At 70.8% G+C, this 54,133-nt stretch carries 61 protein-coding genes (2 of these 61 running past the window's edge); 34 read left to right on the forward strand and 27 right to left on the reverse strand.

Annotated features, from left to right (window positions below; genetic code table 11):
• Positions 1-998: the 5' portion of a family 20 glycosylhydrolase gene (locus ACIA5G_RS24710; RefSeq protein WP_395927053.1), read on the reverse strand. It extends 775 nt beyond the left edge of the window; 998 of the gene's 1,773 nt are visible here — the first part of the coding sequence; it begins with the start codon at positions 996-998; the stop codon falls past the left edge of the window.
• Positions 999-1,122: 124 nt separating this feature from the next.
• On the opposite strand from ACIA5G_RS24710, the gene ACIA5G_RS24715 reads away from it, so the two are divergent.
• From ACIA5G_RS24715 to ACIA5G_RS24725, 3 genes are read left to right on the forward strand one after another with little or no spacing between them, the layout of a single operon-like run.
• On the forward strand, positions 1,123-1,632 hold the full coding sequence (locus ACIA5G_RS24715; protein ID WP_395927055.1) for a MarR family winged helix-turn-helix transcriptional regulator: 510 nt from the start codon (positions 1,123-1,125) through the stop codon (positions 1,630-1,632).
• Between the two features lie 53 nt (positions 1,633-1,685).
• Positions 1,686-2,042 carry a nuclear transport factor 2 family protein gene (locus tag ACIA5G_RS24720; RefSeq protein ID WP_395927057.1) on the forward strand — a complete coding sequence of 119 codons (357 nt, stop codon included), beginning with the start codon at positions 1,686-1,688 and terminating at the stop codon, positions 2,040-2,042.
• Positions 2,043-2,058: 16 nt separating this feature from the next.
• A complete protein-coding gene (locus tag ACIA5G_RS24725) occupies positions 2,059-3,108 on the forward strand; it encodes an NAD(P)H-dependent flavin oxidoreductase (RefSeq protein ID WP_395927059.1) in 1,050 nt (349 codons plus the stop codon).
• On the opposite strand, the gene ACIA5G_RS24730 is transcribed toward ACIA5G_RS24725, so the two are convergent.
• The 3 genes from ACIA5G_RS24730 to ACIA5G_RS24740 all read right to left on the reverse strand — a co-directional run bounded on the left by ACIA5G_RS24730 (position 3,105) and on the right by ACIA5G_RS24740 (position 6,832).
• Complete coding sequence (locus ACIA5G_RS24730) at positions 3,105-4,574, reverse strand: amino acid permease (RefSeq protein WP_395927061.1); 1,470 nt, start codon at positions 4,572-4,574, stop codon at positions 3,105-3,107. The genes ACIA5G_RS24725 and ACIA5G_RS24730 overlap by 4 nt on opposite strands.
• A 93-nt stretch (positions 4,575-4,667) precedes the next feature.
• Positions 4,668-5,717 (reverse strand): alpha/beta fold hydrolase, encoded by a 1,050-nt coding sequence (locus ACIA5G_RS24735; RefSeq protein WP_395927063.1) that lies wholly within the window; start codon positions 5,715-5,717, stop codon positions 4,668-4,670.
• A 149-nt stretch (positions 5,718-5,866) separates the two neighbouring features.
• The gene (locus tag ACIA5G_RS24740) at positions 5,867-6,832 is read right to left on the reverse strand and encodes a zinc-binding alcohol dehydrogenase family protein (RefSeq protein ID WP_395927065.1); all 966 of its coding nucleotides are present in this window, start codon (positions 6,830-6,832) and stop codon (positions 5,867-5,869) included.
• 141 nt (positions 6,833-6,973) lie between these two features.
• On the opposite strand from ACIA5G_RS24740, the gene ACIA5G_RS24745 reads away from it, so the two are divergent.
• Genes ACIA5G_RS24745 through ACIA5G_RS24755 form a run of 3 tightly spaced genes read left to right on the forward strand, consistent with a single transcriptional unit; the run spans position 6,974 to position 8,012 of the window.
• On the forward strand, positions 6,974-7,177 hold the full coding sequence (locus ACIA5G_RS24745) for a hypothetical protein (RefSeq protein WP_395927067.1): 204 nt from the start codon (positions 6,974-6,976) through the stop codon (positions 7,175-7,177).
• Positions 7,178-7,188: 11 nt separating this feature from the next.
• Positions 7,189-7,647, forward strand: coding sequence for a ribonuclease domain-containing protein (locus ACIA5G_RS24750; protein WP_395927069.1), 459 nt, complete (start codon positions 7,189-7,191; stop codon positions 7,645-7,647).
• Positions 7,644-8,012 carry a barstar family protein gene (locus ACIA5G_RS24755; RefSeq protein ID WP_395927071.1) on the forward strand — a complete coding sequence of 123 codons (369 nt, stop codon included), beginning with the start codon at positions 7,644-7,646 and terminating at the stop codon, positions 8,010-8,012. The genes ACIA5G_RS24750 and ACIA5G_RS24755 overlap by 4 nt, the downstream gene beginning before the upstream one ends.
• Here ACIA5G_RS24755 and ACIA5G_RS24760 read toward each other — a convergent pair.
• Positions 7,987-8,964, reverse strand: a complete 978-nt coding sequence (locus tag ACIA5G_RS24760) for an Lrp/AsnC family transcriptional regulator (protein WP_395927072.1) — start codon at positions 8,962-8,964, stop codon at positions 7,987-7,989. The genes ACIA5G_RS24755 and ACIA5G_RS24760 overlap by 26 nt on opposite strands.
• A gap of 108 nt (positions 8,965-9,072) precedes the next feature.
• On the opposite strand from ACIA5G_RS24760, the gene ACIA5G_RS24765 reads away from it, so the two are divergent.
• Positions 9,073-10,377 carry an MFS transporter gene (locus ACIA5G_RS24765; RefSeq protein WP_395927073.1) on the forward strand — a complete coding sequence of 435 codons (1,305 nt, stop codon included), beginning with the start codon at positions 9,073-9,075 and terminating at the stop codon, positions 10,375-10,377.
• A gap of 85 nt (positions 10,378-10,462) precedes the next feature.
• On the opposite strand, the gene ACIA5G_RS24770 is transcribed toward ACIA5G_RS24765, so the two are convergent.
• The 10 genes from ACIA5G_RS24770 to ACIA5G_RS24815 form a co-directional block, all read right to left on the reverse strand.
• Positions 10,463-11,236 (reverse strand): enoyl-CoA hydratase family protein, encoded by a 774-nt coding sequence (locus ACIA5G_RS24770; protein WP_395927075.1) that lies wholly within the window; start codon positions 11,234-11,236, stop codon positions 10,463-10,465.
• 38 nt (positions 11,237-11,274) lie between these two features.
• Positions 11,275-11,790 carry a DUF3291 domain-containing protein gene (locus ACIA5G_RS24775; protein ID WP_395927077.1) on the reverse strand — a complete coding sequence of 172 codons (516 nt, stop codon included), beginning with the start codon at positions 11,788-11,790 and terminating at the stop codon, positions 11,275-11,277.
• Between the two features lie 53 nt (positions 11,791-11,843).
• On the reverse strand, positions 11,844-12,473 hold the full coding sequence (locus ACIA5G_RS24780) for a cyclase (protein WP_395927079.1): 630 nt from the start codon (positions 12,471-12,473) through the stop codon (positions 11,844-11,846).
• A 163-nt stretch (positions 12,474-12,636) separates the two neighbouring features.
• Positions 12,637-13,374: a sirohydrochlorin chelatase gene (locus ACIA5G_RS24785; RefSeq protein ID WP_395927081.1), complete on the reverse strand. Its 738-nt coding sequence runs from the start codon at positions 13,372-13,374 to the stop codon at positions 12,637-12,639.
• Positions 13,371-14,633: a sulfate adenylyltransferase subunit 1 gene (locus tag ACIA5G_RS24790; protein ID WP_395927083.1), complete on the reverse strand. Its 1,263-nt coding sequence runs from the start codon at positions 14,631-14,633 to the stop codon at positions 13,371-13,373. The genes ACIA5G_RS24785 and ACIA5G_RS24790 overlap by 4 nt, the downstream gene beginning before the upstream one ends.
• The gene (gene cysD, locus ACIA5G_RS24795; protein WP_395927085.1) at positions 14,633-15,553 is read right to left on the reverse strand and encodes a sulfate adenylyltransferase subunit CysD; all 921 of its coding nucleotides are present in this window, start codon (positions 15,551-15,553) and stop codon (positions 14,633-14,635) included. Before cysD ends, ACIA5G_RS24790 begins: the two co-directional genes overlap by 1 nt.
• Before the next feature lie 11 nt (positions 15,554-15,564).
• On the reverse strand, positions 15,565-16,260 hold the full coding sequence (locus tag ACIA5G_RS24800; protein WP_395927087.1) for a phosphoadenylyl-sulfate reductase: 696 nt from the start codon (positions 16,258-16,260) through the stop codon (positions 15,565-15,567).
• A complete protein-coding gene (locus ACIA5G_RS24805) occupies positions 16,257-16,412 on the reverse strand; it encodes an Insertion element protein (protein WP_247055118.1) in 156 nt (51 codons plus the stop codon). Before ACIA5G_RS24805 ends, ACIA5G_RS24800 begins: the two co-directional genes overlap by 4 nt.
• Positions 16,409-18,097: a nitrite/sulfite reductase gene (locus ACIA5G_RS24810; protein ID WP_395927089.1), complete on the reverse strand. Its 1,689-nt coding sequence runs from the start codon at positions 18,095-18,097 to the stop codon at positions 16,409-16,411. Before ACIA5G_RS24810 ends, ACIA5G_RS24805 begins: the two co-directional genes overlap by 4 nt.
• 106 nt (positions 18,098-18,203) lie before the next feature.
• Positions 18,204-18,338 (reverse strand): putative leader peptide, encoded by a 135-nt coding sequence (locus tag ACIA5G_RS24815; RefSeq protein ID WP_395927091.1) that lies wholly within the window; start codon positions 18,336-18,338, stop codon positions 18,204-18,206.
• Between the two features lie 155 nt (positions 18,339-18,493).
• Here ACIA5G_RS24815 and hemW point away from each other — a divergent pair, with 155 nt between their 5' ends.
• Positions 18,494-19,726, forward strand: a complete 1,233-nt coding sequence (hemW, locus tag ACIA5G_RS24820) for a radical SAM family heme chaperone HemW (RefSeq protein WP_395927093.1) — start codon at positions 18,494-18,496, stop codon at positions 19,724-19,726.
• A gap of 64 nt (positions 19,727-19,790) precedes the next feature.
• On the forward strand, positions 19,791-20,711 hold the full coding sequence (locus tag ACIA5G_RS24825; protein ID WP_395927095.1) for an NADP-dependent oxidoreductase: 921 nt from the start codon (positions 19,791-19,793) through the stop codon (positions 20,709-20,711).
• On the opposite strand, the gene ACIA5G_RS24830 is transcribed toward ACIA5G_RS24825, so the two are convergent.
• Complete coding sequence (locus tag ACIA5G_RS24830) at positions 20,708-21,322, reverse strand: TetR/AcrR family transcriptional regulator (protein ID WP_395927992.1); 615 nt, start codon at positions 21,320-21,322, stop codon at positions 20,708-20,710. The two genes, ACIA5G_RS24825 and ACIA5G_RS24830, sit on opposite strands and share 4 nt — an antisense overlap.
• 172 nt (positions 21,323-21,494) lie before the next feature.
• Between ACIA5G_RS24830 and ACIA5G_RS24835 the strand changes: the two genes are divergently transcribed.
• Genes ACIA5G_RS24835 through ACIA5G_RS24850 form a run of 4 tightly spaced genes read left to right on the forward strand, consistent with a single transcriptional unit; the run spans position 21,495 to position 24,360 of the window.
• Positions 21,495-21,911 (forward strand): SgcJ/EcaC family oxidoreductase, encoded by a 417-nt coding sequence (locus ACIA5G_RS24835; protein WP_395927097.1) that lies wholly within the window; start codon positions 21,495-21,497, stop codon positions 21,909-21,911.
• Positions 21,908-22,276, forward strand: coding sequence for a hypothetical protein (locus ACIA5G_RS24840; RefSeq protein WP_395927099.1), 369 nt, complete (start codon positions 21,908-21,910; stop codon positions 22,274-22,276). Before ACIA5G_RS24835 ends, ACIA5G_RS24840 begins: the two co-directional genes overlap by 4 nt.
• A gap of 32 nt (positions 22,277-22,308) precedes the next feature.
• A complete protein-coding gene (locus ACIA5G_RS24845; protein ID WP_395927101.1) occupies positions 22,309-23,121 on the forward strand; it encodes a siderophore-interacting protein in 813 nt (270 codons plus the stop codon).
• 9 nt (positions 23,122-23,130) lie between these two features.
• Positions 23,131-24,360 carry a serine hydrolase domain-containing protein gene (locus ACIA5G_RS24850; protein WP_395927103.1) on the forward strand — a complete coding sequence of 410 codons (1,230 nt, stop codon included), beginning with the start codon at positions 23,131-23,133 and terminating at the stop codon, positions 24,358-24,360.
• Here ACIA5G_RS24850 and ACIA5G_RS24855 read toward each other — a convergent pair.
• Positions 24,339-25,208: a type I restriction endonuclease gene (locus ACIA5G_RS24855; RefSeq protein ID WP_395927105.1), complete on the reverse strand. Its 870-nt coding sequence runs from the start codon at positions 25,206-25,208 to the stop codon at positions 24,339-24,341. The genes ACIA5G_RS24850 and ACIA5G_RS24855 overlap by 22 nt on opposite strands.
• Positions 25,209-25,283: 75 nt before the next feature.
• Positions 25,284-25,835, reverse strand: a complete 552-nt coding sequence (locus tag ACIA5G_RS24860; RefSeq protein WP_395927107.1) for a GNAT family N-acetyltransferase — start codon at positions 25,833-25,835, stop codon at positions 25,284-25,286.
• A gap of 101 nt (positions 25,836-25,936) precedes the next feature.
• On the opposite strand from ACIA5G_RS24860, the gene ACIA5G_RS24865 reads away from it, so the two are divergent.
• Entirely contained in the window at positions 25,937-27,172 is a 1,236-nt protein-coding gene (locus tag ACIA5G_RS24865) for a styrene monooxygenase/indole monooxygenase family protein (protein ID WP_395927109.1), read from the forward strand.
• Here ACIA5G_RS24865 and ACIA5G_RS24870 read toward each other — a convergent pair.
• The 5 genes from ACIA5G_RS24870 to ACIA5G_RS24890 form a co-directional block, all read right to left on the reverse strand.
• Positions 27,169-28,623 (reverse strand): alpha/beta hydrolase, encoded by a 1,455-nt coding sequence (locus tag ACIA5G_RS24870; RefSeq protein WP_395927111.1) that lies wholly within the window; start codon positions 28,621-28,623, stop codon positions 27,169-27,171. The genes ACIA5G_RS24865 and ACIA5G_RS24870 overlap by 4 nt on opposite strands.
• A gap of 88 nt (positions 28,624-28,711) precedes the next feature.
• Positions 28,712-29,710, reverse strand: coding sequence for a TIGR03842 family LLM class F420-dependent oxidoreductase (locus ACIA5G_RS24875; RefSeq protein WP_395927113.1), 999 nt, complete (start codon positions 29,708-29,710; stop codon positions 28,712-28,714).
• 10 nt (positions 29,711-29,720) lie between these two features.
• The gene (hydA, locus tag ACIA5G_RS24880; protein WP_395927115.1) at positions 29,721-31,103 is read right to left on the reverse strand and encodes a dihydropyrimidinase; all 1,383 of its coding nucleotides are present in this window, start codon (positions 31,101-31,103) and stop codon (positions 29,721-29,723) included.
• Entirely contained in the window at positions 31,103-31,885 is a 783-nt protein-coding gene (locus ACIA5G_RS24885) for a nitrilase-related carbon-nitrogen hydrolase (protein WP_395927994.1), read from the reverse strand. The genes hydA and ACIA5G_RS24885 overlap by 1 nt, the downstream gene beginning before the upstream one ends.
• 10 nt (positions 31,886-31,895) lie before the next feature.
• Positions 31,896-33,449, reverse strand: a complete 1,554-nt coding sequence (locus tag ACIA5G_RS24890; RefSeq protein WP_395927117.1) for an NCS1 family nucleobase:cation symporter-1 — start codon at positions 33,447-33,449, stop codon at positions 31,896-31,898.
• 220 nt (positions 33,450-33,669) lie between these two features.
• Here ACIA5G_RS24890 and ACIA5G_RS24895 point away from each other — a divergent pair, with 220 nt between their 5' ends.
• From ACIA5G_RS24895 to ACIA5G_RS24910, 4 genes are all read left to right on the forward strand, one after another.
• Entirely contained in the window at positions 33,670-34,362 is a 693-nt protein-coding gene (locus tag ACIA5G_RS24895) for a response regulator transcription factor (RefSeq protein ID WP_395927119.1), read from the forward strand.
• Positions 34,359-35,378: an ATP-binding protein gene (locus ACIA5G_RS24900; RefSeq protein WP_395927121.1), complete on the forward strand. Its 1,020-nt coding sequence runs from the start codon at positions 34,359-34,361 to the stop codon at positions 35,376-35,378. Before ACIA5G_RS24895 ends, ACIA5G_RS24900 begins: the two co-directional genes overlap by 4 nt.
• Before the next feature lie 311 nt (positions 35,379-35,689).
• Positions 35,690-36,019 carry a hypothetical protein gene (locus ACIA5G_RS24905; RefSeq protein WP_395927123.1) on the forward strand — a complete coding sequence of 110 codons (330 nt, stop codon included), beginning with the start codon at positions 35,690-35,692 and terminating at the stop codon, positions 36,017-36,019.
• 68 nt (positions 36,020-36,087) lie between these two features.
• Positions 36,088-37,455, forward strand: a complete 1,368-nt coding sequence (locus ACIA5G_RS24910; RefSeq protein ID WP_395927125.1) for a DUF4153 domain-containing protein — start codon at positions 36,088-36,090, stop codon at positions 37,453-37,455.
• A gap of 24 nt (positions 37,456-37,479) precedes the next feature.
• Here ACIA5G_RS24910 and ACIA5G_RS24915 read toward each other — a convergent pair whose 3' ends face one another.
• From ACIA5G_RS24915 to ACIA5G_RS24930, 4 genes are all read right to left on the reverse strand, one after another.
• Positions 37,480-37,704, reverse strand: a complete 225-nt coding sequence (locus ACIA5G_RS24915) for a DUF397 domain-containing protein (RefSeq protein ID WP_395927127.1) — start codon at positions 37,702-37,704, stop codon at positions 37,480-37,482.
• Position 37,705: 1 nt separating this feature from the next.
• Positions 37,706-38,542 carry a helix-turn-helix domain-containing protein gene (locus ACIA5G_RS24920; RefSeq protein WP_395927129.1) on the reverse strand — a complete coding sequence of 279 codons (837 nt, stop codon included), beginning with the start codon at positions 38,540-38,542 and terminating at the stop codon, positions 37,706-37,708.
• 91 nt (positions 38,543-38,633) lie between these two features.
• On the reverse strand, positions 38,634-38,966 hold the full coding sequence (locus ACIA5G_RS24925; RefSeq protein ID WP_395927131.1) for an SSI family serine proteinase inhibitor: 333 nt from the start codon (positions 38,964-38,966) through the stop codon (positions 38,634-38,636).
• 58 nt (positions 38,967-39,024) lie between these two features.
• Positions 39,025-40,659 (reverse strand): PucR family transcriptional regulator, encoded by a 1,635-nt coding sequence (locus ACIA5G_RS24930; protein WP_395927133.1) that lies wholly within the window; start codon positions 40,657-40,659, stop codon positions 39,025-39,027.
• 135 nt (positions 40,660-40,794) lie between these two features.
• On the opposite strand from ACIA5G_RS24930, the gene ACIA5G_RS24935 reads away from it, so the two are divergent.
• The 16 genes from ACIA5G_RS24935 to ACIA5G_RS25010 all read left to right on the forward strand — a co-directional run.
• On the forward strand, positions 40,795-42,291 hold the full coding sequence (locus ACIA5G_RS24935) for a CoA-acylating methylmalonate-semialdehyde dehydrogenase (protein WP_395927135.1): 1,497 nt from the start codon (positions 40,795-40,797) through the stop codon (positions 42,289-42,291).
• Between the two features lie 77 nt (positions 42,292-42,368).
• Positions 42,369-43,226: an aldo/keto reductase gene (locus ACIA5G_RS24940; protein WP_395927137.1), complete on the forward strand. Its 858-nt coding sequence runs from the start codon at positions 42,369-42,371 to the stop codon at positions 43,224-43,226.
• Between the two features lie 77 nt (positions 43,227-43,303).
• Complete coding sequence (gene hrcA / locus ACIA5G_RS24945; RefSeq protein ID WP_395927139.1) at positions 43,304-44,326, forward strand: heat-inducible transcriptional repressor HrcA; 1,023 nt, start codon at positions 43,304-43,306, stop codon at positions 44,324-44,326.
• A gap of 31 nt (positions 44,327-44,357) precedes the next feature.
• Positions 44,358-45,527 carry a molecular chaperone DnaJ gene (gene dnaJ, locus ACIA5G_RS24950; RefSeq protein WP_395927141.1) on the forward strand — a complete coding sequence of 390 codons (1,170 nt, stop codon included), beginning with the start codon at positions 44,358-44,360 and terminating at the stop codon, positions 45,525-45,527.
• Positions 45,528-45,530: 3 nt separating this feature from the next.
• Complete coding sequence (locus ACIA5G_RS24955) at positions 45,531-46,283, forward strand: 16S rRNA (uracil(1498)-N(3))-methyltransferase (protein ID WP_395927143.1); 753 nt, start codon at positions 45,531-45,533, stop codon at positions 46,281-46,283.
• A 446-nt stretch (positions 46,284-46,729) separates the two neighbouring features.
• Positions 46,730-47,089 carry a histidine triad nucleotide-binding protein gene (locus ACIA5G_RS24960; RefSeq protein WP_395927145.1) on the forward strand — a complete coding sequence of 120 codons (360 nt, stop codon included), beginning with the start codon at positions 46,730-46,732 and terminating at the stop codon, positions 47,087-47,089.
• A 90-nt stretch (positions 47,090-47,179) separates the two neighbouring features.
• Complete coding sequence (locus ACIA5G_RS24965) at positions 47,180-48,253, forward strand: PhoH family protein (protein ID WP_395927147.1); 1,074 nt, start codon at positions 47,180-47,182, stop codon at positions 48,251-48,253.
• On the forward strand, positions 48,250-48,822 hold the full coding sequence (gene ybeY / locus ACIA5G_RS24970) for an rRNA maturation RNase YbeY (protein WP_395927149.1): 573 nt from the start codon (positions 48,250-48,252) through the stop codon (positions 48,820-48,822). The genes ACIA5G_RS24965 and ybeY overlap by 4 nt, the downstream gene beginning before the upstream one ends.
• A 9-nt stretch (positions 48,823-48,831) precedes the next feature.
• Positions 48,832-50,178, forward strand: coding sequence for a hemolysin family protein (locus ACIA5G_RS24975; protein WP_395927151.1), 1,347 nt, complete (start codon positions 48,832-48,834; stop codon positions 50,176-50,178).
• Entirely contained in the window at positions 50,171-50,509 is a 339-nt protein-coding gene (locus ACIA5G_RS24980; protein ID WP_395927153.1) for a cytidine deaminase, read from the forward strand. Before ACIA5G_RS24975 ends, ACIA5G_RS24980 begins: the two co-directional genes overlap by 8 nt.
• The gene (gene era, locus ACIA5G_RS24985) at positions 50,506-51,402 is read left to right on the forward strand and encodes a GTPase Era (protein ID WP_284741974.1); all 897 of its coding nucleotides are present in this window, start codon (positions 50,506-50,508) and stop codon (positions 51,400-51,402) included. Before ACIA5G_RS24980 ends, era begins: the two co-directional genes overlap by 4 nt.
• Positions 51,403-51,592: 190 nt before the next feature.
• Positions 51,593-51,961 carry a CD225/dispanin family protein gene (locus tag ACIA5G_RS24990; protein ID WP_395927155.1) on the forward strand — a complete coding sequence of 123 codons (369 nt, stop codon included), beginning with the start codon at positions 51,593-51,595 and terminating at the stop codon, positions 51,959-51,961.
• A 26-nt stretch (positions 51,962-51,987) separates the two neighbouring features.
• Positions 51,988-52,347 (forward strand): CD225/dispanin family protein, encoded by a 360-nt coding sequence (locus ACIA5G_RS24995; protein ID WP_395927157.1) that lies wholly within the window; start codon positions 51,988-51,990, stop codon positions 52,345-52,347.
• Positions 52,344-52,817, forward strand: coding sequence for a DUF2752 domain-containing protein (locus tag ACIA5G_RS25000; RefSeq protein WP_395927159.1), 474 nt, complete (start codon positions 52,344-52,346; stop codon positions 52,815-52,817). The genes ACIA5G_RS24995 and ACIA5G_RS25000 overlap by 4 nt, the downstream gene beginning before the upstream one ends.
• Positions 52,818-53,011: 194 nt before the next feature.
• Positions 53,012-54,052 carry an RDD family protein gene (locus ACIA5G_RS25005; protein ID WP_395927161.1) on the forward strand — a complete coding sequence of 347 codons (1,041 nt, stop codon included), beginning with the start codon at positions 53,012-53,014 and terminating at the stop codon, positions 54,050-54,052.
• A gap of 67 nt (positions 54,053-54,119) precedes the next feature.
• On the forward strand, positions 54,120-54,133 hold the 5' end (the start) of the coding sequence (locus ACIA5G_RS25010; RefSeq protein ID WP_395927163.1) for a CD225/dispanin family protein. 451 nt of this gene lie beyond the right edge of the window; 14 of the gene's 465 nt are visible here — the first part of the coding sequence; the start codon lies at positions 54,120-54,122; the stop codon falls past the right edge of the window.

Consider the following 54,133-nt stretch of genomic DNA (forward strand, 5'->3'; position numbering starts at 1 on the left):
CCTGGGGTGAGCGCCGCCAGTTCGCGCAGGACGTCCGCGACGAACGTGTACGTGATGTCCTTCGAGATGCACAGTGAGCTGTAGCCCACCGCCGTGTCCGTCCGCAGTGCCGGCGCGACGCCGTTGCAGTTCAGCTCCGCGTACGACGCCAGCGCCGCGTTGACGTGCCCCGGCATGTCGATTTCCGGGATGATCGTGATGTGCCGCGAGGCCGCGTAGTTCACGATCTCCGTGTACTGCGCCTTCGTGTAGTAACCACCCGCGCCGCCGCCGACCTGGGTGCTGCCGCCGTACGTCGTCAGCCTCGGCCAGCTGTCGATCTGGATGCGCCAGCCCTGGTCGTCGGCCAGGTGCAGGTGCAGGTTGTTGATCTTGTACTGGGCGAGCTGGTCGAGGTACCGCTTGACCGTCGACACCGGGTGGAAGTGCCGCGCGACGTCGAGCATCGCGCCGCGGTAGCCGAAGCGCGGGTAGTCCACGACCGTCGCGCCCGGGACGCTCCACGGGCCCGGCTGAACCGACGAGCTTTCCACGCGGCCCGGCAGCAGCTGCCGCAGCGTCTGGACGCCGGCGAAGAGCCCGTCCGCCGTCTGGGCCCGCACAGTGACCGACGACGCCGTCGACACGAGCTGGTAGCCCTGCGCGCCCACCGTCGACGGCGCGCCGCTCAGCAGCAACGCGATGCTGTCGGCCGGCACCGACGCCGGCGCGTCCGACACCGGCAGCGCGAACCCGGTCGACGGCCGCAGCACCCCGGCCAGGTAGGTGCCGACGTCCTTGGCCGGCGCCGAGCCGGCTTCGGTGACGATCTTCGTCGTCGACACCAGCGGGAAGCTGACCCCGGCCGCGGGGGTCACCGACACCGGCACGGGCACGATCGACTGCAGCGCCGGCGTGGCTGCCGCGGCGGGCGAGAGCTGGGCGGCGGTCGTACTGGCGCCGATCAGGGCCAGCACGGCGAGTGCACGGCCGAGACGCCGCGTGCGGGATGGCTTCACCGGGACCTCCTGGCGGGAAGGGCGCGACATCGCCGTCGTGCCTGCCCGGATCGTCGCATTTCTGGCGACGATGGTCTAGACCAGCATGGGTGGTTAGGCTCGCGGCTTCGAGGAGGGAGGCGCCGTGCCGCAGGAGTTCGCGCCCGGGTCGCCGTTCGCGCTGCTTTCGGAAGCCGAAACCGCCGCCTGGTGCGCGTACATGAAGGTGTACCTCCGCCTGGACCACGAGCTGAACCGGCAGTTGCGTGCCGACAGCGGTCTCTCGCTCGCCGATTACCACGTCCTGGTCGCGCTGACCAGCGAGCCGGGCGGCCGGATGCGGGTCAGCGACCTCGCGATCCGCATCGGCTGGGAGCGCAGCCGGCTGTCGCACCACCTCAAGCGGATGCGCGACCGCGGGCTGGTCGGGACCGACGCCGTGCCCGAAGACCGCCGGGTCACCGGCGTCACCCTGTCCGAAGCGGGCTGGGAAGCGCTGCGACGGGCCGCGCCCGAGCACGTCGAGTTCGTGCGCAAGGCGTTCCTGGACGCCCTCGAACCCGGCGAGCTGGCCCAGCTGGCGACGCTGCTCGAGCGCGTCTACGACACCTTGATCGAGCACGGCAGCCTGCCCCGGCCGAGCGACCACCCCTGACAGTTGCGTGACATGTCACGTAATATGGCGCCCGAACCTCAGGAGGGTGCGACATGGCGACGGTGGCCGAACTGATGCGGGCGAACCTGCTCGACGTCTTCAACGAGCGTGACGACGAGCGGCGCGCGAAGGCGATCGCGGCGACCTACGCGGCCGACGTCACCTTCGCCGATCCCGAAGGGGTGGTGACCGGACACGCCGACCTGAACGCCAAGGCGAAGGGACTGCTGGACCAGTCGCCGGGGTTCGTCTTCGCGCCGGCGGGGCCGGTCCTGGTGAACCACGATCTGGGCCACCTCGCCTGGGAACTCGGCCCGGCCGGCGCACCGCCGGTCGTGCGCGGGATCGACGTCGCCCTCGTGGCGGACGGGGTGATCAAGAAGCTCTACACGATGGTGCTGCCCGCCTGAGTATTACGCTCGGAGCATGTTCGACGAGCTGACGTTCCCGGTCATCGCCGCCCCGATGGCGGGCGGGCCCACCACCCCGGAGCTGGTCGTCGCGGTGACCGAGGCCGGCGGCTTCGGCTTCCTGTCGGCCGGCATGCTCACCCCCGCCGCGCTGGCGGCGCAGATCGACCGCACCGCGGAGCTCACCGGGAGCCCGTTCGGCGTCAACCTCTTCGTCCCGCAGCCGGACACCGGCGCCGACATCGGGGCACACCGCGCGCGGCTCGAGGCGTTCGCCCGCGACTACGACGTCGAGCTCGGCGAGCCGAAGTGGGACGACGACGCGTATCCGGCGAAGCTGGACGTCGTGCTCGAGAAGCGGGTTCCGGTGGTGTCGTTCACCTTCGGCCCGCCTTCGCCGTCGGACGTCCTGCGCCTCAGGGAAGCCGGCAGCAAGGTCGTCGTCACCGTGACCACACCCGAGGCCGCACAACGGGCGGCGGACCTCGGCGCCGACGCGCTCGTCCTGCAGGGCTTCGAAGCGGGCGGGCATCGGAGCCTGTTCACCGACAACGCGAGCCTGCCCGGCGGCGGCGCGGAGTACGGCGTGCTCGCGCTGCTGCGGCTGGTCGCCGCGCGGGTCGACCTGCCGCTGATCGCCGCCGGTGGCCTGGTGCACGGCGCGGACGTCGCGGCCGTGCTCGCCGCCGGGGCCGTGGCCGCCCAGCTGGGCACCGTTTTCCTGCGTGCGGACGAAGCTGGGACCTCAGAGGCGCACCGCAAAGCACTGGCGCTCGCCGAACGCGAGACGGCCTTCACCCGCGCCTTCAGCGGACGCCCGGCGCGCGGGCTGGTCAACAAGTTCATGGACGCGCTGTCCGAGGGCGCGCCCGCCGCCTACCCGCAGCTGAACAGCCTGGCGGGGCCGGTGCGCAAGGCGTCGGCGAAGGCGGGCGACCCGGAGGCGATCTCGCTGTGGGCGGGCCAGACCTACCCGCTCGCGTACGACGCTTCGGCCGCCGTGATCGTCGAGCGGCTGAAGGTCGAGGCGCGCGACGCCGCCGCGCGCCTCGACCGGATCCGCTAGTCCTTCTTCCCGGCCGCGACGTCGGGGCCGCCGGTGCGGTTCAGCGCCGAGTGACGGCGGCTGTAGGCGAAGTAGAAGATCAGGCCCAGCGCGAACCAGATGGCGAACCGCAGCCAGGTCAACGGCTGCAGGAACGTGATGAGCCAGATGGAGAACACCACGCCGATGGCCGGGACCACGGGCATGCCCGGGGTTTTGAACGTCCGGATCAGGTTGGGCTGCTTGTAGCGCAGCACGATCACCGCGACGCAGACGACGACGAACGCGAGCAGGATGCCGATGTTGGTCAGCTCGGCGGCTTCGCCGATCGGGAGGACACCGGCGATGACCGCGGACGCGCCGCCGAGGATCCAGGTCATCCGGCTGGGGACCTGGCGCTTCACGTTCGTCTTCCCGAACCAGGGCGGGAGCAGGCCGTCGCGGCTCATGGAGTAGCCGACGCGGGTGGCGCCCATCAGGAACGTGAACAGCACGGTGAGGATGCCGACGATCGCGCCGATCGCGATGACGGTGGCCAGTCCGGAGAGGCCGACGGACTTGAACGCGGTGGAGAACCCGCTCTTGGGGTCGATTTCGGTGTACTTCTGCATGCCGGTCAGGACCAGGCAGGCCAGGACGTAGAGGACCATCGAGATGGCGAGGGAGTAGAGGATCGCCTTGGGCATGTGCCGTTGGGCGTCTTTGGATTCTTCGGCGGCGGTGGACATGGCGTCGTAGCCGAAGACGGCGAAGAAGACTGTTGCCGCGCCGGTGACGGCGCCGCCGAAGCCGGCTGGGGCGAAGGGGGTGTAGTTGCCGGTTTTGACGTAGAAGAAGCCGACCAGGATGACGATCAGCACGATCAGGACCTTGATGCCGACCATGACGGTTTCGACGCGGGCGGCGCTGCGGATGCCGCGGTTGAGCAGGTAGGCGATCAGCAGGCACAGCAGTGCGGCGAAGAGGTCGACTTTGTGGCCGGGTCCGGTGCCGGGGGCGCCGAGCATCCAGGCGGGCAGGTCGAGGCCGAGCTGGCCGAGCAGGAAGCTGAAGTAGCCGGAGATGCCGATGGCCACGACCGAGACGATGGCGGTGTATTCGAGCAGGAGGTCCCAGCCGATGAACCAGCCGACGATTTCGCCGAGGACGGCGTAGCCGTAGGTGTAGGCGGAGCCGGCTTTGGGGATCATGCCGGCGAATTCGGCGTAGGAGAACGCGGCGGCGGCGCTGGCGACGCCGGCGATGAGGAAGGAGATCAGGACGGCGGGGCCGACGCCGGGGATGCCGGCGGCGTCGTCGCCGTGGGCGACGCTGCCGGCGAGGGCGAAGATCCCGGCGCCGATGATGCCGCCGACGCCGATGGCGGTCAGTTGCCAGAGGCCGAGGGTGCGTTTGAGGCCCCCGGCTTCACTGGTGTCCTGGATCTGGTCGATCGGCTTGCGCCGGAAGATGCCGGAGCTGGAACCCAAGCCTCCTGGAGCGGACATCATCGTCTCCCGAACGTCGCGGTGGACGGGCCCGGATCACGGACCCAACGCCGGAACCTACCGCCAACCGCGCGTGAAGACAGCGTGAGCCGCTCAGCCCGCCGCGGTGTCCTCGCTCACGGCTTCCGGAGCGGTCTCGGCGGCGCGCCGGGCCTGGGTGGTCCGGACCGCGCCCGCGGCGAAGTACGCGAGCAGCTCGGCGATCTCCACCGGGTCGTCCAGCTGCGGGCAGTGCCCCCAGTCCTCGCGCACCAGGAGCCTGCTGTGCGGCACCAGTGTGTGCAGCTGGCGCCCGGACGCGGCGGTGACGAGCTTGTCCTTCCCGCACGCGACGACCAGCAACGGCACCTTCACCGAGTCCAGCCGGTAGGCGTCGGCGAGCTCCGCGACGAGCTGCCGGGCCTGCTCGAGCCGGCTCTTCGTCGCGCGGTAGTCCGGGAACAGCGCGGTGAAGCGCTGCACCTGCGTCGCGTCGGCGGTGCCCGCGTCGGCGTAGAGGAACCGGGGGACGAGCTGCTCGGCGACCTTGCGCACCAGGAAGCCCGGCACCGGGACCGGCAGTGACGAGTACAGCCGCAGCGGCAGCGGGTAGCGCGCCACGGTGCGGATCAGCCACGAGTCGACGAACCCCGGCGCGGCGATCGACACGACCCCCGAGATCGGGAGGCGGCCGTTCTGCGCCGCGCGCAGGCTCATGGTGCCGCCGAGGGAGTTCCCGGCCAGCACGACCGAGCCGAGCACGGCCTGCTCGCGGACGACGGCGGTGGTGAACGCGTCGAGCTGCGGCAGCATCGGACCGGGCCGCAGCGGCTGGGCGTCACCGAACCCGGGCAGGTCGACCGCGATCGCCGGGATGCCGGCGGCCGCGAGCTCTTCCAGCGCGGGACGCCAGGTGTCGGCGCTGTCGCAATAACCGTGCAGCAGCACGAGACGAGGTGCGCTCGGCCGGACGTGCGGGGTGGCCGCCCGGCGGCGCAGCGAGCGGCGCGAAAGGGGCTGCTCCGGTTCGTGGCCGGGAGCGCAGACCTCGAGCACGCGGGTGCGGACGCCGGCGTAGCGCCGGAAGGAAACCCGGATCGGGTCCGGGTCGCTGCTGGGCCGGCCGCCCGGTACAGCCGGAGCGGGCCGCTTCGTTGCGGTCATGACTACAGATTAGCTTGCCACCATTGGGTTTTGGTGGAACTTCGGTGCTAACGACCAGATCTCGGTTCGAGTACGTTGACAATTAACGAGATGGGCGGTACAAGCGGTGACCTGGGCGGGGTCCGGCCGGATCCGCCCAGGTCAGCGCATCAGCGGGTGAAAACGATCTTGCCCGCGGTGTCCCCGTCGAGCATCGCCTGGAAGCCCTTGGCCGCTTCGGCGAACGGCAGTTCCGCGCCGATCTGCGGCCGGACCCCGGTCAGGTCGAGGTAGGCGAGCAGGTCCGCGAGCTCGTCGCGGGTGCCCATGGTCGATCCGGCGATCCGCAGCTGGAGGAAGAACACGCGCTGCAGCTCGGCGTTGGCGTCGGGGCCGCTGGTCGAGCCGGAGACGACGATGATCCCGCCCGGCTTGAGCGACTTCACCGAGTGTGACCAGGTGGCCTTGCCGACCGTCTCGAACACGGCGTCGACCCGCTCGGGCAGCCGTGCGCCCGACTCGAACGTCTGGTGCGCGCCGAGGGTCTCGGCGAGCGCGCGCTTCTCCTCGGTGCGGCCGGTCACCCAGACCCGGAACCCGGCCGCGCGGCCGAGCTGCACCAGCGCCGTCGAGACGCCGCCGGAGGCGCCCTGCACGAGCATCGTCTGCCCCGGCCGGAGCCCGGACTTCACGAAGAGCATCCGGTAGGCGGTCAGCCAGGCCGTGCCCATCGTGGCGGCCTCGGCGAAGGTCAGCCCGGCGGGCTTCGGGACGACGTTGCGCGCCGGGACGATCACCTGGTCGGCGAAGGTGCCCTGGTGCTTCTCGGTCAGGAGGGTGCGCTTCGGGTCGAGGGTGTCGTCACCCTGCCAGCCCGGCGCGTTGATGACTGAATGGATCACGACCTCGGAGCCGTCGTCGAGGGTGCCCGCGCCGTCGCAGCCGAGGATCATCGGGAACTGGTCCGGCTTGATCCCGACGCCGCGCAGGGTCCACAGGTCGTGCATGTTGAGGCTGGCGGCCTTGACGTGCACCCGGACCCAGCCGTCCGGCACTTCGGGTTCGGGTCGCTCGCCGACGACGAGCGAGTCCAAGGGGCTTTCGGCATTGGGTTCCTGCGCGTACACGGCGAACATGCTTGGCAACCTACCTTCTCCCCGAACCCAGTGCTGCGTGCCGCGAGACACGTGACGCGGGCCGTGCGCCGGGCGGTTCCGCCGATTTCGGAAGAGAGGCCCTGACACGCGGGGGCAGCAGACCGCGCGTAGGCTCACACCGTGTTCAACGGGCTTGCCGACTGGTGGGACGGGGTCGAGCTGTGGCTCGCCCAGGCGTGGTTCCCGGTCCAGTTCGTGCTGGTCATGGTGGTCGTCGTGCCGCTGTGCCTGGCCGCCGCCTGGATCCTCGACAAGCTCGTCGGGCTCTTCGCCCGCCGGCTCACTCCGGGCCGTGACGACGACCGTTCCGACACCCCGTCCTAGGCTGGCGCACCATGTTCAACCGAAGGCGGATCACCGCCGCGCTGATCGGGCTCCTCGTGCTGGTGCTGGGGGGCTGGCTGGTCAAGGACGTCGTCAGCGGCGACACGCCGGCGTCCCCCACGTCGAGCACCCCGGCGAGCGCACCCGCCAAGGGCGGCGCGGCCCTGCCCGGCGCCGACTCCGGCCTGCCGCTCAAGGAGCTGTCGGCGCTGCCGTCGCAGGCCGGCGACACCTGGAAGCTGATCGAAAAAGGCGGGCCCTACCCGTATCCGCGCAACGACGACGTCGTCTTCGAGAACCGGGAGAAGCGCTTGCCACGCAAGCAATCCGGTTACTACCACGAGTACACCGTGAAGACCCCGGGCAGTGCCGACCGCGGCGCGCGGCGGCTGATCACCGGGCAGGCGCACGAGCTGTACTACACCGGCGACCACTACGCGTCGTTCGTCGTCGTGGACCCGGCCCGATGAGCGCCGGGGAGCTGGCGAACGCCGCCGCCGAAGAGGCCTTCGCGAGGGGCGCGTACCCGCACCTGGTGAACTCGCGGCCGACCGTCGACAAGACCAGCACGCTCAGCGCGTTCGCCGAAGCACTGTCCTTTCCGGACTACTTCGGGCACAACCTCGACGCGCTCTACGACTGCCTGACCGACCTCTCCTGGCTGCCGCCGGGGGAGCACGTGCTGATCTGGCCGGGCTCGGACGTGTTGCGCAAGGCCGAGCCCAAGACGTACCTGGCGATTCGCAGCGTGCTTTCGGACGCCCAGCGCGCCCTCGGCCCGAGCGGGCCCAGCGCCGGCTCCTGGCGGCTCACGGTCGTGCTGCCGGACGCCTGAGCGGCGTCCCCGCGCGCTTGACCGTGCGGATCACCGGCGCGCTCTCCAGCGTCTGCACACCGCGGATCCCCGCGACCCGGTCGGTGAGGTAGCGGTAGAGGTCGCGGCCGTCCCGGCAGTTCACCATCGCCGTGAGGTTCGTGGTGCCGGTGGTGGCGACGGCGAACGACGTCTCCGGGTGGCTCGCCAGCGTTTCCCCCGCCTCGGCCAGGTTCGCGGGGGAGACGGTCAGCCACAGCCGCGTTTCGGAGCGGAAGCCGAGCCGGGCCGGCGAGACGTCGAGGTGGTAGGTCAGCGTGCCGTGGCGCCGCAGCACGTCCATCCGGCGCCGCACGGTCGAATCGGACCAGCCGGTGGCCGCGGCGAGCGCGGTGTAGCTCGCGCGCCCGTCGTGGGCCAGCGCGTCGAACAGCGCCTGGTCACCCGGTTCCGGGGGGACGCCGGTGCTCTCGGGCTTCGGCGGGCGCAACCGCGCGACCTGCTCCGGCGCCAGGCAGTGCAGCCCGCTCCAGCCGTCCGGGAGCGCAAACGTGTGCAGCAGCTCGTGCGCGGAGACGGCGGTGACGCGGCTCGCCCGCGGCAGCTTGTGCAGCAGGAGGTCGTCCCGCCCGGTGGTGTCGGGTGCGTGGACGGTGCAGGAGATCTCGGTGCCGCCGGAGAGCAGGTGCACCCAGGAGACGTCGGGCCGGTCGGCCAGCGCGTCGGCGACCGCGGCCCCGGCGTCCGGGGTCGTGCGCAGGCGCAGCGTCCACGTCGTGTAGCCGGCTTCGCCGCCGGTGACCGCGCCGGTGACACGCAGGACGCCGGCCGTGCGCAGGCGCTGGTAGCGCCGGGCGACGGTGTTCTCCGAGACGCCGAGCACCTGCCCGAGGGTGCGCATCGGCGCGCGGCCGTCGAGCTGCAGGGCGTGGATCAGGCCGCGGTCGACACGGTCGAGCGTGACGGTTTCCATGGTTCGAGCGTAACCGGTGACGGTATCCGGCGGATTTATCGACTTTTCTGGTGGTGATCGACACCCGCAGCCCACTCTTCGGCGGACACATCCTCGAAGGGAGTTCTGGTGCGCAAGTGGTGGCCGTTGCTCGCGGTCTGTGCGGGCTCGTTCCTGTTCCTGCTGGACACCACCGTCGTGACGGTGGCGCTGCCCCGGATCGGCGCCGACCTGACGGCGACAGTGGGGCAGCTCCAGTGGGTCCCCGACGTTTACACGCTCGTCCTCGCGGTGCTGATGCTCGCGGCGGGCTCACTCGCCGACCGCTGGGGTGTGCGGCGGGTGTTCCTGGCCGGGCTGGCCGTGTTCGCGACGGCGTCGCTGGGATGCGGGCTGGCACCGGACATCGGGACGCTGATCGCCGCCCGTGGTGTCCAGGCGATCGGCGGTGCGGCGCTGGCGGTGACCGGGTTCGCGGTGCTGGCCGCCACCTACGAAGGGCGCTCGCGAGGGACTGCGATCAGCGTGTTCTTCGCGGTCAACGGGCTCGGCGCGGCGATGGGACCGGTGGTGGGCGGGGTGCTGACCGAGTACTTCGGCTGGCCGGCGATCTTCTTCGTCAACGTGCCGCTGGCGTTGCTGACGGCGGTGTTCACCGTGTTCGCGATCCGGCGGGACACCCCGGCCCGCCGCGGCCGGTTCGATCTGGCGGGTGCGGTGTGGTTCGCGGTGGCGGCGGCGAGCCTGGTGCACGGGCTGACCCTCGGGGGTGAAGGCCGCTGGACGTCGCCGGTCACGGTGGGGGCGCTGGTGGTTTCGGTGGTCGCGTTCGCCGGGTTCGGCCTGGCCGAACGGCGGCCGGACCCGTTGCTGGACCTGCGGTTGTTCCGCGACCGCGAGTTCACGACGCTGGTCGTGTGCGCGGCGGCGTCGACCCTCACCTTCGCCGCGCTGGTCTACGTGTCCCTGTGGTTGCAGACGGATCGTGCGCTCGGGCCGGTCGCGGCCGGGCTCGCGCTGGCGCCGCTGGCCGGGGCGTCGTTCCTGACGTCGACGGTCCTCGGGAAGGTGCTGCACCGGTTTCCGCCGCGGGTCCTGCTGGGTGTGGGTGTGCTGCTGGGCGCGGTGGGCAGCTTGCTGCAGCTGGGTTTCACGGTGACCGGTGGTCTTGCGGTGACGGGGATCGGCGTGGGGATCGCGGGGCCGGCCATGGGCACGGCGGTCGCGGCCGCGGCACCGCCGGGGCGCGCGGGGATGGCCGCGGGAATTCTGACGACGACCCGGCAGTTCGGGCAGACGCTCGGCGTCGCGGTGCTCGGGATCGCTTACCAGGCCGGAGGTTTGACGCCGGTGTATGTGGTGGCCGCGGTGTGCGGCGGGGTGACCGGCCTGCTCGCGCTGGTTCCGCGCAAGCAGGTTCAGGTTCCGGCTTAGCGCCCCAAGGCGGCCTTGGTTGCGTCAGACGCACCGAAGGCCGCCTTGGGTGCGTGTGACGCACCGAAGGCCGCCTTGGGGCGCTTCAGTCCTGCGGGACCCAGCTCGGCTTGCGCTTCTGGGCGAAGGCCAGGATCCCTTCCTGGCCTTCCTCACTGGCGAAGAACTTGGCCGACAGCCCGATCATCTCCTCGAAGCCTTCCGACGGCGTCGCGGGCCGCGGGCGGCTCAGCAGGGCCTTCGTCTCGGCCAGTGCCTTGGGCCCGCCCTGGGCCAGCGCCTTGACGAACCGGGCCACTTCGCCGTCCAGCTCGTCGGCCGGGACGGCCGAGTTCAGCAGGCCGATCTCGACGGCGCGGCGCGCGTCGAACGTGTCGCCGGTCAGGAAGAGCTCGTGCGCCGCGCGGGGGTTCAGGCGGGGGAGCACCGTCAGGGAGATCACCGCCGGCACCACGCCGATGCGGACCTCGGAGAAGGCGAACGTCGCTTCCGGGACCGCCACGGCGATGTCGCACGCCGCGACCATGCCGATGCCGCCGGCGCGGGCGGGCCCGGCCAGCCGCGCCACGACCGGCTTCGGGCTGGTCCACAGCTGGTCGAGGATCTTCGGGAACTCGTTCACGCCCTGGTCGCCCGCGCCGGCGCCGCGGGCTTCCTTGAGGTCCATCCCCGCGCAGAAGACCGGCCCGGTGTGGGTCAGCACGACCACGCGCACGGCGTCGTCGGCGGCCGCGGCGGCCAGCGCGGCCGACAGCTCACGGCGCAGCTGCGCCGAGAGCGCGTTGCGGTTGTGCGGGGAGTCCAGGGTGATCGTGGCGGTGCCGCCCACCACGTCGTAGTGCACCAGTTCGTCAGCCATGACCGACACCTTTGCACACTCCCCGCACACCACCGGTGTTACGCGGGGCACAGCCAATCAGGGTCACCCTCGCGGGCTTCCGCGACGACGGCGTCCGGCGCGGGGAAGTGCTGCTTCAGCGTGAAGGCCTCGGGTGTCGGGCCGTGGATGCGCAGGTGGTTGAGCTTTTCTTCGGCGTCCGCGGTGGTCGGCCGGTAACCGGCGGGGACCCACCAGAGCACCGTCATCACCTCGCGGACGTGGTGGAACCACTCCCGCCGGCGCCGCATGATCGCCACGTGGTCCGGTGAGAACGCGAAGTCCGCGAGCGTCCGGACCGACGTCCACACGGACATGTTGACCAGCACGCCGGACGTTCCGCGGACGTCCGCTTCGAAGGCCCGGACGGACGTCGCGTCGCCGTCTTCGGTCTGCAGGCGCCACACGAACCCCGGCGCCTGGTCGGCGAGGGCGTTCACGGGCTCCAAGTTGTCGACGAAGTCGCGGAAGGACGGGTCGTCGAGCGGGGTCTTCATCCGGCTGATGTTCACCTGAGCGAGTTCGTAGTTCCCCATGCCGGCCACCCTACGGGCGGCACCCGGCCCGCAGGGTGGCCTCTTCACGGCGCTCAGCCGATGGTCGTCGTGGTGAAGACCGGGCTGGGGCTGGGGAAGCAGGCGGTGGGCGCGGTGATGTCGCCGATGATGGTGCCCGCCACCGCCTTGAAGGTCAGGCCGGGGTCGCTGTAGCTGGTGCCGGACAGCTTCGTCTCGATGGTGCCCGACTGGCCCGCGGTCAGGTGCGCCGTGATCGTGGGGAGTTCGAAGGTGGCGCCGCCGGCGATCGGGCCCGGGAAGCTCAGGGTCGCGACGCCGTTCGCGACCGCGATGGTCGGCGCGGTCGAGCCGAGGCCGGAGCCGCCGGTGAGGTCCGCGCTCACGTAGGTGGAGTTCGCCGGGATCGGGAACTTCAGCGCGAACGTGTTGATGTTCTTGACGGTGTTCCCGCTGACCTCGCCGGGAACCTCGTTCGGCGCCGGGTCGATGACGACGTCGAAGGCGCCGCCGGGCGCGACGGTGGCGGGCGCGGTGACGTCGGCGTCCTGGTTCAGCGACACCTGCTGCGGCCCGATGATCGGCGCGTCGGCCTGGCAGTCGAAGGCGACGGTGGTGGCCGCCGAAGCCGGGGCGGCGAGGGCGATCGGGAGAGCCGCGGCCGCGGTCAGAGCAGCCAGCCGGGAAAAGTGAAGCGCTTTCATCTGTATCCACCTACCTGCGGTTTTGGAGGGGAGGAAAGAGAGCTGCGCAGCGCTTAGAGAGTTACCGGCAAGTTAACTAGCCCGTCAAGGATTTACCGTTCCCAAGCACGCAGGGTGACGGCAAATGTGAATAAGACTCGCCTTTTGGCGGTGTTGTCGCGGATCAGGCGTACTGGCGGAGCAGCCCGCTCACCGCGGAGGCATACCGGCTGATGACAACGTCGGCGACACGCGGGTCGTCGGCGAGCGGCGCCGCGATGAACGCCCGGGGATCCGCCTCAAGGGCCAGCCGCGCGATCCGGTCCGGCAGCAGGCCCGGTGCGAGGAACCACGACGCGACGATCAGGTGCTTCACTCCGCGCTCCCGCAGCCGGGCGGCGGCGGTGGGGATGTCCGGCTGGGTCGCGCTGGCGAACGCCTCGCTCACCGGAACACCCAGCCGCTCTTCCCAGCTCGAAGCGAGCGAAGCCACGACGGCGTTCGCGGAAGCGTTCGACGAGCCGACCGCGCTGAGCAGCACGCCCGTCCCGCGCCGGCGAGGAGCGGCGGCCAGCCGGTCCAGGGCCACCGCCTGCAGGGCCGGGTCCGCGCCGAGCACGTCCGAAACCTGGACGCGGAAGCCCGGGCACGAAGCCGTCACCGAATCGATCAGCGCCGGCAGGTCGACGCGGGCGTGAAACGCGCTGCCCAGCAGCAGCGGCACGACCACCGCCGTCCGGTGGCCGGCTGTGTACAACTCCTGGAGCACGTCCGTCACCCGAGGCGAAGACAGGTCCAAAAAGGACTCGTACACCGGAAGCCCTGGAGCCTGCGCGCGCACGACGTCGACGAGAGCCCGCACGGTCGCCGCCGAGCGGGGGTCACGACTGCCGTGCGCGACGGCGACCAGGGGAGGCGTCACGAGAAGCGCTCACCGACCAGGCCCGCGGCGAGGGTGTCGCCGTCCTTCGGGTCGATCACCAGGAACGCGCCGGTGCGCGGGCTGACGCCGTAGTCGTCGACGCCGAGCTCCTGGGCCAGCCGCAGCGTGACCAGCCCGATGTCGTTGAGCTCCAGCGTGGCCGGTGCGTCCACACTGGACAGCGCCTGCTCGTCGAACCGCGCGTGCAGCTCGCCGACCAGCGCCTGCACCGTGCGGGCGCCGTGCTTGACGAGCACGCGCGCGCCCGGCTTGAGCGGCTTCGACGACAGCCAGCACAGCGTGCCGGTGATCTCGTCGGTCACCTCCGGCGGGGAGTCCGCGGCGGCGATCAGGTCACCGCGGGAGATGTCGATGTCGTCGGTGAGCAGCAGGGTCACCGACGTGCCGGCGCCGGCCTCTTCGAGCGGGCCGTCGGCGGTGTCGATCCGTTCGACGCGGCTGCGGATGCCTTGCGGCAGCACGACGATCTCGTCACCCGGCCGCACCGTGCCGGCGGCGATCTGGCCCGCGTAACCGCGGTAATCCGGGTATTCCGGCGTGCGCGGGCGGATCACGTACTGCACCGGGAAGCGCAGCGCCGAGTCGTGCGGGTCGGGTGCGACCGGCACGTCTTCGAGGTGCTCCAGCAAGCTGGGACCGCTGTACCACGGCGTCCGCGTGGAGCGGGTCGCCACGTTGTCGCCTTCCAGCGCCGACACCGGGATCGCGAGCACCGAACCCCGCGCGTAGCCCAGCGTCTCGGCGTGCGAAGCGAACTCCTTCGCGATCACCGTGAACGTCGCCTCGTCGTAGCCGACCAGGTCGATCTTGTTCACCGCCAGCACCAGCTGCGGCACGCCGAGCAGGGCCAGCACGGCCGCGTGCCGCCGGGTCTGCTCGATCACGCCCTTGCGCGCGTCCACCAGCAGCACGGCCAGCTGCGCGGTCGACGCGCCGGTCACTGTGTTGCGCGTGTACTGCACGTGCCCCGGCGTGTCGGCCAGCACGAACGACCGCTTGGGCGTGGCGAAGTAGCGGTAGGCGACGTCGATGGTGATGCCCTGCTCGCGTTCCGAGCGCAGGCCGTCGACCAGCAGGGACAGGTCCGGTGTGGACAGTCCCTTGTCGACGGACGCGCGGGTGACCGCGTCCAGCTGGTCGGCGAGCACCGACTTGGTGTCGTACAGCAGCCGGCCGACCAGGGTGGACTTGCCGTCGTCGACGCTCCCGGCGGTGGCCAGGCGAAGCAGCGAGCTCATCAGAAGTACCCCTCACGCTTGCGGTCTTCCATGGCCGCCTCGGACATCCGGTCGTCGGCGCGGGTCGCGCCGCGCTCGGTCAGCCGCGACGCCGAAACCTCGGCGATGACCTCTTCGACGGTGGCCGCGGTGGATTCGATCGCGCCGGTGCACGAGCCGTCGCCGACGGTCCGGTAGCGCACGGTCCGTTCGGTGACTTCTTCCCCCGGACGCGGCCCGCCCCACGGACCTTCGGCGAGCCACATCCCGTCGCGCAGGTACACCTCGCGCTGGTGCGCGTAGTAGATCGACGGCAGCTCGACCTTCTCGCGGGCGATGTAGTTCCAGACGTCGGCCTCGGTCCAGTTGGACAGCGGGAAGACGCGGACCTGCTCACCCGGGCGGTGCCGGCCGTTGTAGAGGTTCCACAGCTCGGGACGCTGCCGCCGCGGCTCCCACTGGCCGAAGGAGTTGCGGAGGCTGAAGATCCGCTCCTTGGCCCGGGCGCGCTCCTCGTCACGGCGGCCGCCGCCGAACACCGCGTCGAACTTGTTCTCCGAGATGGTGTCCAGCAGCGGCGTGGTCTGCAACGGGTTCCGCATGCCGTCAGCACGCTCTTCCAGGCGCCCGTCATCGATCCAGTCCTGGACCTTGGCGACGACCAGGCGCAGCCCGTGCCGCTCGACGACGCGGTCGCGGAACTCGATGACCTCGTCGAAGTTGTGCCCGGTGTCCACGTGCAGCAGCGGGAACGGCACCGGCGCCGGCCAGAACGCCTTGATCGCCAGGTGCAGCAGCAGCGTCGAGTCCTTGCCGCCGGAGAAGAGGATCACCGGCCGGTCGAACTCGCCCGCCACTTCCCGGAAGATGTGGATGGCCTCGGATTCGAGCGCGGCCAAGTTGTCCTGTGCCGCATCGGTCGCGGGCTCCAAGGTCGTCATGCGTCCCTTCCTCAGCCGTGCAGTCCGCACTCGGTCTTCGACTGGCCCGCCCACCGACCGCTGCGCGGGTCCTGGCCCGGCTCCACACGAGCCGTGCAGGGCGCGCAGCCGATCGACAGGTAGCCGATCGAAACCAGCGGGTTCTCGAGGATCCCGTGCTCGCGGATGTAGCCGTTGAACTCGTCGTCGGTCCACGCCGCGATGGGGTTGATCTTGACCAGCCCGTTGCGGTCGTCCCAGGTGACGATCGGGGTGTTCGCCCGCGTCGGCGCGTCGACCCGGCGGACGCCGGTCACCCACGCCGAGTAGTTCGCCAGGGTCTTGCGCAGCGGCACGACCTTGCGCAGGTTGCAGCACAGCGCCGCGTCCCGGTCGTGCAGCTTCTCGCCGTATTCGGCGTCCTGCTCGGCGACGCTCTGCTCGGCCTGCGCGTTGACGATCTTGACGTTCGGGTAGACCGCCTGCACCGCGTCCCGGGTGCCGATGGTCTCCGGGAAGTGGTAACCGGTTTCCAGGAAGAGAACGTCCACATCGGACTTCACCTTCGTGGTGAGGTCGACGAGCACGGCGTCCTGCATGTTGGACGCGACGATGAAGTCGTCGCCGAACGTCTCGACGGTCCAGCGGATCGCCTCGTCCGCGGTGGCGTCGGCGAGCTCCTTCGAAGCGCGCTCGGCGAGGGTCTTGTAGTCGGCGGTGGCGGTCATCGGGAAACCTCCGGGAGGGACAGGCCGAGGAACTTGACCGAGAAAACCCGGCGACAGGCGGAACACAGCCAGCCGCCGTTCTCTTCCGGGCGCAGGTCCTCGTCACCGCAGTAAGGGCAGTAGTACGGCGCCGCTCGCTCGGTGGACGTCACTGCAGGACGCTCTCTTCGGCGCGCGCGGCCCACTGCGGGAACCGCTCGCCAGGTTCGCGCCCGGCGACGTAGGCACGCACGACGCGCTCGACGTAGCCGGTCAGCTCGGCCGCGGTCACCTTGTGCCCGCGCAGCTTCCGGCCGAACCCGGCGTCGAGGCCGAGCCCGCCGCCGAGGTGCACCTGGAAGCCTTCGACCTGGTTGCCGGCGGCGTCGGTGACGATCTGGCCCTTGAGCCCGATGTCCGCGGTCTGGATCCGCGCGCAGGAGTTGGGGCAGCCGTTGAGGTGCACGCTGACCGGCGTGTCGAGCGCCGCCTGGATGTCCGCGAGGGACTTCTCGAGGTCGGCGACGAGCTCTTGCGCGCGGGCCTTCGTCTCGACGATGGCGAGCTTGCAGAACTCCAGCCCGGTGCACGCCATCACGCCGCGCCGCCACGGCGACGGCTTGGTCTCGAGGCCGAGCTCGGCCAGCTCGGACTCGAGCGAAGCGACCTGTGCCTCGGGGACGTCGAGCACCACCAGCTTCTGCTGCGGGGTGAGCCGCACCCGGTTCGACCCGGCGCGCTCGGCGGCCTTGGCGACGGCGACGAGCGTGGCGCCGGAGGAGCGGCCGGCGATCGGTGCCGCGCCGACGTAGAACTTGCCGTCGACCTGCGGGTGCACCCCGACGTGGTCGATCGGCCGGGCGGGCTGCTCCGGCGGCGGGCCGTCGATCAGCGCACGCTTGAGGTACTCGTCCTGCAGCACTTGGCGGAACTTCTCCGCGCCCCAGTCCTTGACCAGGAACTTGATCCGGGCCCGCGAGCGCAGCCGCCGGTAGCCGTAGTCGCGGAAGATCGAGATGACGCCTTCCCAGACGTCCGGCACCTCGTCGCGCGGCACCCAGGCGCCGAGTCGCTGCCCGAGCATCGGGTTGGTGGACAGGCCGCCGCCGACCCAGAGGTCGAAGCCGGGGCCGTGCTCGGGGTGGTCCACCCCGACAAACGCGATGTCGTGGATTTCGTGCGCGACGTCGGACTGGCCGGAGATCGCGGTCTTGAACTTGCGCGGCAGGTTCGCGTACGCCGGGTCGCCGATGTAGCGGCGCTTGATCTCGTCGATCGCCGGCGTGCCGTCGATCACCTCGTCGGCGGCGATGCCCGCGACCGGCGAGCCGAGGATGACGCGCGGGCTGTCGCCGCAGGCTTCCATCGTGGACATGCCGGCTTTTTCGAGCTTGTCCCAGATCTTCGGCACGTCTTCGATCTGGATCCAGTGGTACTGGATGTTCTGCCGGTCGGTGATGTCGGCGGTGTCCCGCGCGTAGTCCTGCGAGATCTCGCCGAGCACGGTGAGCTGGTCGGTCGTCAGCGCGCCGCCGTCGAGCCGGACCCGCAGCATGAAGTAGCGGTCGTCGAGCTCTTCGGGCTCCAGGGTGGCGGTGCGGCCGCCGTCGATCCCCGGCTTGCGCTGGGTGTAGAGGCCGAACCAGCGGAACCGGCCGCGCAGGTCACCCGGGTCGATCGCGTCGAACCCGCGGTGGGCGTAGATGTTCTCGATCCGCGCCCGCACGTTGAGCGGGTGGTCGTCCTTCTTCGACCGCTCGTTCGGGTTCAGCGGCTCCCGGTATCCGAGCGCCCACTGCCCTTCGCCGCGCTTCTGCTTGACGCGCGCGGGGCGGGCGGGGGTCTGGGGCGTGGCCATGGCGGCGTCCTCCGAGAGGCTCTTCGTGGCAGCGGAGGACCACCGGCTCGCGGGGGTTCTCCGGCGCCGGCTGTCCAGAATTCGTGGCAGGTGGTGGCGGCGGCAGTCAGCGAACGGGTGCGCAGAGGGCGCTCGCGACCCGCAGGAGGTCGACGTGGCGGCGGGCCACGAGGAAAACACCGGCATGAGTCACGACGTCAGCGTGCCACGCGTCCAGAATGTGGTCCAGGCTTGTCCGCATGCTGGGAGAAGTGTCACTTGCCTGGGAAAATGCGGTCGACGGCAGGGCCACGACCTGCACGTCCGAGCACCCGGAGCGGGCTTCGGGTCGTGTCAACCGCCCAAGAGCCCAGCGTCGCTCGAACGGGGCCTCGGCGCGGCCGCGGTGGGGAGAAGGTGGACAATCCGGGGGTGCCCGTGCTGCGTCCCGACCCCGCCACCCCGATCGACCCGGCCCTGCCGGAAAGCGCGCTGAAGGGGCTCGGCAGCAGAGCGTTCGGGGTCTACGTGCACGTCCCGTTCTGCGCCACGCGCTGCGGCTACTGCGACTTCAACACCTACACCGCGGGTGAGCTCGACTCCGGCTCGTCCCCGCAGTCCTGGCTCGAAGGGCTCCGGCGGGAGCTGGAGCTCGCCGCGAAGGTCCTGGTCGTGCCGCCCGCCGCCGACACCGTCTTCGTCGGCGGTGGCACGCCCTCGCTGCTCGGCGCCGACGGCCTCGCCTCGGTGCTCGACGCCGTCCGCGACGTCTTCGGGCTCGCGCCGGGCGCGGAGGTGACGACGGAGTCGAACCCGGAGTCGACGTCGCCGGAGTTCTTCGCCGGCATCCGGGAGGCCGGCTACACGCGGATCTCCCTCGGCATGCAGTCGGCCGCGCCGCACGTGCTCAAGATCCTCGACCGGGTGCACACGCCGGGCCGGCCGGGCAAGGCCGCCGCCGAGGCGCGCGCGGCCGGGTTCGACCACGTGAACCTCGACGTGATCTACGGCACGCCGGGCGAGCGGCCCGAGGACCTGCGCGCAACGCTCGACGCGGTGCTGGCCGCCGGCATCGACCACGTTTCGGCGTACGCGCTGATCGTCGAAGAGGGCACGGCGCTGGCCCGCCGGGTGCGCCGCGGCGACCTGCCCGCGCCGGACGACGACGTGCTGGCCGCGGACTACGAAATGATCGACGCCACGCTGTCGGCGGCAGGCCTGCGCTGGTACGAGGTGTCGAACTGGGCGGCGTCCGACGAGGCCCGCTGCCGCCACAACCTCGGCTACTGGCGTGGTGACGACTGGTGGGGCGCCGGTCCGGGCGCGCACAGCCACGTCGGCGGGGTGCGCTGGTGGAACGTCAAGCACCCGGCGCGGTACGCGGCGCTGCTCGCGGCCGGTGATTCGCCCGCGGGCGGGCGCGAGGTGCTCACCGACGACGACCAGCACCTCGAGCGGATCATGCTCGAACTCCGCGTCGCCGAAGGGCTTCCGCTCGACGTGCTCGACGCGCCCGGCCTCGTCGAAGCCCGGGCGGCGGCGGCCGAAGGCCTGCTCGATCCGTCCGCTTTGGACTCCCGGGGGCGAGCGGTGCTCACGGACCGCGGAAGGCTGCTGGCCGACGGCGTGGTCCGGCGCCTCGCCGGCTGATCGGGGCATAAATTCCGCCTTCGTGTCGTTACTTGCATCAAGCAACGACGTCCGAGGAGGGCCCATGGCGCGCGCGATCAGGTTCGACGAGTACGGCGACGTGGACGTCCTGCGGGTCGAGGACGTGCCGCGGCCGGCGCCGGGGCCGGGCCAGGTGCTCGTCGAGGTGCGCGCCGCCGGGATCAACCCGGGTGAGGCCGCCATCCGCCAGGGGTTCATGCACGAGCGCTTTCCCGCCACCTTCCCGTCCGGCCAGGGCAGCGACTTCGCCGGAGTGGTGGCCGAGCTCGGTGACGGCGTCGAGGAGATCCAGGTCGGCGACGAGGTGATCGGCTTCGTCGAGACCCGGTCGAGCCACGCGGAGTTCGTCGTGGCAGAGGCCGAGAACCTGACGCCGCGTCCGGACGGCGTCCCGTGGGAGGTCGCCGGTGCGCTGTTCGTCGCCGGGACCACCGCGTACGCCGCGGTGCGCGCGGTCTGCCCGCGAGAGGGCGAGACGATCGTCGTGTCGGGTGCGGCGGGCGGGGTGGGTTCACTGGTCGTGCAGCTGGCGAAGCTGTCCGGCGCCACGGTGATCGGCCTCGCCGGCGAAGCGAACCACGAGTGGCTGCGCGAGTTCGGTGTGGTCCCGGTGTCCTACGGCGACGGCGTCGAAGACCGGATCAAGGCCGCCGCCCCCGAGGGTGTGCACGCGTTTGTCGACACCTTCGGCTCCGGGTACGTGGAACTGGCCCTGCACCTGGGCATCTTCCCCGGAAGAATCAACACGGTCATCGACTTCGCGGCGGCGCAGAAGTACAACGTGAAGACCGAGGGCAACGCGGCGGCGTCGTCGGCGGACGTGCTGCGTGAGCTGAGCCTGCTGGTGAACAAGGGGCTGCTCGAGCTGCCCGTCGCCCGCGTCTACCCGCTGGACGAGGTGCGCGAGGCCTACCGCGAGCTGGAGAAGCGGCACACGCGCGGCAAGATCGTGCTGCGTCCCTAGGTCCTCGCGGCGATGACCTTCAGGCCGGCGAGGTACATGTCGAGTGCGAACTCGAGCCGTTCGGCCGCGGTTTCGGCGGAGAAGAACTCGCCGATCCGCAGCATGTTCGGGAACGACTCGGCGGGCAACGACTGCATGTACGTCATCATCTGCTCACCGCGCTCGGTGACGTCGGCCTGGTCGATCTCACCCCAGGTCCAGCCGCTCGCTTCGTAGGCGTACGCCTTGGCGTAGAGCGCCAAGGCGTCGCCCGCGAAGGTCGCCTGCTTGAGGTCCAGGCCGCCCACGCGCAGCAGCGCCAGCATCACCTCGCCCAGGTGCAGTGAGCTCGGGTTGACCGGCACGGCGATGTGCCACGCGACCCGGGCGATGCCCGGGTGCGCGACCATCACCCGGATCTGCGCGCGCACGAGCTCCTTCACCTGCTCGTCCCAGCGGTCCGCGTCCGGTTCCGGCAGCGGCACGTCGGCGAGCACGGCGTCGAGCATCAGCTCCGCCAGCTCGTCCTTGTTGGACACGTGCGCGTAGAGCGACGCGGGCCCGGTCTCCAGCTCCTGGGCGACCCGCCGCATGGTGACCGCGTCGAGGCCCTCCTTCCCCAGCACCTCCAGGGCGGTCTTCACAACGAGCTCCTGGGAAAGCGCGGGCTTCGCGGCGCGACGGCGCGGGGCTCGGCGCCACGGCGGCGGGGGAACGGTCACGCGAACACTGTACTTGACGCGAACAACGTTCGTGAGTAGAACGGTGTTCGTCGAACGAACAACGTTCGCGAAAGGGGATCTCATGACCACGACCACCGCCGAAGCCGACGTCCGCGCGGTGCTCGGCCGACTCGCCCAAGCCTGGAACGACGGCGACGCGACCGCCTACGGGCAGCTCTTCACCGAAGACGCCGACTACATCACGTTCTTCGGGCTGAACATGCCCGGCCGCGAAGCGATCGAGGGCGGCCACCGCGCCCTCTTCGAAGGACCGTTGAAGGGCTCGAAGCTGACCGGGCAGCTCGGCGAATCGGCGAAGGTGCGGTTCATCCGGCCCGATGTCGCCGTGGCCGTCGTGGGTGGCGGCTCATCACTGTCCGGCGCCGGCACGACCGACGCGGGGCGGGAGTCCACCGTGGGCTTCGTACTCGTCCGCGAGGACGGCGAGTGGCTGATCACGGCGTTCCAGAACACGCGCGTCTCGGATCCGCGGGCGTGAAAACGCTTGCGGAGGCCTCGGGGGTCGTCGCGCGGCCGCCCGCTGAGGTGTTCGAAGAAGTGCGGCGCCGCGTGACCGGCGGCGGTTATCCGATGCGGACGGAGATCGACCGTGAGCGGGGGTTCCTCGCGGTGCAGGGCGGCTGGTGGTACCGCGGCGAGTACCGCGTCACGGCGGATCCGGGCGGCGCGCGGGTCGAGCACCGGGTCGTCAACGCGGCTTCGCGGGGACGCTGGGGAGTGCCGCTGGCGAACCGGTTCTTCGTCCGGTTCCGGGCGAAGACGGCTGCCGCTTTTGCCCGGATGCTCGAAGAACTCGACCAACCCGGTGGCCACGCGCCGGATCCGGCGCGTACGGTTGCTTAGGTAAGCCTTAGTTCCTGGCGAGGAGTTCATCGATGGCTGAAGCACCCCGGCGGTCCGGGCGTCCCGCGGTGCGGCTGCGGGTGCTGCGCACCGAGCGGCTCACCCCGCACATGATCCGGATCGTGGCGGGCGGCGAAGGCATCGCCGATTTCACGCCCAACACGTTCACGGACGCGTACGTGAAGGTGCTGTTCAAGGTGCCGGGCGTCGAGTACCCGGAGCCGTTCGACGTCCAGGAGTGCCGCGCCACGCTGCCGCGGGAGCACTGGCCGCGGCAGCGCTCCTACACCGTCCGGGGGTTCGACCCGCAGGCCGGCGAGCTCGTTTTCGACTTCGTCCACCACGGTGACGAAGGCATCGCTGGCCCGTGGGCCGCCTCGGCCCAGCCGGGCGACGAGCTGCTGCTGTCCGGTCCTGGTGGGGCTTACGCGCCGGGCGCCGAAGCCGACTGGCACCTGCTGGCCGGCGACGAGAGCGCGTTGCCGGCCATCGCGGCGTCACTCGAAGCGCTCCCGGCGGGCGCGTCGGCCCACGCCGTCATCCTGGTCGAGGACGCGGCCGAGGAGCAGCAGATCGTCACGAAGGCGGACGCGCAGATCACCTGGCTGCACCGCTCCGCCGGCGACGACCTGGTTTCGGCGGTGCGGGCGCTGCCGTGGCGCGACGGTGTTGTGCAGGCGTTCGTCCACGGCGAAGCAGGCTTCGTGCGCGAACTGCGCCGGTACCTGCTCGACGAGCGCGGGATGCCGCGTGAGCTGCTGTCCATCTCGGGGTACTGGCGGCTGGGGAAGAACGACGAAGCCTGGCGCGAAGAGAAAGCGGCCGAGCGGGCGCGGGAGAAGTAACCTCGCCGCATGGCACAACTCAAGGTGGACGTCGACCCGGCCGAAGCCGGGTTCGACGCGTCGCGGCTTTCCCGCTTGGACGCCCATTTCGACCGCTACGTCGAAGATGGACGGTTACCGGGCTGGCTCGCGGTGGTGAGCAGGCACGGCCGGATCGTGCACGTCGGCCGCGGCGGGCACAGTGACGTCGAGGCCGGCACGCCGGTCGAGACGGACACGCTGTGGCGGATCTTTTCGATGACCAAGCCGGTCACGTCGGTCGCCGCGATGATCCTCGCCGAAGAGGGCCTGCTGGAGCTGGACGACCCGATCTCGCAGTGGCTGCCCGAGTTCGCGTCGCCGAAGGTGTTCGTCAAGGGTTCGTCGCTGCGGCCGCTGACCGAGCCCGCGACCGAGCCGATCCGCGTCTGGCACCTGCTCACGCACACGGCGGGCCTGACCTACGGTTTCCACCACGGCCACCCGGTGGACGCGATGTACCGCGCGGCCGGTTTCGAGTGGGGCACCCCGCCGGGTCTCGACCTGGCCGCGTGTTCCGAGCAGTGGGCTTCGCTGCCGTTGCTGTTCCAGCCCGGGACCGAGTGGAACTACTCGATCGCGTCGGACGTCCTCGGCCGGGTGGTCGAGGTGGTGTCCGGGCTTCCGCTGGACGAGTTCTTCTCGTCGCGGATCTTCGCGCCCCTGGGCATGACGGACACCGGGTTCGTGGCGTCGTCTTCGTCCCGCCTGGCGGCGCTCTACGTCCCGGATCCGGCGACCGGCCGTGCTTCGAGGAACGAGGCGTTCGGCACCGTCGGCAAGTCCCGCCCGGACTGCCTTTCGGGCGGCGGCGGCCTGGTGTCGTCGGCGGCGGACTATTGGCGCTTCACGGAGATGTTGCTGCGCGGCGGAGTTCTCGACGACGTCCGGTTGTTGTCCCCGCGGACGGTGTCCCTGATGGCGAGCAACCACCTGCCGGGACACGTCGACCTGGAGGCCTTCGGGCGGCCGTTGTTCGCGGAGATGCCGTTCGACGGGCACGGCTTCGGACTGGGGTTCTCGGTGCTGGAGGACCCGGTGAAGGCCCGGACGCTGGCGTCGGCCGGGGAGTTCGCTTGGGGCGGGGCGGCTTCTACCGCGTTCTGGGTGGATCCGGACGAGGATCTGACGGTCGGGTTTTATACGCAGCTGCTGCCGTCGAGCACCTACCGGCTGCGGCCGCAGCTGCGGCAGCTGGTTTACCAGGCGCTGGTGGACTGAGCTTCCTCGGCGGCGATCGGTGGCGCGGTCAGGTAGCGCGCCACCGTCTGCCGCAGGTGGTCGGCGTGGGCGTAGATCTCCTCGACGTTCGCGATCGAGATGCGGGTCTCGACCTTGTTTTCGTCGAAGACCCCGAGGTACTTCTTCGAGCGGTTGAACCACAGCCGCGCGATCGGCTTGCGATTGTTGTCGTCGAGCAGCACGCCGAAGTAGGTCTTGGTGTCCCGCGGGACGACCCGCGCCGCCGCCACTTCACCGCAGACGATCGCCCGGACGACCCGGTAACCTTCGATCTCCTCTTCGGTGGTGACGAGCTCGCCGTTGCCGTCTTCGCGGGCGGGGCTTTCGACGACCGCGGGATCGGCCTGCGGCGTCACGCTCACGTAGGAGTCGGGTGCCCCGAGCGCGTTCTTCAGCCGGTCGTTGAACGGACCTTCGTACACCCGTGTCGTCAGGAACTTCACCCACTCGTCCTCGGGCTCCTTGAACTGCGCCGCGAGGATGCGCTTGAGCTGGCCGATGTACTTCAGCTCACCCGCGGCGCTGATCACCGAGTCGAGGTCGAAGGACTCCTTGGTGAGCTTGGCGTCCATCCGGTCCGGCGCGTCGAGGTCGGTGTAGAACTCGTACACCTGCCCGTTCGTCAGGACGGCGATCCTCGCGTTCGTCACGGCGAAGTACCGGAAGAGCTGGGAGGCGTGCTCGATGCGCAGCGGGTCGTTGATCTTCTTGGCCTCGACGAGCACCTGCACCTGACCGTTGTGCACGATCGCGTAGTCGATCTTTCGTCCGGGCTCGGGCGCTGGAGTTCGCTCGCCAGCTCGGAATGATGTGAACTCGAGGGCCATTGCGGCTGGGTTGGACACGCCGTTCTGTGCGGTAACGAAGGTGCCCGGCCTGGATCCGTGCCGCCGCGCGGTCTGTTACGGATTCCGTTCGAATGGCCTGGAAGGAGCCGCCGGGTGGTCGTGGAGGTGGACCTCGGCCTCCGCCACTCCCTCCGCGATCACCCGGCGCCCTCTCGCGTGGTCCAGCAGTTCCGCCACAGGGCGGTTGTCCGCCGAATACACCGCCGTGAACCGGTCGAAGCCGCGCTCCAGCGCTGCCAGTCCCAGCATGTGCAGCATCGCCGACGCCAAGCCGACGCGGCGCCACGCGGGTGCCACCGCCACCGCGATCTCCGCCACTCGCCGGCTCGTGGCCTCGTACCGCGCGATCGCCACGCCCGGGCCCGCCGACGATCGGGCCACCAGGGCGAACCGGCGCTGGTAATCCAACGTGGTCAGGCGCTCCAGGAGGCGCGGCGTCACGCGCGGGGCCGAGCCGCAGAAACGGCGGCGCAACGTCTCGAGGTCCGCCGTGCGGATCGCTTCGCCCAGCTCGGGCGCGTCCAGTGGGGTGAGCGGGCGGATCACCGCCGGCCGGCCGTCGCGGAGCCGGAGCGTTCGGTCGAATCCCTGCGGCGGTTCCGTCACCGCGCCACCCTAGCGATGCCCCTTCGGCCGCCCGATCGGGCAGGCGGCTTCCCGGGAAACGAGTACGTTGGGAGCCAACGGTTTCCTGGGGAGGGACGGCCATGCGGCGGATCGGGATCGTCGGAGCGGGGCAAGCGGGATTGGTCCTCGCGATCGGGTTGCGGCAACTGGGCTACCACGTCACGGTGTTCGCCGAACGCCCCGCCGCCGAGGTGCGGGCAGTCCGGCTCGTTTCGAACCAGTGCCTGTTCCACCCCGCTCTTGAACGGGAACGCGAGCTCGGCATCAACTTCTGGGACGCCGACGCGCCGCCGGTCCGCGAAGTGGCTTTCGCCGCCGCTGGGGAAACCGCCGATCCGGCGATTTCCTGGCGTGTTGCGCTCGACCGGCCGGCGCAGTCCGTTGATCAGCGCGTGAAGGTCGCCGACTGGATGGCGGAGTTCGAACGCCTCGGTGGTGACCTCCGGATCCGCCGGGTGAGCCCGGCCGACCTCGACGAGTGCGCCCGCGAGTTCGAACTCCTCGTCGTTGCGGCCGGGCGCGGGCCGCAGTTCGACACGCTCTTCCCGCGTGACGACGAACGGTCGCCGTACCACGAACCGCAGCGGGCGATCGGCGTGCTCTACGTCGCCGGGACGCTGGACGCCGTACCCGGCCTCACCTTCGGCCTGTCCCAGGTGGGCGAGTTCTTCCTGCTGCCGGTGCGCTCGGTGCACGGCCCGGTGCACGGCATCGGCTTCTTCGGCGTCCCCGGCGGCCCGATGGACGTCTGGGACGCCGTCACCGACGTCGAGCAGCACCACGAGACGGCCCGGAAACTGCTGCGCGCGCACTACCCGTGGCAGGCGGGGCTGCTCGACAGCACGTCCCCGGCGGCGCCGACCGACCTGCTGCACGGCCGGATCACGCCGGTGGTGCGGCACCCGGTGGGCACCCTGCCGTCCGGGGCGAAGGTCCTCGCGATGGGCGACACCGCGGTGACCAACGACCCGGTCGGCGGCCAGGGCGCCAACCTGGCCGCCCGCGCGGCCCGGACCTACCAGGAGGCGATCGTCGACCACGCCGACCGGCCGTTCGACGAAGAGTTCCTCTACGGCACCTTCGCCCGCTATTGGCGGCACGCCCGGCACGCGACGCGCTTCACCAACGACCTCCTGGCCCCGCCACCGGACCACGTTCTGGCCACTTTGGACACCGCGCAACGCGTGCCCGAGGTGGCGCACCGGTTCGCGCACCTCTTCGAGAACCCGGCTGACTACGAGGGGTGGCTCGCCGAACCCCGGTCGTCGTACCGGTTCCTCGAAGAGGCGACGGCTCGCCGCGTCGCGACGCCTTAGCCGAACGGGCCGTGGTCCGGGGCGCAGACCGTGCCCCGGGCCGGCACCGAACCGGCGACGAAGTAGCGGTCCAGCCAGGTGTCCACACACGCGCTCTTGCCGCGCGAGCCGTGGCCGTACGTGTCGAGGCTCAGCAGCCGGGCGTTGCCCAGCAGACGCTCGGTGCGCTGCGCTCCGGCGTACGGCGTTTCCAGGTCGCCCTGGCGGTTCGCTAGGAGCAGGATCGGCGCCGTCGGGCGGTTCCACGGCCCGGTGTAGCGGCCGGTGTCCGTGACGTCCCAGGTGGCGCAGGGGAGCGTCTTGTAGACGTCGTACGGGCCGAAGCCGCGGCCGACCTGGTCGGCCTGGCCGGCGTACCCGGCCCAGACCGCCGGGTCACGCGGGTTCGCCGCGTCGGAGCAGAGGGTCGCGCCGCCGCCCAGCAGCGAGTCGATGTCCGGCGGGCCGCCCGTCACCACCGGCGCCCGGCTCGCCGGGTCCGCGAGTGCCTGGAGGTACGCCGCCAGCTGCGGCGCCGCCTGCGCGTCGGTCAGGTAGTTGTGGATTTGGGCGATCGCGCTCTGGTAGGTGACGACGACCTGCCGTCCGGCCGTGTCGGTCACGGTGATCGGGCCGGCTTCGAGCCGGTCCAGGATCGTGGTGTAGTCGAAGGTGCAGCGCGACGCGCAGGCGTCCAAAAAGGACTGGAGCGCGCGCGGGCCGTCTTCGAAGCCGCGCAGGCGGTAGCTCATCGGTCCCGGGCCGGTCGCCCAGCGCGACGGGTCGTCCACGGCGTCCAGCGCCAGCGTCCCGACGCGGCCGGGGAACAGGTTCGCGTACGTCTCGCCGATGTAGGTGCCGTAGGACTTCCCGTAGAACCGCAGCTTGGTTTCGCCGAAGGCGGCCCGCAGCCGGTCGAGGTCGCGGGCGATCGTGCCGGTGGAGAGGTGGTTCGCGAGCGGCCCGGCGTTCTGCTCGCACAGGTCGGTGACGGTCTTCGTGTCCGCGATCTGCTGCTGTTCGGCGGCCGGCGTCAGCGGGAACGTGCCGAGGGCGCGTTGCAGCACTTCCAGCTGTGACGGATCGGTGAAGCAGTGGATCTTCGAGCTGGCGCCGACACCGCGCGGGTCGATCCCGACGATGTCGAACCGCTGGTGCAGCGCGGGTGTCAACGCGGGCGCGAACCGTCCGGACGAGCCGGGCCCGCCGGGGTTGTAGAAGATGGTGCCGAGCTTGTGGGCCTGGTCGGTGGCCGGGAGGCGGCCGACCGCGACGGTCACTGTCCCGGCTGATGGGTCCTGATAGGACAGCGGGACGTCGAGGTGACCACAGTCGTACCCGCCCGGCGAGCCGGTGGGGCAGGATTCCCAGACGATTCCGGCGGGGCTCGCCGACGCCGCGGGCGCGAGGGCGCCCACCGCGAGCGTGGCGGCCCCCAGAGCCAGCGCAGCACGGAGTTTTCGAGGATTCATGCCGCCGATCGTCCCGCCGCCGGCCCGGGGGCACGCTGGTGCGCACCCCCGGAACCGAGGTAGGGCGAGCCTCACCGCCCGGCTCGGGTCAGGCGGTGAGCTTCGGGATGATCTGGGAGCCGTAGGAGGAAAGCGTTGCCTCGCGGTCGTCGTGCATCAGGTACAGCGAGAACTGGTCCACGCCCAGCTCGGCCAGCTCCTGCAGGCGTGAGACGTGCGACGAAGGCGGGCCCAGCAGGCAGAACCGGTCGACGATCTCGTCCGGGACGAACTCCGTCGACGGGTTGCCCGCCTTGCCGTGGTGGCTGTAGTCGTACCCCTCGCGCTCGCGGATGTAGTCCGTCAGCTCGCGAGGCACCGCACCGGAAGAGCCGTAGCGCGCCACCAGGTCCGCGACGTGGTTGCCGACCATCCCGCCGAACCAGCGCAGCTGCTCGCGCTGGTGCGCCAGGTCTTCGCCGACGTACGCCGGAGCCGCGACGCAGATCGTGATGCCGCCCGGGTCGCGGCCGGCCGCCCGGGCCGCGTCGCGGACCGCGCCGATCGTCCAGCGCGCGATCGCCGGGTCGGCGCACTGCAGGATGAAGCCGTCGGCGTGCTCGCCGACCGTCTTCAGCGCCTTCGGCCCGTACCCGGCCATCCACATCTCGAGCCGGCCGTTGCGGATCCACGGGATCTGCACGGTCTTCTCGTTCATCGTCACCGCGCGGCCCTCGGCGAGGTCCTTCACGACCTGCATGCAGTCGCGCACGGTGGCCAAAGTGGACGGTGGCTTGCCGACCACCCGGTGCGCGGAGTCGCCGCGGCCGATGCCGCAGACCGTCCGGTTGCCGTACATGTCGTTGAGCGTGGCGAACGTCGACGCCATCACCGACCAGTCGCGGGTGCCCGGGCTGGTCACCATCGGCCCGACCACCAGCGACGACGTCGCGGCGAGGATCGCCGAGTAGATGACGAACGGCTCCTGCCACAGCACGCAGGAGTCGAACGTCCAGCCGTAGCGGAACCCGGCGTCCTCGGCGTCCTTCATCAGCCGCACGACGTCCCGCGCGGGCGGGTCCGTCTGCAGCACGATCCCGAAGTCCATCGGCCGCTCCTCAGTTCAGGTACTGGTTCAGCGAGCGGGACAGGAACTTGCCGTGCGACGTCGACCCCGTGAACCCGTCAGGCGACACGACAACGCGCCCACGGGACAGCACCGTGTGCACCCGACCGGTCAGCTCGAACCCTTCGTACGCCGAGTAGTCCACGTTCATGTGGTGCGTCTCGGCCGACAGGGTCTGGGTCGCCGCCGGGTCGTAGATCACGATGTCCGCGTCCGAACCCGCCGCGATGACTCCCTTGCGCGGGTACAGCCCGAACATCCGCGCCGGTGTCGCCGAGCACGTCTCGACCCAGCGCCCGAGCGTCAGCTGACCCGCGACGACACCCTGGTGCAGCAGGTCCATCCGGTGCTCGACCCCCGGCATGCCGTTCGGGATCGCCCGGAAGTCCCCGCGGCCCAGTTCCTTCTGGTCCTTGAAGCAGAACGGGCAGTGGTCGGTGGACACCACGGACAGGTCGTTCGTCCGCAGCCCGCGCCACAGGTCCGCCTGGTGCGACTTCTCCCGCAGCGGCGGCGACGCGACGTACTTCGCGCCCTCGAAGTCCGGCTTCGCCAAGTCCTCGATGGACAGATAGAGATACTGCGGGCACGTCTCCGCGAACACGTTCTGGCCGTCGTTACGCGCTTCCGCCACCGCCGCCAGCGCTTGCGACGCCGAAAGGTGCACGATGTAGAGCGGTGACCCGGTCACCTTCGCGAGCTGGATCGCCCGCGACGTCGCTTCTCCTTCCAGCTCCGGCGGCCGCGTCAGGCCGTGTTGTACCGGGTCGATGTTGCCGGCTTCGAAGGCCTGCGCCGCCAGCTGGTCGATCGCGATGCCGTTCTCCGCGTGCATCATGATCGTAGCGCCGATTTCGCGCGCTTTTTGCATGGCCAGCAGGATTTCCCCGTCCGTGGAGTAGAACACCCCCGGATAGGCCATGAACATCTTGAAGCTGCCGACCCCGCCGTCGATGCAGGCTTCCATCTCCTTCAACGACTGGTCGTTGACGTCGGAGACGATCATGTGGAAGCCGTAGTCGATCGCGCAGTTGCCGTCGGCCTTCGCGTGCCACTTGTCCAGTGTGGACAGCAGCGACGTCCCCTTGGCCTGCACGGCGAAGTCGATGATCGTCGTCGTGCCGCCCCAGGCCGCGGCCGTGGTGCCGGTGGAGAACGTGTCGACGGAGTGCGTGCCGCCGAACGGCATCTCCATGTGCGTGTGCGCGTCGATCCCGCCGGGCAGCACGTACTTGCCGGTGGCGTCGATCGTCTCGTCGCCGGCCAGCGTGCCGGGCGCGCCGACGGCGGCGATCGTCTCGCCGTCCACCAGCACGTCCGCGGTCAGCGCACCCGACGGTGAGACGACCTGCCCGCCCTTGATGAGCGTGGTCATCAGGCCTCCGTGAGGGGGCCGTAGGTGTCCGGCCGGCGGTCGCGGTAGAACGCCCACAGGTCCCGGACCTCGTCGAGCAGCGTCATGTCCAGGTCGCGGATGACCACCTCGTCGTCGGTGTCGGACGCGGCGTCGCCGATCAGCTGGCCGCGCGGGTCGGCGAAGTACGTCTGGCCGTAGAAGTCGTTGTCGCCCAGCGGTTCCACGCCGACGCGGTTGATCGCGCCGACGAAGTATTCGTTCGCCACCGCGGCCGCTGGCTGCTCCAGCTTCCACAGGTACTGCGACAGGCCGCGGCTGGTCGCCGACGGGTTGAACACGATCTTCGCCCCGGCCAGGCCCAGCGCGCGCCAGCCTTCGGGGAAGTGCCGCTCGTAGCAGATGTAGACGCCGATGCGGCCCACGGCGGTGTCGAACACCGGGTAGCCCAGGTTCCCGGGCCGGAAGTAGAACTTCTCCCAGAAGCCCTTGACCTGCGGGATGTGGTTCTTGCGGTGCTTGCCGAGGTACGTGCCGTCGGCGTCGATCACCGCGGCGGTGTTGTAGTAGACGCCGGGCTGCTCGACCTCGTACATCGGCACGACCAGCACCACGCCGTGGCGCTCGGCCACCTCCTGCATGAGCTGGGTCGTCGGGCCGTCCGGGATGCCCTCGGTGTAGGAGTAGAACTCGGTGTCCTGCACCTGGCAGAAGTAGGGGCCGTAGAACAGCTCCTGCAGGCAGACGACCTGGGCGCCCTGCGAGGCGGCGGAGGCGATGTGGTCCACCGCCGCCTTGATCATGGACTCCTTGTCACCCGTCCACCGCTGCTGGATCAATGCGGCTCGGACCACGCTCACTGGCTTCCTCCTTGTTCGAAGATGCGGACAGGGCGGCGAAGACGACGAACGCGCCGACGAAGCCGACCACCCAGTTGTAGTCGTAAAGCGGCTTGAGGAACGGGATGAGCCCGTCCGCGGGGAACGGCCCGCCATAGGCGCCACCGACCGAGAGAACGGCTCCCACCAGCGTCGCGACCAGCGCGCGCCAGTTCCAGCCGCCGCTGAACCAATACACCCCATCGGGTGTGTAGAGGTCCTTCAGCTTGAGCTTCGTGCGGGCGATCACCCAGTACCCGGCGACGAGCACCCCGGCGACCGCGCCGAGCAGGCCGCCGTAGAAGCCGAGCCACGCGAAGATGTAGATGTTCGGGTCGGAGTAGAGGCGCCACGGCTGGATCAGGATGCCGATGACACCGGTGATCCCGCCGCCGACCGCGAAGGTGATCTTCTTCGGGAAGGCGTTGGAGAAGTCGTAGGACGGGCTGACGACGTTGGCCGCGAGGTTCGCCGAGATCGTCGCCAGCACCAGCGCGACCAGCGCGACGACGACCACGACCGGGCTGGAGAACTTGTCCGCCAGCTGCGCCGGGTCCCAGATGTCCTCGCCGTAGAGCACGTGCCCGCCGGAAGTGGTCAGGATGGCCACGATCGCGATGAACGTCATCGTCGTCGGCAGGCCGAGGATCTGGCCGCGGACCTGCTTGCGCTGGCTGCCGCCGAAGCGGGTGAAGTCCGGCATGTTCAGCGAGAGTGTCGACCAGAACGCGATCATCGCCATCAGCGACGGCGCGAACACCTTCCAGAAGTCCGGGCCCCAGCCGAGCTTGCCGCCGTCGGACAGGATCGGGCCGAGCCCGCCCGCCTTGACCAGCACGTACCCGAGCATGATCAGGAAGCCGACCGACACGAGCGGCGCCGTCCAGTTCTCGAACCGGCGGACCGCGTCCATGCCGCGCCAGATGATCAGCATCTGGCCGATCCAGAAGACCACGAAGGACAGCCACAGCGTCCAGTGCTGGCCGGCGATCTCCGGCGCGTCCCGCCACCACGAGCCGAGCAGCCGCCCGAGGATGACGTAGATGGCCTCACCGCCGACCCAGGTCTGGATGCCGAACCAGCCGCACGCGATGAACGCGCGCAGCAGGGCGGCCAGGTTGGCGCCGCGCAGGCCGTAGAACGCGCGGGCGAACACCGGGAACGGGATGCCGTACTTCGTGCCGGCGTGGCTGTTGAGCAGCATCGGCGCCAGCACGACCAGGTTGCCGATGGTGATGGTGATCAGCGCCTGCACCCAGTTCATGCCGAGCGCGATCAGCGACGCGGCCAGGGCGTAGCTGGGGATGTTGTGGGCCATCCCCATCCAGAGCGCGAAGTAGTTGTAGGTGGTCCAGGTCCGCCTTTCGACGGGGACGGGGGCCAGCTCTTCGTTGAAGAACCGGCTGCCTTCGAGAGACCCGACGTCGGCGGGGTCCAGTTCGACCCGGCCGTCGTCGTGCACGCGCTGGTCTGCGGGTGTCGGCGCCATTGCGGAATCCTGCGCGTCCGGTGTCGAGCGGGGCAACGGCAGAGTGTTCACTCTTCGACGGCTAGGAGTGCAGTCTGTCGATTGCGCGAAAGGCCGTCGGGGTGCATGACCTGCGTCACACGACTGGCGGTCACATTCCGGCAAAGCGGGGGAAACGTCTCCACAGGATCTCCACAGTTCGCGCCGACCGTCTCCACCGGCGGTGCCTAGAGTCGGCGCCATGGAATCGGGAGTGCGGCGGGTGCTCGTCGTCGAGGACGACCTCACGATCGCCGCGTCGATCACGGCCCGGCTGCGGGCCGAGGGGTTCAGCGTCGACGTCGCCCACGACGGGCCGGCCGCCGTCGAAGCCGAGGCTTCTTCGGAGCCGGACCTGGTGGTCTTGGACGTCATGCTGCCGGGGTTCGACGGCCTCGAGGTCTGCCGCCGCATCCAGGGGCGGCGACCGGTGCCGGTGCTCATGCTCACCGCGCGGGCCGACGAGACGGACATGCTGGTCGGGCTGGGGGTCGGCGCCGACGACTACCTCACGAAGCCGTTCTCGATGCGGGTGCTGACAGCCCGGGTGCACGCGCTGCTGCGCCGGGTGGAGCGCTCTTCGTCCGCCCATGGTGCGCGGATCGTGCTGGGTGACCTCGAGATCGACGTCGACCAGCGGCGCGTCGCCCGGGCCGGCGTCGCGGCGCAGCTGACGCCGATCGAGTTCGACCTGCTGGTGCACTTCGCGCGGCGGCCGCGGGTGGTGCAGCCGCGGGAACGGCTGCTGTCGGAGGTGTGGGACTGGGACGTGCACGGCACGTCCGCGGGCACCCGGGCGGTGGACAGCCACATCAAGGCGCTGCGGCGCAAGCTCGGCGCGGACCTCATCCGCACGGTGCACGGCGTCGGTTACGCGCTGGAGGCGGGATCGTGAAGGCGCTGCTGGTCCGGGTGGTCGAGCTGCTGCCGCGGCCGTTGGACGGGATCCGGTCGATCAAGCTGAAGCTGGCGATCCTGATGGTCGCGTCCGGCGGGGTCGCGTTCGCGTTCTTCAACTGGCAGATCGGCTGGCTGCCGCCGCGGACGACGATCACCGCGATGGTGCTGGCCCTGCTGTTGTCGCAGGTCCTGGCCCACGGCATGACACGGCCGTTGCGCGAGATGACGGCGGCGGCGCGGGCGATGGCCAAGGGCGACTACACCCGCCGCATCCGCGCGACCACCCGCGACGAGGTGGGTTCGCTGGCCGAGGCGTTCAACCAGATGGCGGGCGACCTGGGCGACGCCGACCGGCAGCGGCGCGAGCTGATCGCGAACGTGTCGCACGAGCTGAGGACGCCGATCACCGCGTTGAGCGGTGTGCTGGAGAACCTCGTCGACGGGGTCGAGGACGCGGACCCGGCGACGTTGAAGACGGCCCTGCAGCAGACCGAGCGCCTGGCGAACCTGGTGGACGAGCTCCTGGACCTGTCCCGGCTCGACGCGGGGGCGATTCCCCTGCACAAGACGTCGTTCTCGCTCGCTTCGCTGCTTACGGACGTCGTCGACGAGGCGGCGTTCGTCGGCCGCGGCGTGCGGTTCGAGGTGGCGGTGACCCCGCCGGCCGCGGTCGTGACGGCGGACCGCGGGCGGCTGTTCCAGGTGGTGGTGAACCTCCTGGAGAACGCGGCCCGCCACGGCCCGGCGGGCGGGTTGGTGCACGTGAGCGCCGAGCTGCGGCCGGGTGAGGTCCGGATCGAGGTGCGTGACGAGGGGCCGGGGATCGCGCCGTCGGAGCGGGGGCGGGTGTTCGAGCGGTTCACGCGCGGGGAGCGGCCGACCGGTGGGGGGACGGGGCTGGGCCTGGCGATCGCCCGGTGGGCGGTGGACCTGCACGGCGGGACGATCGGGGTGGTGGAGTCGGGGGCCGGGACGGGGTGCCTGATCCGGGTGACGCTGCCGACCGGTTAGTCCTTCGGGCTGGGTAGGGGCGGCTTCCGGGATGTCATGAACGACTCGTTCATGACCTTCAGACGTGGGTTCGGCTCCGGTTTGGCGCGATGCGATGTTCGCAAAAGCGAACGTGAGAACTCGAGAAAGAGGCGAAATGCCCAAGTCCAAGATCGGCGGCGCCGCGGCGCCGCGGGGAAAGCGCTCGGTCGCGTCCCGGGCGGCCGCGCCGGAGGCCTCGCCGCCCGGGACTTCGGCCGGCGGTGTGGAGGCGACGGTGGGTTCGGTTGGCAGGGGCGCCGGCGGGGCTGGCTCGGTTGGTGGTGGCGGGGTTGCTGGTGGGGCTGGCTCGGCTGGTGGGCTTGGCTTGGCAGGTGGGGCTGGCTCGGTTGGCGGTGGTGGGGTTGCTGGTGGGCCTGGCTCGGCTGGTGGGGCTGGCTCGGTTGGTGGTGGTGGGGTTGCCGGTGGGCCTGGCTCGGCTGGTGGTGGCGGGGTTGCTGGTGGGCCTGGCTCGGCCGGTAGGTCTGGCATGGCTGGCGGGGTTGCCGGAGGCGTTGGCTTGGCTGGTGGGGTTGCCGGTGGGTCCGGCTCGCTCGGTGGAGCTCCTGCTGGCGGACCGTCGCCCGGGGGCGGAGTTGCCCTGGCCGCGCCGCCCATTCTGATGCGGCCGCTGCCGCCGCCGAAATCTGCCGTTGTTCCGCTGCCGCCCGCTGTTCTTCCGGCTGCCGGGTTGGCCGGGGTTGCCGCCGCTCTTGTGCTGCCCGTCGACCGGCCCGGGGTCGGGTGGCTGCTGACCGGGGTGGCGATGACCGCCGCCGTTGTCGTGGCTGATCGGCGGTCGCGGGGCGACGGGCAGGCGAGCCCCTTCACCTGGCTCAGCGGGGGCTGGGCCTTGCTCAGCCTCGCCCTCCTCGGCATGGGCGCCGTCCGGGCGTCGGGGTGGCTCTTCGTTCTCTGCGTGCTCGCCGCCGTTGTTACCGGATCCCTTGCCCTGGTGGGGAAACGGACCGTCAACACCATCCTCTACGACGTGCTCGCCGTCCCCCTCGAAGCCCTCCGGGCGATCCCGTGGGCCGGGCGCGGCGTCGGGCGGTTCACCGCCCGGCGGGACGGTGTCGCCCGCCGGATCGCGCTGGCCGTGCTGGCCGCCGCCGCGCTGGTCGCCGTTTTCGTGCCGCTGCTGGCCAGTGCCGATGCCGCCTTCGCCGCCGTGGTCAACGCCATGGTTCCCGACCTCAGCGTCGAGACGCTCGTGCGCTGGTGCGTGGTGTTCGCCGTGGCCGCGCTGCTCGTCGCCGGGGCTTGTTACTTCCTCGCCTCGCCACCGCACCGGGCGTCGGCCGATCGTCCACATCGGACGAAGTACGGTCTGGAGTGGATGGTCCCGCTCACCGTGCTCGTCCTGCTCTTCAGCGTCTTCGTCGGCGTCCGGCTGGTCGTGCTGTTCGGGGGTACCGAGTACGTCCTGCGCACCAGCAACCTGACCTCGGCGGAGTACGCCCGCAGCGGCTTCTGGCAGCTGTGCGCCGTCACCGTCCTGACGCTCGCCATCGTCTCCGCGGCCCTGCGCTGGGCGCCGGACACGACCCAGGCCGACCGGCTGCGGCAGCGTGTCCTGCTGGGGGCGCTCAGCGCGCTGAGCCTGGTGCTCGTCGGGTCGGCGCTGAGTCGCATGTGGACCTACCAGCAGGCCTACGGCTTCACCGTGCTGCGGCTGCTCGTCGAGGTCTGCGAACTCTGGTTCGGCGCGGTGTTCGTGCTGGTCCTGGCGTCGCTGGTCAAGCTGCGCTCGACGTGGCTGCCCCGCGCGGCCATCGGCACCGCCGCCGCGGCGCTGCTCGCCCTCGCGATCCTCGACCCCGAACGCCTCATCGCCGACGCCAACCTGGACCGCGCCGCCGCCGGGAAACCCCTGGACAGCGCGTATCTCGCCGGCTTCTCGACGGACGTCGTCCCGGTGGTCTCGGCCCGGCTGCCGGAACCGCTGCGCACCCGCGTGCTGCGCCAGGTCCTCGACGGCGACACCCCCGACGGCTGGCCCGCGTGGAACCTCAGCCGTTCCTCAGCCCGTGATGTGACTCTCGGCGACGGAAACTGAACCGAACCGGCCTCCGCTGCGTGGTTACGAGCGTTGCGCGGAAGTCACCGGGTCGTCGTGGGGGCGGCCCGGCGGCTTCCGCGCACCGAGGCCGGACAGCAGTGCTTCCCACGATCGGGTGGTGACGGAGAGTGTGCCGCCCGCGCGGTCCTTCGTGTCCCGGATTTGCGACACCGCAGCCAGCCGGACCTCGACGCAGTTGGTCTCCTCGCCGCTGTAGGTCGACTTGCGCCAGGTTGCCTCTGGCATCTCAGCCCTCCAGTTTCGCGATCATCCCCTGGATGAGCCGGTGCGAGTCGGTTTCGCCGAGCGCCAGGGTGCACAGGCTCTCCAAGGCCGCGCGGTAGTCGGCCAGGTGGTTCTGATCGTAGACATAGCCGCTGCCGCGATAGTGCTCCAGATGCACGATCGGCGGCAGGTCGCCGAAGTCGAAGATGACGAACGGCCCGTAGAGGCCGGGGTGGTAGCCGATGCCGTCCGGGACGATGCGCACCGAGATGTTGCGGGCCTGGGTCATCGTGAGCAGGTGGCGGAGCTGCTCGGCCATCACCCGCGAGCCGCCGATGCCCTGGCGCAGCACGGATTCGCCGAGTACGGCCCGGTACTGCAAGGGTTCGCGGGCGGTCAGCACCTCACGGCGGGCGAGCCGGATCATCAGGCGGTTGTCGATGTCGCGCTGAGAGAGTGCCGTCATGGCGAAGAGCGCCTTGATGTAGGCGGGAGTCTGCAGCAACCCAGGCATCAGCGCAGGTGCCCACTCCGCCATCGCCGCGGCGGTCTGCTCGTACTGGATGAAGGTCGCCAGCTTGGGCGGCGCGTGCTGTTCGAGCCAGTTGGGCTCAGTCGCGTTCCGAGCCAGCTCCAGCAACCGGGCCCGCTCGCCCGGCTCCACCACCAGGGCACCGAGGATCGTCGCCACTTCCTCGATCTTCGGCACCCGCTTCCCGCTCTCCCACGTGGAGATGTTCTGCGGCGGCAAATCCGTCAGCCGCGCGAGCTCCCGGACCCCGAGACCCCGCTCCTGCCTGACTCTCTTCAGACCAAAGCCCAGGGCACGGGCCCTGGGCGTGGCGATCGGTGGCGACATGGGGCACAGCCTGCTCGGCACCCGCTGCCCCCGGTCGGGCGATGCCGTTCCGGCTGTCGCAAAACTGCGTCAGGGCAACTTCAGCGCAAATTCAGAAAGCGAAAACGTCGTCCGAGTCGCGGTTGGCGACGCAGCGGTTCGGGAACGTCGCGCGGTACGACACCGGCTTGCCGCGCCAGGTGCCGACCACGGTGGCGTCGACCGGGGCGTAGATCAGCGTGCACGCCTGGTGCCGGGCGGTGATCCGCGAAAAGTCGCCGTCGACGCCCGAAAGCACCGCGCACGCCTGGTCACGCTGGGGATGCGTGCCGCCGGTCGGGTCGCACGTCAGCACCACCGAGCCGATCCGGTTCGCGGTGTCGTGGGTGGTGAGCTGCAGCGTCGACGCCGGGGGTTGCGCCGGCGCGAGGCAGCTCAGGCTCATCAAGCAGGCAGCAAGGGGGAGTAAGGCCATATCGGTTCCATCGGCAGCCCGGACCCGATCACTGTGCTCCACGTCCGGGTGAGTCTTCTTCGCTCGGCCGGGTGATGTCCAAGGCCAGCAACGCGACGTACAGCGAGAGCATCGACTCCGGGTCCTCCAGCCGGACGCCGAGGACCTGCTCGATCCGGGCGAGCTGCTGGTAGTACGCCGTCCGGGAGGTGTGCGCCGCGACGGCCGCCGCCGACTTGTTGCCGCCCTGCTCGCAGTAGTGCCGCAACGCCTGCACGAGCCGGCTGCCGGACCCGGCGTCGCGCTGCAGCAGCGGGCCGAGCTCGCGGGTGGCGAACGCCGTCACGCGCTCGTCGCCTTCCAACAGGTGCAACAGACCACGCAGGCGGACGTCGGACAGCCGGTGCAGCACCCGTTCATCGGCCGAACCCAGCGCGGCCGCCGCGACCTGGCCGGCTTCCAGCAACGTCCGGCGCGCTTCGGCGGGGGACAGCACGGTCGTGCCGACCGCGAGGACGCCCGGCGCGCTGCTGCGGGCATCGTGGACGTCGGTGGCGAGCCGGTGCAGCACGGCGTCGACGTTCGCCTCCGGGGACAGCGCGAGCAGCGCCCGGACGCCGAGCTCGTCGGTCCCCACCAGGGCTGACACCTTCGCGCGGCGCGCCGCCAGCACCGTCGCCTCGGCCAGTTCGCGCAGCACCGGCGGCGTGGACAGCGCGGGACGGTTGCCGAGCAGCCGCGGCCGGACCGCCAGCCCGACCAGCTGCCGCCCGGTGAGCGGCACGGCCAGCGCCGAAGCCCGCGCCAGCAGCTCCGCCGACGGCGCCGGCGACGCGAGCAGCTCGGCGAGCACGGCGCGGTGGGCCTGGCGTTCGAGCCCGTCGGAGTCCTTGGCGACCAGCCGGTGCACGGCCAGCGCGGACGCGGCCCGCTCGGCGACCACGCGGTGGCGGTGCGGCGGCTGGTCGGCACACACGACGACGAGCCGTCCCCAGTCGTGCCCGCGCGCGCCGACGACGGTGACCAGCCAGCCCGAGCCGGGGTGGTAACCGGTCCGCTCGCCGATCTGGACCACCCGGGACCGGGCCGGCCAGCCGGCGAGCAGCTCGGCCGGATCGACCCCGGCCGCGTCGTAGGCGAGGACCTCGTGGGACAGCGTCTCCAGGACCACCGGCTGCTCGGTCAGCCGGGCGACCTCACCCAGGACGACGCCGGGCTCGGCGCCCGCGACGGTCAGCGCGGTGAACGTCTCGTGCACACGCTCGGCGGCGCGCAGCTCGGCGACCTGGGCGTCGACGATCTGGCCGTTGACCGCCTCGGTGACGCTCACGTAGCGCGTCTCACGCGAGAGCGTCACCAGCGGCAGGCCGTGCTTCTCGGCCGCGTCGACCAGCGCGCCGGGCAGCTTGTCACTCCAGTGCCGGACCAGCTCGATCACCAGGCCGGCCGCGCCGACCCCGGCCAGGTCGGCGACGTAGCGGGCCAGCGAAGGACCGTCGTCGGGCAGCGCGACCCCGGTCGTCAGCACCAGCTCGCCGCCGCGCAGCAGGTGTGCGATGTCGGCGACCTCGGCGACGTGGGCCCAGCGCACCGGCGCGTCCAGCCCGGCCGAGCCCGCGACGACGTGCGGGCGGCCCTGGCGCAGCACCGGCAGCGCGAGCACCTCGGCGACGGTCGGGTACATGGCTCCTCGCGAATGATCGGCAGGGACAGACTGTACGGCCGGGACGCCGAGTCCGTACACGTTGTCGATGGCGTCCGCGTGGCGCGCGCCCGGACACTCGCAGGGAGACGTCCCCGACCGAAGGAGCGCACCGTCGTGACCGACCGCATCACCCACTGGATCGACGGCAAGCTGTTCGCGGGGCAGACCGAGCGCTCCGGCGAAGTGTTCGACCCCGCCACCGGCGAGGTCCGGGGACAGGTCGACTTCGCCGGGCAGGCGGAGGTCGACGAGGCCGTCGCCGCCGCGGCGGCCGCGCTGCCGGGCTGGCGCGGGACGTCGCTGGCCGGGCGGACGCGGGTGCTGTTCGCCTTCCGCGAGCTGCTGTCCGCCCGCAAGCACGAGCTCGCGAAGATCGTCACGAGCGAGCACGGCAAGGTCGAGTCGGACGCGGCCGGCGAGGTCGCGCGCGCGATCGAGAACGTCGAGTTCGCCTGCGGCGCCGCGCAGCTGCTCAAGGGCGGCTTCAGCGAGAACGCCTCGACCGGCGTCGACGTCTACTCGATCTCCCAGCCGCTCGGCGTGGTCGGCGTGATCTCGCCGTTCAACTTCCCGGCCATGGTGCCGCTGTGGTTCGTCCCGAACGCGCTGGCCTGCGGCAACACCGTCGTGCTCAAGCCGAGTGAGAAGGACCCGTCGGCGGCGGTGTTCATCGCGGAGCTGTTCGCCGAGGCCGGGCTGCCCGCGGGCGTGCTCAACGTGCTGCACGGCGACAAGGTCGCGGTCGACGGGCTGCTCACGCACCCCGAGGTGAAGGCGATCTCGTTCGTCGGGTCGACGCCGATCGCGCGCTACGTCTACGAAACCGGCACCCGGCACGGCAAGCGCGTGCAGGCCCTCGGCGGCGCGAAGAACCACATGGTCGTGCTGCCGGACGCCGACCTCGACCTGGCCGCCGACGCCGCGGTGTCGGCCGGGTTCGGCTCGGCGGGCGAGCGCTGCATGGCGGTGTCGGTGGTCGTCGCGGTCGACCCGGTCGGCGACGAGCTGGTCGCGAAGATCGCCGACCGGATCTCCCGGCTGAAGGTCGGCGACGGCCGCGACCCGGCGTCCGAAATGGGCCCGTTGGTGACGGCGGCGCACCACGAACGCGTCGAGTCCTATGTGGACGCCGGAGTCGAAGCGGGTGCTTCGCTCGTGGTCGACGGCCGGGGCGTCGAAGTGCCCGGTTCTTCGGACGGCTTCTGGCTCGGCCCGACGCTGTTCGACCACGTCCGCCCGGAGATGTCGATCTACACCGACGAGATCTTCGGCCCGGTGCTGGCGGTCGCGCGCGCGGCCTCCTACGACGACGCGCTGGCGCTGATCAACGCGAACCCGTACGGCAACGGCACGGCCATCTTCACCGGCGACGGCGCGGCCGCGCGGCGGTTCCAGAACGAGGTCGAGGTCGGCATGGTCGGGGTGAACGTGCCCATCCCGGTCCCGGTCGGCTACTACTCGTTCGGCGGCTGGAAGGACTCGCTGTTCGGCGACAGCCACGCGTACGGACCGGAGGGGTTCCACTTCTTCACCCGGACGAAGGTCGTGACGTCGCGCTGGCCGGACAACTCGCACGCCGGGGTGAACCTGGGCTTCCCGCGCAACTCCTGACCGCGGCCGGGAATCGTCCGGGGGGCTTCGCGGGTTGACACCCGGTGGAGCACCCCCGGACGACGATGGGACGAACGATGAGCGCCAAGAACTCGGGCACCTTCACCCTCGGTGGCGACCTGCCGGTCACCCGGCTCGGTTACGGCGCCATGCAGCTCACCGGGCCCGGTGTCTGGGGTGACCCGAAGGATCCCGACGAGGCCGTCCGCGTGCTGCGGCGCGCCGCCGAGCTCGGGGTCACGCTGTTCGACACCGCCGACGCCTACGGGCCGTTCGTCGCCGACCTGCTGATCAAGAAGGCGCTGCACCCCTACGCCGACGACGTCGTCATCGCGACGAAGGCCGGTTTCACGCGCCAGGGGCCGGACCAGTGGATCCCGGTCGGCCGGCCCGAGTACCTGCGCCAGCAGGTCGAGCTGAGCCTGCGGCACCTCGGGCTCGACCGGATCGACCTGCTCCAGCTGCACCGGATCGACCCGAAGGTCCCCGTGGCCGAGCAGGTCGGGGAGCTGAAGAAGCTCCAGGACGAGGGCAAGATCCGGCACATCGGCCTGTCCGAGGTCAGCGTGGACGAACTCAAGGACGCGCAGCAGACCGCGGAGATCGTCTCCGTCCAGAACCTCTTCAACCTCGCCAAGCGCGACGCCGAGCCGCTGCTCGACCACGCCACCGAGCACGGCATCGCCTTCATCCCGTGGTTCCCGCTGGCCACCGGCGCCCTCGCCGGCCCGGACAGCCCGCTGACCGCGCTGGCGAAGGAGCACGACGCGTCGCCGTCGCAGCTCGCGCTCGCGTGGCTGCTCAAGCGGTCGCCCGTCGTGCTGCCGATCCCGGGGACGTCGTCGGTCGGGCACCTCGAGGACAACGTCGCGGCCGCCGATCTCGACCTCACCGACGCCGAGTTCGACGCGCTGTCGGGCGCCGTGGCCCGCTGAGCCGCCCGCGTTGAGCACCTCTCGCTCAGGCTTCCGTAAACTCGGGGTGAGCAGCGAGCGAAGTAGGTGAGGGACCGGTGGCCAACGCGGACGAACGCCGCTTCGACGTGCTGCGCGCGATCGTGGCCGACTACGTCTCCAACCAGGAGCCGGTCGGGTCCAAAGCGATCGTCGAGCGGCACAACCTGGGCGTTTCGAGCGCCACCGTGCGCAACGACATGGCCACGCTCGAAGAAGAGGGCTACATCACGCAGCCGCACACCAGTGCCGGCCGCGTGCCGACCGACAAGGGCTACCGCCTCTTCGTCGACCGGCTCTCCGAGGTCAAGCCCCTGAGCGCGGCCGAGCGCCGGGCCATCACCAGCTTCCTCGACAGCGGCACCGACCTCGACGACGTCCTCAAGCGCTCGGTCCGGCTGCTCGCGCAGCTGACCCGGCAGGTCGCCGTCGTCCAGTACCCGATGCTGACCAACGCCAAGGTGCGCCACCTCGAAGTGGTGCCGCTCACCCCGGCGCGGCTGATGCTCGTGCTGATCGCCGACAACGGCCGCGTCGACCAGCGCACGGTCGACCTCGGCGACGTCGTCACCGAAGACGACGTCGCGCGGCTGCGCTCGGTGCTCAACACGGCCATGTCCGGCCGGCGGCTCAACGACGCCGCGGCGCGGGTCGCCGAGCTGCCCGACAAGTCGCCCGGCGAGCTGCGGGACGCGCTCATTCGCGTCACCACGGTCCTGGTCGAGTCGCTGGCCGAACACCCCGAAGAACGCCTGGTCCTCGGCGGTACCGCGAACCTCACGCGCAACGTCGCCGACTTCCCGGGATCGCTGCGCCAGGTCCTCGAAGCGCTCGAGGAACAGGTGGTCGTCCTGAAGCTCCTGGCCGCCGCGCGCAACCCCGGTGCGATCACGGTGCGCATCGGTGAGGAAAATGAGGACGAGCAGATGCGCAGCACCTCGGTCGTCTCCATCGGTTACGGCCAGGACATGGTGCTCGGCGGCATGGGGGTGGTCGGCCCGACCCGGATGGACTACCCCGGCACGATCGCCGCGGTGCGCGCGGTCGCCAACTACGTGGGGCAGATCCTGCACGGCCGCTGAGCCGGGCAGAGCAGAAGGAGAAGCAGAGACGGTGGCGAGGGACTACTACGGCATCCTCGGGGTGGCGAAGAACGCGAGCGATCAGGACATCAAGCGCGCGTACCGGAAGCTGGCCAGGGAGCTGCACCCCGACGTCAACCCGTCGGAAGACGCCCAGCACAAGTTCGGCGAGGTCACGACGGCCTACGAGGTGCTGTCGGACCCGCAGAAGCGCAAGATCGTCGACCTCGGCGGCGACCCGATGGACGGCGGCGCGCGCGGTGGCGGCGGCGGTGACCCGTTCGCCGGGTTCGGCGGCCTCGGCGACATCATGGACGCCTTCTTCGGCGCCGCCGGCGGTGGTGGCGGCGGCCGCGGGCGCGGCCCGCGCAGCCGCGTCCAGCCCGGCTCCGACGCCCTCATCCGGCTCGGCCTCAGCCTCGAGGACTGCGCGACCGGGGTCGACAAGGAGATCGCCGTCGACACCGCGATCGTCTGCGACCTCTGCCGCGGCGCGGGCACGGCCGAAGGCACCGGCGTCAAGACATGTGACACCTGCGGCGGCGTCGGCGAGGTCCAGTCCGTCCAGCGGTCCTTCCTGGGCCAGGTCGTGACGGCTCGCCCCTGCCCGGTCTGCCGCGGCTTCGGCGAGGTCATCCCCGACCCCTGCCGCCAGTGCGGTGGTGACGGCCGCATCCGCGCCCGCCGCAACGTCACGGCCAAGATCCCGCCGGGCGTCGGCGACGGCATGCGCATCCGGCTGTCCGGCCAGGGCGAGGTCGGCCCCGGCGGCGGCCCGGCCGGCGACCTGTACGTCGAGATCGACGAGACCCCGCATGAGGTCTTCGTCCGGCAGGGCCACGACCTGCACTGCAACTTCCGCATCCCGATGACGACCGCGGCCCTCGGCGCCACCGTGCCGATCGCGACCCTCGTCGACGGCGACTACGAGCTCGACGTCGAGCCCGGCACCCAGCCCAACGCCGAGCTCGTCCTCACCGGCAAGGGCATGCCCCGGCTGCGGTCCTCCGGCCGCGTCGACGGCCGTGGTGACCTGCACGTCCACATCGACGTCGTCGTCCCGACCAAGCTCGACGAAGCCCAGCGCGACCTCCTCGTCGAGCTGGCTCAGCAGCGCGGCGAGGAAGTGCCCACGCTGGCGTCCAACGGCACCAAGCACGGCGGCCTGTTCTCCAAGCTGCGCGCCAAGAACCACCGCTGAGCCGTGCCCGACACCACCCTGCCGGTCTTCCTCGCCACCTCCGTGCCCGCCTCCGGGAGCGCGGTGCTCGACGGCGAGGAAGCCCGGCACGCGGCGACGGTCCGCCGCCTGCGCGTGGGGGAGCGGCTGGTCCTCTCCGACGGCGCGGGCCTGATGGCCCGGTGCGTCGTCGACGCCGTCCAGCCCGGACGCGACGCTCGGCTGACCCTCACCGTCGAGGAGAGCTGGACCGAAGAACCGCCCGCACTGCGCGTCGTGGTGGCGCAGGCCCTCGCCAAGGGCGACCGCGGCGAGCTCGCCGTCGAACTCGCCACCGAAGCGGGCGTCGACGCGATCGTGCCGTGGCGCGCCGCCCGCAGCGTCACCAAGTGGGACGACGGCGGCCGCGGCGAGAAAGCACTCGCCCGCTGGCGCGCCACCGCCCGCGCCGCGGCCAAACAGGCCCGCCGCGCACACGTCCCCGACGTCACCGAACCCGTCGGCACCCGCGAACTCGCCGGCCTCGCAGCGACGATGTCCCTCGTCGTCGTCCTCGAATCCGACGTCCCCGACCGCCTCACCGACCTCGAGCTCCCGGACACCGGCGACCTCCTCCTCGTCATCGGCCCCGAAGGCGGCATCACCGACGACGAACTCCGCACCCTGCGCGAAGCCGGCGCCCGAGCCGTCCGCCTCGGCACCACGGTCCTGCGCACCTCCACCGCCGCGGCCGTCGCCCTCGGCGCGCTCGGCGCCCTCACCACCCGCTGGCAGTGAAAAGATCACAACCGAAAAAAAGGCCGGATTTTGCGCCCAGTTATGGCGCGATCACACTCCGACCGGTTACTCTCGTTTACTAACGCGCCACACAGTGTTTCGGCGCGCCACTGGGAAGACACAGACCCCGCCGGGCACCTCCCCCCTCGGTCCGGCGGAGCCGCGCTAGCGGCGGATCGACCCCCAGGATCCGCCGCGGCGCGGCATCTTCCTCCGCTTCGCTTCGTCAGTTGCCGCTTTGCTTCGGTGTGTCTTCTGGGGGTCAAACCCCCAGACCCCCAGCCGGGGCAAGCCCCGGACCCCCGCGGCTTTTGTCTTGTCTCCGTTCAAAAGGCGGCTCGCCTTGCTCGGGCCTCCGGCCCTCGCTTCGTGTGGTCGTTGCGCGTGCGTTGCGCGGGCGTTGGGCGTGTTGGGCGGGGTGGTCTTGGGGTCGATAGGGTCTTGTCATGAGTGAGGACGAGACGCTCTTTGAGCGGGTCATTGCTGGTGAGATTCCTGCTGACGTGGTCTTTGAGGATGCCTCTACCTTTGCTTTTCGGGATATTCGGCCGCAGGCTCGGGTTCATGTGCTTGTGGTGCCGAAGAAGCGGTATCGGAACCTTGGGGAGCTTGCTGCTGCCGATCCCGCCTTGTTGAGTGAGGTTGTTGCTACTGCTCGTAAGGTTGCTGAGCTCGAGGGCATCCTCGAGAGTGGGTATCGGGTTGTCTTCAACACCGATGGGGATGCGGGGCAGACCGTCTTCCACGTTCATGCCCATGTGCTGGGTGGGGAGCCGCTGGGGTTCTTCGGGGCTCACGAGGGGTGAGTCGGGAAACCTGCCTGCGTTCTGTCGGGGGGTGCCAGTAGCATCGGTGGGGTCAGTAGTCCCTCACCGAGAAAGCAGGCCTGAGGCCACGTGGCCGGAACCGAACCGGGTGGAGCCGCCCGACCCGACGTCCCCGGGGACGTCGCCAAGACCGAGGATGCCGCCGTCCAGGCCGCGCAGTCCCGGTTCCCCATCCCCGACGCCGCCGCCCTCAGCCTGCTCGGCTCCCGCGACGAGAACCTGCGCGTCGCCGAGGAGCTCCTCGCCGCGGACGTGCACGTCCGCGGCAACGAGGTCACCCTGACCGGCACCCCCGCCGACGTCGCGTTCGCCGAGCGCGTCTTCGCCGACCTCGTCACCCTCGCCACCGGCGGGCAGCAGGTCGGCCCGGACACCGTCCGCCGCACCATCGGGATGCTGAGCACCGGGGACGCGTCCCCGGCCGAGGTCCTCAGCCTCAACATCGTCTCCCGCCGCGGCAAGACCATCCGGCCCAAGACGCTCAACCAGAAGCGCTACGTCGACGCAATCGACAAGCACACCGTCGTCTTCGGCATCGGCCCGGCCGGCACCGGCAAGACCTACCTCGCCATGGCGAAGGCCGTCCAGGCCCTCCAGGCCAAGCAGGTCACCCGCATCGTGCTGACCCGCCCCGCCGTCGAAGCCGGCGAGCGCCTCGGCTACCTGCCCGGCACGCTCAACGAGAAGATCGACCCGTACCTGCGGCCGCTCTACGACGCGCTGCACGACATGGTCGAGCCCGAGTCGATCCCCCGGCTCATGCAGGCGGGCACCATCGAGATCGCGCCGCTGGCCTACATGCGTGGCCGGACGTTGAACGACGCCTTCATCATCCTCGACGAGGCCCAGAACACCACGCCCGAGCAGATGAAGATGTTCCTCACCCGCCTCGGGCAGGGCTCCAAGATCGTCGTCACCGGTGACGTCACCCAGGTCGACCTGCCCAACGGGCAGCGCAGCGGCCTCCGCGTCGTCCGCGACATCCTCGGCGGCGTCGAGGGGCTGCACTTCTCCGAACTGACCAGCCAGGACGTCGTCCGGCACAAGCTCGTCGGCGACATCGTCGACGCCTACGAAAAGTGGCAGGCCGTGCAGGACGCCCAGGACCAGCAGAGCAACGGCTGGAAGGGCAACCGGCGGTGAGCATCGAAATCGCCAACGAGTCCGGCGTCGACGTCGACGAGACGTCCATCGTCTCGGCCGCCCGCTACGCCCTCGACAAGATGGAGGTCAGCCCGCTCGCCGAGCTGTCCATCCTGCTGGTCACCCTCGAGGTCATGGAAGACCTGCACGAACGCTGGATGGACCTCCCCGGTCCCACCGACGTGATGGCCTTCCCGATGGACGAGCTCGACTCCTCCCGCCGCCCCGACGCGCCCGACGCGTCCCCGGCGCTGCTCGGGGACATCGTGCTCTGCCCGGCGTTCGCGAAGGACCAGGCCAAGACCGCTGGCCACGCCCTGATCGACGAGCTGCACCTGCTCACCGTGCACGGCTGCCTCCACCTCCTCGGTTACGACCACGCCGAACCCGCCGAGGAACGTGAGATGTTCGCCCTCCAGAAGCGGATCCTCGGCGAGTACCAGGACGCCGTCGTCGCGCTGGAGAAGCGGGACGCGCAGCGCAACACCGACGACCGCGTGCTCGGCATCGCCGGGCTCGACGCGGGCATCGCGCCGGCCGGCGAGCCACCCACCGGGGAAACGCCCTAGGCGCCAGCCATGGTCCAGCTCCTCTTCGCGATCGCGCTCGTGCTCCTCGCGGGCGTGTTCGCGGCGGCCGACGCCGCCATCAGCACCGTCTCGCAGGCCCGGGCCGACGGCCTCGCCCGGATGGGCCTGCCCGGCGCCCGCCACCTCGCCGCGGTCGTCGGCGAACGGCGCCGGCACATCAACCTGCTGCTCCTGCTGCGCCTCGGCTGCGAGCTCACCGCCACCGTGCTGGTCACCGTCTTCGTCGGCACCCGCCTGGCGCCACTCGGCGTCGCCGTGCTGGTCTCGGCGGTCGTCATGATCGTCGTGAGCTACGTCCTCATCGGCGTCGGCCCGCGCACCCTCGGCCGCCAGCACCCCTACCGCATCGGCCGCTACGTCGCCGGGCCCGTCCGCGTGCTCGGCTCGGTCCTCGGCCCGCTGTCGCGGCTGCTGATCCTCATCGGTAACGCGATCACCCCCGGCCAGGGCTTCCGCGAAGGCCCGTTCACCTCCGAGGTCGAGCTGCGCGAGCTCGTCGACCTCGCCCAGGAACGCGGCGTCGTCGAGGACTCCGAGCGCGAGATGATCCACTCGGTGTTCGAGCTCGGCGACACCATCGCCCGCGAGGTCATGGTGCCGCGCACCGAGATCGTCTGGATCGAGCGCACCAAGACCGTCCGGCAGGCCCTCGCGCTGGCGCTGCGCACCGGCTTCACCCGGCTCCCGGTGATCGGCGAGTCCGTCGACGACATCGTCGGCGTGGTCAACATCAAGGACCTGATGTCGGCGTACATGGACCCGGACGGGTCGAGCACGGTCGTCGACACCTTGATGAACGAAGCCGGCTTCGTCCCCGACTCCAAGCGGCTCGGCGAGCTGCTCAAGGAGATGCAGCGCTCGCACAACCACATGGCGATCGCCGTCGACGAGTACGGCGGCACCGCCGGCCTGCTCACCATCGAAGACGTCCTCGAAGAGATCGTCGGCGAGATCACCGACGAGTCCGACGGCGACGAGCGCCCCGAGGTCGAGGAGCTCGACGACGGCGCCGTCCGGGTGTCCTCCCGGATGGGCGTCGACGACCTGGGCGAGCTGTTCGGCCTCGACCTCGAAGACCACGACGTGGAGACCGTGGGCGGACTGCTCGCGGAACGACTGGGTAGGGTCCCGCTACCGGGGGCCGAAGCCGAGGTCGCCGGCCTCCGGCTGTTCGCCGAAGGCGGCAAGGACCGGCGCGGCCGCATGCGGATCACCTCCGTGGTCGTGCACCCGGCCGACGCCGACGCGATGACGGACCCGGCCGACCGGACCGCCCGCCGCCGCACGCGCCTGCCCCACCCCGACGAACGCGACAGGAGCGTCGAACATGCCTGACCTCGAGGCGGAGGACCAGAAGCTGGTCACCCTCGCCCGGTCCTCGCGCGCCCGCATCCAGGCCCCCGAAGGCGCCGCGGTCCGCGACACCGACGGCCGCACCTACGCCGCGGGCACGGTCGACCAGCCGTCGTTCAAGCTCACCGCGCTCCAGGCCGCGGTCGCCGCCGCGCTCTCCAGCGGCGCCGAAGGCATCGAGGCCGCCGCCGTCGTCAGTGAAGAGGGACTGCTCAAGGGCGCGTCGGTGCAGGCCGTGCGCGACATCGCGAAGTACGCGCCGATCATCCTCGCCGGCCCCGACGGCGCGATTCTCGAGGTGCTGAACCGATGACCGAACACCGCTCCGGCTTCGCCTGCTTCGTCGGCCGCCCCAACGCGGGCAAGTCGACGCTGACCAACGCCCTGGTCGGCACCAAGGTCGCGATCACCTCCAGCAAACCGCAGACCACCCGCCACGCCATCCGCGGCATCGTGCACCGCGAGGACGCCCAGCTCGTCCTCATCGACACCCCCGGCCTGCACCGCCCCCGCACCCTGCTCGGCGAGCGGCTCAACGACATCGTGCACACCACGTGGTCCGAAGTGGACGTCGTCGGCCTGTGCGTGCCGGCGAACGAGAAGATCGGGCCCGGCGACAAGTTCATCGCCGCCGAACTGCAGAAGATAGCCAAGCGGACGCCGGTCATCGGCATCGTCACCAAGACCGACCTGGTCCAGCCCCAGCAGGTCGCCGAGCAGCTGCTCGCGCTGCAGGACGTCATGGACTTCGCCGAGCTGATCCCGGTGTCCGCCGTGGACGGTTTCCAGGTCGGCGCGCTCGCGGACCTGCTCGTCAAGAAGCTCCCCGAGGGCCCGCAGCTCTACCCGGGCGGCGAGCTCACCGACGAACCCGAGCAGACCCTGGTTGCCGAGCTCATCCGCGAGGCCGCGCTGGAAGGCGTCCGCGACGAGCTGCCGCACTCGATCGCCGTCACCGTCGAAGAGATGCTGCCCCGCGAAGGCCGCGACGACCTCATCGACGTGCACGCGTTCCTCTACGTCGAGCGCCCCAGCCAGAAGGGCATCATCCTGGGACACAAGGGTGAGCGGCTGCGCGAGGTCGGCGCCACCGCCCGCAAGAACATCGAGGCGCTGCTCGGTTCGAAGGTCTACCTCGACCTGCACATCAAGGTGGCCAAGGAGTGGCAGCGCGACCCCCGTCAGCTGCGTCGGCTCGGCTTCTGACCTGCGCCTTCCCGTCCCGGGGGAGGATCAGCGAAATTCCTGGTCTCGATTCGGTCGCGGCAGGAGGAATCACCGGACGCGCGGCCACGGCGACCCCTACAGTCGCGGCTTCGACCACACCGCGGCCGGTCGGGGCGGCCCGCGGATCCGTTGGTCGTCCGTGGAGCACGACGAAGGGGAACAACCCATCATGACCGACAGCCAGGGCATGCCCAACTACCCCGGCGACCAGCCGAACCAGCCCGGCGGCCAGCCGAACTACCCCGGTGGGCAGCCGGGCGGCTACCAGCCGGGCCCGCCCCCGAGCAACAACCTCGTCTGGGCGATCCTCACCACCCTCTTCTGCTGCCTCCCGTTCGGCGTCGTGTCGATCGTGCAGGCCGCGAAGGTGAACGGCCTGTGGGCGCAGGGCCAGACCGCCGCCGCGCAGGAAGCTTCCGACTCCGCCAAGAAGTGGGCGATCATCTCGGCGGTCGTCGGCGTCGCGTGGATCGTGCTGGTCGTCATCCTCTCGATCGCCGGTGTCTTCACGTTCGGCACGGGCACGACGTCATACTGACGTAGCCGAGCAGCAGGAGGATTCCGGTGACCGACCAGTACCCGCCGCCGTACCCGCCCCCGGGCGGGCCACCGCCCCCCGGATACGGCTACGGCTATGGCTACCCGCCGCCGAACTACGGGCCACCGCCGGACAACAACATGGTGTGGGCGATCTTGAGCACCGTGCTGTGCTGCCTGCCCCTGGGCGTCGTCTCGATCGTGAAGTCGAGCCAGGTGAGCTCGCTGTGGTTCCAGGGCCACCACGCCGAGGCGCAGAAGGCCGCCGACGAAGCCCGCAAGTGGGCGATGTGGTCGGCCATCACGACCGGGATCCTCCTGCTGCTCTACGTCGTCTTCATCGTGGTGATGATCATCATCGGGGCCTCCGGGGCGTGGACCCCGTGACCACGACGACCGTCCACACCGGACACCCCGTGTACACCGGGCACCCGGCGCACGGGGCCAGGGCGAAGCTGCGCGCGGTGAGCGCGCCGCTGGCGGTCGTCGCCGGTCTCGGCGTGTGCTGCGCCGTCGTCTGGGCCGGCGACCCGACGACACCCGGCGGGTTCCTGCCGGTCTGCCCGACCAAGGCGCTGCTCGGCATCGACTGCCCGGGCTGCGGCGGACTGCGGATGGCCTACAGCCTGATGCACGGCAACATCCCCGCCGCGGTGCACTACAACGCCGTGTCGTTCGTCGTGGTGCTCCTGTTCGTGTGGAGCATCGTCGCGTGGACGGTGGGCCGCCTGCGCGGCCGCGCGGTCGCGAGCTGGCTGCACTGGCGCTGGACACCGCTGGTGTTCTCGGTGGTGTTCGTCGTCTGGTTCGTCATCCGCAACCTCCCGTTCGCGCCGTTCACCGCCCTGCGCGTCTGAACCGGCACGGAGGGGAACCGGGGCCGTGACCACCGCGTCGGACGGGCGTGGCGGGTCACCCGGACAGCTGAAGGCTGGGAGGCGCGGCCGTCACCGGAGCGAGTACGCTCCCGCGGACGGTCCGTACCGCGTGTCCGGGCCGAACCCGTGCGAGGCACCGCACGGGAGAGTGACCAGCGAGGGGGAGTACCGCAATGACCGATCCCTACGGTCAGCAGTCCTTCGGGCAGCAGCCCGGGGGCCAGCAGCCGTTCGGACAGCCGCAGCCGGGCCAGCCGTACGGGCAGCCCGCGCCGTACGGGCAACCGGCGCCGTTCGGCCAGCAGGGCACTCCCTTCGGCGCACCGCGGAACTACGCGAGCTGGGGTCAGCGCGCGCTGGGCTGGATCATCGACTTCGGCCCGATCCTGGCGCTGTACCTGCTGCTGGGCATCATCGCCCTGGTCACCAACGGCAACTTCATCTTCCAGATCCTGGCGATCATCGGGTTCTTCGCCTGGATCGGCTGGACGGTCTTCAACCGCTGGATCCAGCAGGGCAACACCGGCCAGTCGATGGGCAAGCGGGTCGCCAAGATCAAGCTCGTCCGCGAGGACAACGGGCAGCCGATCGGCGCCGGCATGGCGTTCCTGCGCGACCTCGCGCACTTCGTCGACAACGTCCTCTGTTACATCGGCTGGTTGTGGCCGCTGTGGGACGACAAGTCCCAGACGCTCTCCGACAAGATCATGGGCACCGTCGTGATCCAGGCCGACGAGTCGGCGGCGCCGAACCCGTACGCGCAGCCCGGCGCCTTCGCCGCCGGCCCGCCGCCGCAGCAGCCCGGCCAGTTCGGCCAGCCGCCCTCCGGCGGTTTCCCGCAGCAGCCGCAGTCCGGTGGTTTCGGCCAGCCGCAGCCGCCGTCGGGCGGGTTCGCCCAGCCGCCGTCCTCCGGGGGTTTCCCGCAGCAGCAACCGGCTTCCGGTGGTTTCCCGCAAGCGCCGCAGCCGGGCGGGTTCGGCCAGCAGCCGGGCCGGCCCCTCGCGCCGCCGCCGGGCGGTTCCGCGTTCGACGAGCAGGCCGAGCGCACCCAGATGCTCCGCCCGGACGCCGGCGGGGACGCGTCCCCGTTCGACGAACAGGCCGAGCGCACGCAGATGCTGCGTCCCGAAGCCCACGGTGAGGCCGAGGCGACCCAGAAGATCGACCCCGGTCAGTTCGGCCAGCCGCCGAAGGACCAGCCGCCGCACCAGTGACACGACCTTTCCGCAGCACCGCCGGAGCGACCCGGCGGCAGTTCACGAGTAGTTGGGGTAGAAGTTCATGACCAATCCCTA

The sequence above is a fragment of the Amycolatopsis sp. NPDC051758 genome (genome assembly GCF_044453095.1).
Lineage (GTDB): Bacteria > Actinomycetota > Actinomycetes > Mycobacteriales > Pseudonocardiaceae > Amycolatopsis.

Coding starts and splice junctions, on each gene's coding strand:
- ACIA5G_RS24720 (WP_395927057.1), top strand. CDS start 1,686: ATGGCGACGGTGGCCGAACTGATGCGGGCGAACCTGCTCGACGTCTTC.
- ACIA5G_RS24725 (WP_395927059.1), top strand. CDS start 2,059: ATGTTCGACGAGCTGACGTTCCCGGTCATCGCCGCCCCGATGGCGGGC.
- ACIA5G_RS24730 (WP_395927061.1), bottom strand. CDS start 4,574: ATGTCCGCTCCAGGAGGCTTGGGTTCCAGCTCCGGCATCTTCCGGCGC.
- ACIA5G_RS24735 (WP_395927063.1), bottom strand. CDS start 5,717: ATGACCGCAACGAAGCGGCCCGCTCCGGCTGTACCGGGCGGCCGGCCC.
- ACIA5G_RS24740 (WP_395927065.1), bottom strand. CDS start 6,832: ATGTTCGCCGTGTACGCGCAGGAACCCAATGCCGAAAGCCCCTTGGAC.
- ACIA5G_RS24750 (WP_395927069.1), top strand. CDS start 7,189: ATGTTCAACCGAAGGCGGATCACCGCCGCGCTGATCGGGCTCCTCGTG.
- ACIA5G_RS24755 (WP_395927071.1), top strand. CDS start 7,644: ATGAGCGCCGGGGAGCTGGCGAACGCCGCCGCCGAAGAGGCCTTCGCG.
- ACIA5G_RS24760 (WP_395927072.1), bottom strand. CDS start 8,964: ATGGAAACCGTCACGCTCGACCGTGTCGACCGCGGCCTGATCCACGCC.
- ACIA5G_RS24770 (WP_395927075.1), bottom strand. CDS start 11,236: ATGGCTGACGAACTGGTGCACTACGACGTGGTGGGCGGCACCGCCACG.
- ACIA5G_RS24775 (WP_395927077.1), bottom strand. CDS start 11,790: ATGGGGAACTACGAACTCGCTCAGGTGAACATCAGCCGGATGAAGACC.
- ACIA5G_RS24780 (WP_395927079.1), bottom strand. CDS start 12,473: ATGAAAGCGCTTCACTTTTCCCGGCTGGCTGCTCTGACCGCGGCCGCG.
- ACIA5G_RS24790 (WP_395927083.1), bottom strand. CDS start 14,633: ATGAGCTCGCTGCTTCGCCTGGCCACCGCCGGGAGCGTCGACGACGGC.
- cysD (WP_395927085.1), bottom strand. CDS start 15,553: ATGACGACCTTGGAGCCCGCGACCGATGCGGCACAGGACAACTTGGCC.
- ACIA5G_RS24800 (WP_395927087.1), bottom strand. CDS start 16,260: ATGACCGCCACCGCCGACTACAAGACCCTCGCCGAGCGCGCTTCGAAG.
- ACIA5G_RS24810 (WP_395927089.1), bottom strand. CDS start 18,097: ATGGCCACGCCCCAGACCCCCGCCCGCCCCGCGCGCGTCAAGCAGAAG.
- ACIA5G_RS24815 (WP_395927091.1), bottom strand. CDS start 18,338: ATGCGGACAAGCCTGGACCACATTCTGGACGCGTGGCACGCTGACGTC.
- ACIA5G_RS24825 (WP_395927095.1), top strand. CDS start 19,791: ATGGCGCGCGCGATCAGGTTCGACGAGTACGGCGACGTGGACGTCCTG.
- ACIA5G_RS24835 (WP_395927097.1), top strand. CDS start 21,495: ATGACCACGACCACCGCCGAAGCCGACGTCCGCGCGGTGCTCGGCCGA.
- ACIA5G_RS24845 (WP_395927101.1), top strand. CDS start 22,309: ATGGCTGAAGCACCCCGGCGGTCCGGGCGTCCCGCGGTGCGGCTGCGG.
- ACIA5G_RS24850 (WP_395927103.1), top strand. CDS start 23,131: ATGGCACAACTCAAGGTGGACGTCGACCCGGCCGAAGCCGGGTTCGAC.
- ACIA5G_RS24855 (WP_395927105.1), bottom strand. CDS start 25,208: ATGGCCCTCGAGTTCACATCATTCCGAGCTGGCGAGCGAACTCCAGCG.
- ACIA5G_RS24865 (WP_395927109.1), top strand. CDS start 25,937: ATGCGGCGGATCGGGATCGTCGGAGCGGGGCAAGCGGGATTGGTCCTC.
- ACIA5G_RS24870 (WP_395927111.1), bottom strand. CDS start 28,623: ATGAATCCTCGAAAACTCCGTGCTGCGCTGGCTCTGGGGGCCGCCACG.
- ACIA5G_RS24875 (WP_395927113.1), bottom strand. CDS start 29,710: ATGGACTTCGGGATCGTGCTGCAGACGGACCCGCCCGCGCGGGACGTC.
- hydA (WP_395927115.1), bottom strand. CDS start 31,103: ATGACCACGCTCATCAAGGGCGGGCAGGTCGTCTCACCGTCGGGTGCG.
- ACIA5G_RS24885 (WP_395927994.1), bottom strand. CDS start 31,885: ATGATCAAGGCGGCGGTGGACCACATCGCCTCCGCCGCCTCGCAGGGC.
- ACIA5G_RS24890 (WP_395927117.1), bottom strand. CDS start 33,449: ATGGCGCCGACACCCGCAGACCAGCGCGTGCACGACGACGGCCGGGTC.
- ACIA5G_RS24895 (WP_395927119.1), top strand. CDS start 33,670: ATGGAATCGGGAGTGCGGCGGGTGCTCGTCGTCGAGGACGACCTCACG.
- ACIA5G_RS24915 (WP_395927127.1), bottom strand. CDS start 37,704: ATGCCAGAGGCAACCTGGCGCAAGTCGACCTACAGCGGCGAGGAGACC.
- ACIA5G_RS24920 (WP_395927129.1), bottom strand. CDS start 38,542: ATGTCGCCACCGATCGCCACGCCCAGGGCCCGTGCCCTGGGCTTTGGT.
- ACIA5G_RS24925 (WP_395927131.1), bottom strand. CDS start 38,966: ATGAGCCTGAGCTGCCTCGCGCCGGCGCAACCCCCGGCGTCGACGCTG.
- ACIA5G_RS24930 (WP_395927133.1), bottom strand. CDS start 40,659: ATGTACCCGACCGTCGCCGAGGTGCTCGCGCTGCCGGTGCTGCGCCAG.
- ACIA5G_RS24940 (WP_395927137.1), top strand. CDS start 42,369: ATGAGCGCCAAGAACTCGGGCACCTTCACCCTCGGTGGCGACCTGCCG.
- ACIA5G_RS24960 (WP_395927145.1), top strand. CDS start 46,730: ATGAGTGAGGACGAGACGCTCTTTGAGCGGGTCATTGCTGGTGAGATT.
- ACIA5G_RS24975 (WP_395927151.1), top strand. CDS start 48,832: ATGGTCCAGCTCCTCTTCGCGATCGCGCTCGTGCTCCTCGCGGGCGTG.
- ACIA5G_RS24980 (WP_395927153.1), top strand. CDS start 50,171: ATGCCTGACCTCGAGGCGGAGGACCAGAAGCTGGTCACCCTCGCCCGG.
- era (WP_284741974.1), top strand. CDS start 50,506: ATGACCGAACACCGCTCCGGCTTCGCCTGCTTCGTCGGCCGCCCCAAC.
- ACIA5G_RS24990 (WP_395927155.1), top strand. CDS start 51,593: ATGACCGACAGCCAGGGCATGCCCAACTACCCCGGCGACCAGCCGAAC.
- ACIA5G_RS25005 (WP_395927161.1), top strand. CDS start 53,012: ATGACCGATCCCTACGGTCAGCAGTCCTTCGGGCAGCAGCCCGGGGGC.